Annotated in this window: 56 protein-coding genes and 1 tRNA gene (1 of these 57 only partly in view); 36 read left to right on the forward strand and 21 right to left on the reverse strand. The window is 64.8% G+C overall.

Features of this window, described 5'->3' with window-relative positions:
- Positions 1–87: 87 nt before the first annotated feature.
- The 11 genes from cas2e to K6T56_04325 all read right to left on the reverse strand — a co-directional run bounded on the left by cas2e (position 88) and on the right by K6T56_04325 (position 11,602).
- Positions 88–399 (reverse strand): type I-E CRISPR-associated endoribonuclease Cas2e, encoded by a 312-nt coding sequence (gene cas2e / locus K6T56_04275; GenBank protein ID MCL6555564.1) that lies wholly within the window; start codon positions 397–399, stop codon positions 88–90.
- Complete coding sequence (gene cas1e, locus K6T56_04280; protein MCL6555565.1) at positions 371–1,270, reverse strand: type I-E CRISPR-associated endonuclease Cas1e; 900 nt, start codon at positions 1,268–1,270, stop codon at positions 371–373. The genes cas2e and cas1e overlap by 29 nt, the downstream gene beginning before the upstream one ends.
- Entirely contained in the window at positions 1,267–1,965 is a 699-nt protein-coding gene (gene cas6e, locus K6T56_04285) for a type I-E CRISPR-associated protein Cas6/Cse3/CasE (protein MCL6555566.1), read from the reverse strand. The genes cas1e and cas6e overlap by 4 nt, the downstream gene beginning before the upstream one ends.
- Positions 1,962–2,672 (reverse strand): type I-E CRISPR-associated protein Cas5/CasD, encoded by a 711-nt coding sequence (gene cas5e, locus K6T56_04290; protein ID MCL6555567.1) that lies wholly within the window; start codon positions 2,670–2,672, stop codon positions 1,962–1,964. Before cas5e ends, cas6e begins: the two co-directional genes overlap by 4 nt.
- Positions 2,673–3,809 carry a type I-E CRISPR-associated protein Cas7/Cse4/CasC gene (gene cas7e, locus K6T56_04295; GenBank protein MCL6555568.1) on the reverse strand — a complete coding sequence of 379 codons (1,137 nt, stop codon included), beginning with the start codon at positions 3,807–3,809 and terminating at the stop codon, positions 2,673–2,675. It lies immediately after the preceding gene.
- 19 nt (positions 3,810–3,828) lie between these two features.
- On the reverse strand, positions 3,829–4,353 hold the full coding sequence (gene casB, locus K6T56_04300) for a type I-E CRISPR-associated protein Cse2/CasB (GenBank protein ID MCL6555569.1): 525 nt from the start codon (positions 4,351–4,353) through the stop codon (positions 3,829–3,831).
- A complete protein-coding gene (casA, locus tag K6T56_04305) occupies positions 4,353–5,948 on the reverse strand; it encodes a type I-E CRISPR-associated protein Cse1/CasA (protein ID MCL6555570.1) in 1,596 nt (531 codons plus the stop codon). Before casA ends, casB begins: the two co-directional genes overlap by 1 nt.
- A complete protein-coding gene (gene cas3, locus K6T56_04310; protein MCL6555571.1) occupies positions 5,941–8,484 on the reverse strand; it encodes a CRISPR-associated helicase Cas3' in 2,544 nt (847 codons plus the stop codon). The genes casA and cas3 overlap by 8 nt, the downstream gene beginning before the upstream one ends.
- 178 nt (positions 8,485–8,662) lie before the next feature.
- Positions 8,663–9,943 (reverse strand): NAD(P)/FAD-dependent oxidoreductase, encoded by a 1,281-nt coding sequence (locus tag K6T56_04315; GenBank protein MCL6555572.1) that lies wholly within the window; start codon positions 9,941–9,943, stop codon positions 8,663–8,665.
- A 19-nt stretch (positions 9,944–9,962) separates the two neighbouring features.
- Positions 9,963–10,271, reverse strand: coding sequence for a cytochrome C (locus K6T56_04320; GenBank protein MCL6555573.1), 309 nt, complete (start codon positions 10,269–10,271; stop codon positions 9,963–9,965).
- Between the two features lie 50 nt (positions 10,272–10,321).
- Positions 10,322–11,602, reverse strand: a complete 1,281-nt coding sequence (locus K6T56_04325; GenBank protein ID MCL6555574.1) for an NAD(P)/FAD-dependent oxidoreductase — start codon at positions 11,600–11,602, stop codon at positions 10,322–10,324.
- A 264-nt stretch (positions 11,603–11,866) separates the two neighbouring features.
- On the opposite strand from K6T56_04325, the gene K6T56_04330 reads away from it, so the two are divergent.
- The 16 genes from K6T56_04330 (at position 11,867) to K6T56_04405 (ending at position 28,265) form a co-directional block, all read left to right on the forward strand.
- The gene (locus K6T56_04330) at positions 11,867–13,183 is read left to right on the forward strand and encodes a sigma 54-interacting transcriptional regulator (protein MCL6555575.1); all 1,317 of its coding nucleotides are present in this window, start codon (positions 11,867–11,869) and stop codon (positions 13,181–13,183) included.
- An 8-nt stretch (positions 13,184–13,191) separates the two neighbouring features.
- A complete protein-coding gene (locus K6T56_04335; protein ID MCL6555576.1) occupies positions 13,192–13,590 on the forward strand; it encodes a group II truncated hemoglobin in 399 nt (132 codons plus the stop codon).
- Between the two features lie 131 nt (positions 13,591–13,721).
- Positions 13,722–14,057 (forward strand): hypothetical protein, encoded by a 336-nt coding sequence (locus tag K6T56_04340; protein ID MCL6555577.1) that lies wholly within the window; start codon positions 13,722–13,724, stop codon positions 14,055–14,057.
- A 150-nt stretch (positions 14,058–14,207) separates the two neighbouring features.
- Positions 14,208–15,644 carry a DNA recombination protein RmuC gene (locus K6T56_04345; GenBank protein ID MCL6555578.1) on the forward strand — a complete coding sequence of 479 codons (1,437 nt, stop codon included), beginning with the start codon at positions 14,208–14,210 and terminating at the stop codon, positions 15,642–15,644.
- A 7-nt stretch (positions 15,645–15,651) separates the two neighbouring features.
- Positions 15,652–16,125 (forward strand): hypothetical protein, encoded by a 474-nt coding sequence (locus tag K6T56_04350; GenBank protein MCL6555579.1) that lies wholly within the window; start codon positions 15,652–15,654, stop codon positions 16,123–16,125.
- A 136-nt stretch (positions 16,126–16,261) separates the two neighbouring features.
- On the forward strand, positions 16,262–17,953 hold the full coding sequence (locus K6T56_04355; GenBank protein MCL6555580.1) for an EAL domain-containing protein: 1,692 nt from the start codon (positions 16,262–16,264) through the stop codon (positions 17,951–17,953).
- 92 nt (positions 17,954–18,045) lie between these two features.
- Positions 18,046–19,209 carry a pyridoxal phosphate-dependent aminotransferase gene (locus K6T56_04360; protein ID MCL6555581.1) on the forward strand — a complete coding sequence of 388 codons (1,164 nt, stop codon included), beginning with the start codon at positions 18,046–18,048 and terminating at the stop codon, positions 19,207–19,209.
- A 3-nt stretch (positions 19,210–19,212) separates the two neighbouring features.
- Positions 19,213–20,610, forward strand: a complete 1,398-nt coding sequence (locus K6T56_04365; protein ID MCL6555582.1) for an MBL fold metallo-hydrolase — start codon at positions 19,213–19,215, stop codon at positions 20,608–20,610.
- On the forward strand, positions 20,610–21,272 hold the full coding sequence (locus K6T56_04370; GenBank protein ID MCL6555583.1) for an SOS response-associated peptidase: 663 nt from the start codon (positions 20,610–20,612) through the stop codon (positions 21,270–21,272). The genes K6T56_04365 and K6T56_04370 overlap by 1 nt, the downstream gene beginning before the upstream one ends.
- Before the next feature lie 27 nt (positions 21,273–21,299).
- Complete coding sequence (locus K6T56_04375) at positions 21,300–22,007, forward strand: hypothetical protein (protein ID MCL6555584.1); 708 nt, start codon at positions 21,300–21,302, stop codon at positions 22,005–22,007.
- A 4-nt stretch (positions 22,008–22,011) separates the two neighbouring features.
- Positions 22,012–22,854, forward strand: coding sequence for an SDR family oxidoreductase (locus K6T56_04380; GenBank protein MCL6555585.1), 843 nt, complete (start codon positions 22,012–22,014; stop codon positions 22,852–22,854).
- Complete coding sequence (gene mltB, locus K6T56_04385; GenBank protein MCL6555586.1) at positions 22,851–23,885, forward strand: lytic murein transglycosylase B; 1,035 nt, start codon at positions 22,851–22,853, stop codon at positions 23,883–23,885. The genes K6T56_04380 and mltB overlap by 4 nt, the downstream gene beginning before the upstream one ends.
- Positions 23,882–24,832 (forward strand): HPP family protein, encoded by a 951-nt coding sequence (locus K6T56_04390; protein MCL6555587.1) that lies wholly within the window; start codon positions 23,882–23,884, stop codon positions 24,830–24,832. Before mltB ends, K6T56_04390 begins: the two co-directional genes overlap by 4 nt.
- Positions 24,804–25,304, forward strand: coding sequence for a tRNA adenosine(34) deaminase TadA (gene tadA / locus K6T56_04395; GenBank protein MCL6555588.1), 501 nt, complete (start codon positions 24,804–24,806; stop codon positions 25,302–25,304). The genes K6T56_04390 and tadA overlap by 29 nt, the downstream gene beginning before the upstream one ends.
- Complete coding sequence (locus tag K6T56_04400; GenBank protein ID MCL6555589.1) at positions 25,294–25,773, forward strand: L,D-transpeptidase; 480 nt, start codon at positions 25,294–25,296, stop codon at positions 25,771–25,773. The genes tadA and K6T56_04400 overlap by 11 nt, the downstream gene beginning before the upstream one ends.
- 68 nt (positions 25,774–25,841) lie before the next feature.
- Entirely contained in the window at positions 25,842–28,265 is a 2,424-nt protein-coding gene (locus tag K6T56_04405; protein ID MCL6555590.1) for an HDOD domain-containing protein, read from the forward strand.
- Positions 28,266–28,430: 165 nt separating this feature from the next.
- On the opposite strand, the gene K6T56_04410 is transcribed toward K6T56_04405, so the two are convergent.
- Positions 28,431–28,505 (reverse strand) — tRNA-Asn (locus tag K6T56_04410).
- An 82-nt stretch (positions 28,506–28,587) separates the two neighbouring features.
- Between K6T56_04410 and K6T56_04415 the strand changes: the two genes are divergently transcribed.
- The gene (locus K6T56_04415; protein MCL6555591.1) at positions 28,588–29,895 is read left to right on the forward strand and encodes an AsmA-like C-terminal region-containing protein; all 1,308 of its coding nucleotides are present in this window, start codon (positions 28,588–28,590) and stop codon (positions 29,893–29,895) included.
- 30 nt (positions 29,896–29,925) lie between these two features.
- Here the strand turns inward: K6T56_04415 and K6T56_04420 are convergent, their stop codons facing one another.
- Positions 29,926–31,122, reverse strand: a complete 1,197-nt coding sequence (locus tag K6T56_04420) for a pyridoxal phosphate-dependent aminotransferase (protein ID MCL6555592.1) — start codon at positions 31,120–31,122, stop codon at positions 29,926–29,928.
- A 111-nt stretch (positions 31,123–31,233) separates the two neighbouring features.
- Between K6T56_04420 and uvrB the strand changes: the two genes are divergently transcribed.
- Positions 31,234–33,300: an excinuclease ABC subunit UvrB gene (gene uvrB / locus K6T56_04425; GenBank protein ID MCL6555593.1), complete on the forward strand. Its 2,067-nt coding sequence runs from the start codon at positions 31,234–31,236 to the stop codon at positions 33,298–33,300.
- Positions 33,301–33,304: 4 nt separating this feature from the next.
- Positions 33,305–33,820, forward strand: a complete 516-nt coding sequence (locus K6T56_04430; GenBank protein ID MCL6555594.1) for a low molecular weight phosphotyrosine protein phosphatase — start codon at positions 33,305–33,307, stop codon at positions 33,818–33,820.
- 42 nt (positions 33,821–33,862) lie between these two features.
- Here the strand turns inward: K6T56_04430 and K6T56_04435 are convergent, their stop codons facing one another.
- On the reverse strand, positions 33,863–36,379 hold the full coding sequence (locus K6T56_04435) for an Rne/Rng family ribonuclease (GenBank protein ID MCL6555595.1): 2,517 nt from the start codon (positions 36,377–36,379) through the stop codon (positions 33,863–33,865).
- 480 nt (positions 36,380–36,859) lie between these two features.
- On the opposite strand from K6T56_04435, the gene K6T56_04440 reads away from it, so the two are divergent.
- Genes K6T56_04440 through K6T56_04460 form a run of 5 tightly spaced genes read left to right on the forward strand, consistent with a single transcriptional unit; the run spans position 36,860 to position 39,991 of the window.
- Positions 36,860–37,807, forward strand: a complete 948-nt coding sequence (locus tag K6T56_04440) for an RluA family pseudouridine synthase (protein MCL6555596.1) — start codon at positions 36,860–36,862, stop codon at positions 37,805–37,807.
- Positions 37,808–37,823: 16 nt separating this feature from the next.
- Entirely contained in the window at positions 37,824–38,480 is a 657-nt protein-coding gene (locus K6T56_04445; protein ID MCL6555597.1) for an HAD-IA family hydrolase, read from the forward strand.
- Positions 38,459–38,809 (forward strand): Rieske 2Fe-2S domain-containing protein, encoded by a 351-nt coding sequence (locus K6T56_04450; protein MCL6555598.1) that lies wholly within the window; start codon positions 38,459–38,461, stop codon positions 38,807–38,809. Before K6T56_04445 ends, K6T56_04450 begins: the two co-directional genes overlap by 22 nt.
- 1 nt (position 38,810) lies before the next feature.
- Positions 38,811–39,755 carry a S49 family peptidase gene (locus K6T56_04455; protein MCL6555599.1) on the forward strand — a complete coding sequence of 315 codons (945 nt, stop codon included), beginning with the start codon at positions 38,811–38,813 and terminating at the stop codon, positions 39,753–39,755.
- On the forward strand, positions 39,752–39,991 hold the full coding sequence (locus tag K6T56_04460) for a hypothetical protein (GenBank protein ID MCL6555600.1): 240 nt from the start codon (positions 39,752–39,754) through the stop codon (positions 39,989–39,991). Before K6T56_04455 ends, K6T56_04460 begins: the two co-directional genes overlap by 4 nt.
- A gap of 45 nt (positions 39,992–40,036) precedes the next feature.
- On the opposite strand, the gene K6T56_04465 is transcribed toward K6T56_04460, so the two are convergent.
- From K6T56_04465 to K6T56_04475, 3 genes are read right to left on the reverse strand one after another with little or no spacing between them, the layout of a single operon-like run.
- On the reverse strand, positions 40,037–40,849 hold the full coding sequence (locus K6T56_04465) for an SAM-dependent methyltransferase (GenBank protein MCL6555601.1): 813 nt from the start codon (positions 40,847–40,849) through the stop codon (positions 40,037–40,039).
- Entirely contained in the window at positions 40,846–41,733 is an 888-nt protein-coding gene (locus tag K6T56_04470) for a DMT family transporter (protein ID MCL6555602.1), read from the reverse strand. Before K6T56_04470 ends, K6T56_04465 begins: the two co-directional genes overlap by 4 nt.
- Positions 41,730–42,095, reverse strand: a complete 366-nt coding sequence (locus K6T56_04475) for a DUF1992 domain-containing protein (GenBank protein ID MCL6555603.1) — start codon at positions 42,093–42,095, stop codon at positions 41,730–41,732. Before K6T56_04475 ends, K6T56_04470 begins: the two co-directional genes overlap by 4 nt.
- 62 nt (positions 42,096–42,157) lie before the next feature.
- Here K6T56_04475 and K6T56_04480 point away from each other — a divergent pair, with 62 nt between their 5' ends.
- Entirely contained in the window at positions 42,158–42,559 is a 402-nt protein-coding gene (locus tag K6T56_04480) for a hypothetical protein (protein ID MCL6555604.1), read from the forward strand.
- On the opposite strand, the gene K6T56_04485 is transcribed toward K6T56_04480, so the two are convergent.
- Genes K6T56_04485 through K6T56_04500 form a run of 4 tightly spaced genes read right to left on the reverse strand, consistent with a single transcriptional unit; the run spans position 42,545 to position 47,663 of the window.
- Positions 42,545–43,777, reverse strand: coding sequence for a hypothetical protein (locus tag K6T56_04485; protein MCL6555605.1), 1,233 nt, complete (start codon positions 43,775–43,777; stop codon positions 42,545–42,547). The genes K6T56_04480 and K6T56_04485 overlap by 15 nt on opposite strands.
- Positions 43,778–43,793: 16 nt before the next feature.
- A complete protein-coding gene (locus K6T56_04490) occupies positions 43,794–44,369 on the reverse strand; it encodes a Maf-like protein (protein MCL6555606.1) in 576 nt (191 codons plus the stop codon).
- A gap of 6 nt (positions 44,370–44,375) precedes the next feature.
- Entirely contained in the window at positions 44,376–46,223 is a 1,848-nt protein-coding gene (gene oadA / locus K6T56_04495) for a sodium-extruding oxaloacetate decarboxylase subunit alpha (protein MCL6555607.1), read from the reverse strand.
- A gap of 21 nt (positions 46,224–46,244) precedes the next feature.
- A complete protein-coding gene (locus tag K6T56_04500) occupies positions 46,245–47,663 on the reverse strand; it encodes an acetyl-CoA carboxylase biotin carboxylase subunit (protein MCL6555608.1) in 1,419 nt (472 codons plus the stop codon).
- 53 nt (positions 47,664–47,716) lie between these two features.
- Between K6T56_04500 and K6T56_04505 the strand changes: the two genes are divergently transcribed.
- The 11 genes from K6T56_04505 to mltG form a co-directional block, all read left to right on the forward strand.
- Positions 47,717–48,214: a YceD family protein gene (locus tag K6T56_04505; protein MCL6555609.1), complete on the forward strand. Its 498-nt coding sequence runs from the start codon at positions 47,717–47,719 to the stop codon at positions 48,212–48,214.
- Positions 48,215–48,245: 31 nt separating this feature from the next.
- Positions 48,246–48,422, forward strand: coding sequence for a 50S ribosomal protein L32 (gene rpmF, locus K6T56_04510; protein MCL6555610.1), 177 nt, complete (start codon positions 48,246–48,248; stop codon positions 48,420–48,422).
- Between the two features lie 38 nt (positions 48,423–48,460).
- Complete coding sequence (gene plsX, locus K6T56_04515) at positions 48,461–49,495, forward strand: phosphate acyltransferase PlsX (GenBank protein MCL6555611.1); 1,035 nt, start codon at positions 48,461–48,463, stop codon at positions 49,493–49,495.
- Complete coding sequence (locus K6T56_04520; protein MCL6555612.1) at positions 49,492–50,457, forward strand: ketoacyl-ACP synthase III; 966 nt, start codon at positions 49,492–49,494, stop codon at positions 50,455–50,457. Before plsX ends, K6T56_04520 begins: the two co-directional genes overlap by 4 nt.
- A 32-nt stretch (positions 50,458–50,489) precedes the next feature.
- Positions 50,490–51,428: an ACP S-malonyltransferase gene (gene fabD / locus K6T56_04525; protein MCL6555613.1), complete on the forward strand. Its 939-nt coding sequence runs from the start codon at positions 50,490–50,492 to the stop codon at positions 51,426–51,428.
- 45 nt (positions 51,429–51,473) lie between these two features.
- On the forward strand, positions 51,474–52,214 hold the full coding sequence (gene fabG / locus K6T56_04530; GenBank protein ID MCL6555614.1) for a 3-oxoacyl-ACP reductase FabG: 741 nt from the start codon (positions 51,474–51,476) through the stop codon (positions 52,212–52,214).
- Between the two features lie 103 nt (positions 52,215–52,317).
- Complete coding sequence (acpP, locus tag K6T56_04535; protein ID MCL6555615.1) at positions 52,318–52,557, forward strand: acyl carrier protein; 240 nt, start codon at positions 52,318–52,320, stop codon at positions 52,555–52,557.
- Positions 52,558–52,586: 29 nt separating this feature from the next.
- Positions 52,587–53,825, forward strand: a complete 1,239-nt coding sequence (gene fabF, locus K6T56_04540) for a beta-ketoacyl-ACP synthase II (GenBank protein ID MCL6555616.1) — start codon at positions 52,587–52,589, stop codon at positions 53,823–53,825.
- A gap of 24 nt (positions 53,826–53,849) precedes the next feature.
- Positions 53,850–55,166, forward strand: a complete 1,317-nt coding sequence (locus K6T56_04545) for an aminodeoxychorismate synthase component I (GenBank protein ID MCL6555617.1) — start codon at positions 53,850–53,852, stop codon at positions 55,164–55,166.
- Positions 55,159–55,992, forward strand: a complete 834-nt coding sequence (gene pabC, locus K6T56_04550) for an aminodeoxychorismate lyase (GenBank protein MCL6555618.1) — start codon at positions 55,159–55,161, stop codon at positions 55,990–55,992. Before K6T56_04545 ends, pabC begins: the two co-directional genes overlap by 8 nt.
- A protein-coding gene (gene mltG / locus K6T56_04555; protein MCL6555619.1) for an endolytic transglycosylase MltG crosses the window boundary here: on the forward strand, positions 55,985–56,100 show its start. The gene runs 868 nt beyond the window's last position; only the first 116 of its 984 coding nucleotides appear in the window; it begins with the start codon at positions 55,985–55,987; its stop codon lies off the right edge, out of view. The genes pabC and mltG overlap by 8 nt, the downstream gene beginning before the upstream one ends.

Consider the following 56,100-nt stretch of genomic DNA (forward strand, 5'->3'; position numbering starts at 1 on the left):
GCCTGAACTGGAAAACACCTCATCAGGTATTTATGCAATCATACAGCCGCGTTGCACTTCGAGATTGAATCCACCGATTTTTAAAGATCAGCTCGTCTCGCCCTGAACCGGCCGCCGGGCGAGGATGAGTCCATCCACTTCCGCGAATTCAATCGGTGGCGAACCCAGCGTGCGCACGGCCTGGCCGCCTGGCACGTCCCGCTCCTGCCAGATCAGGACGATACTGGCCTCCCGCTCATTGGGAAACCAGTCGGCCAGGACATTCCAGATGCGCTCCCGCACTGCCGGCGAGATGCGCGGCGCGCTATAGACGCCGGGTGCGACCTCCAGCATCGCAGAGGCCAAGAGCCCTCGCACGCGCGACGAGACGTTACGCGTCACCACCACGGTCATGGACATCGAAGAGCTCCTTGATGCGGTCGATCATCTTGGGGATGAGCTTTTCCTGCCGGAACAGCCGGGCGGCGCGCTTACGTACCTCGCGCTCTATCGAAACATCACCTTTGCCCTTTTGCATCGCCTGCACACTGGCAAAAGCAAGTGGCAGCGTCACCTCCACGCGCCACAGGTCGGCGATGTCGAGGGTGAAGGCGTTGCTGGAATCCTCATGGATGAAACCCAGGGGTGGTAACGCACCCACTGCTGCAACGGCGATGTCGGCTGCCGCCTCGACGAAAGTGGCGGCATGGTTGATGGCCTGGTTGGGCAGGTCGGCGGCCTCGGGGTTTTCGCGATCATAGCGCCTGCCCTGCCAGTCGATGCCGAAGCGTTGCGCAGTAAGCTTGTAGCTTTCCTTCATGCGCGCGCCTTCGATGCCACGCAGGGTTTCGAGGTCGCGATGGGGCAGCACGCGGCCGAAACGCCACGCGTAAAGACGGCGCGCGGTATCCAACCGAAGTTTTGGGTCGGCCCAGCGTTCGGCGTGCGCCCGAGCCACATCGGATCGGCCTTGGCCCATCGGCGGCGCGGTGTAACTTTTGACGCCGCCTTCCCCCACGGCAGCGATCAGTACCCCGTGGCGGGCGCACAGCCGCAGCACGTCCTGGGTGAGACTCGTTCCCGGACCGAGGAGGATCATGGACACGGCCTGATAGGGAATTGCATAGTCGCCGGCATCCAGCGTCTCGCTTTGCGCCGCCACGAACCGCAGCGTGCCATCTTCCACCGACAGTCGGCCGTATTCCAGATACAGCAACCCGTGCCGGTCTGCGTGCGGAATGCGCGAGGCGGCCAAACCGAGCCGCCCAGGGATGAGGCCAGGCGGATTCATCGCGGCGGCGCCAGCAAAACCATGCCAAAGCCAAAGGCGCGGTGCCGCCCGATCCCGCGCTTAAGGTAGTCGGCAAAGCGCGTAGGTTCCCGGATGACCGCCTCGGCGGCAAAGAGCGCCTGGGGTCGCTCGATGGAAAGCAACCGGTTGCCACCATCACGGGCGCGGCGCAAGAGGCGGGCTCGGGCGCTCATCCCCAAAAGCTCGACTTGCTCCAAGGCCACCGCCTCCTGCCACTGCCGGGCAAACCATTGGCGATAGACTTCGGCACGCGAGGGCGTCGCGTCATTCTGCCGATCTAGGGCGCGCAGATAGACGTCTTTTTCCTCCTCACCCTTTCGTGAAACGGGGCAGGCCAGCACTTCCAGATGCAGCCGCTGGCCTGCTCGCCACTGGGTTGGCATCGGTTTGCTCGCCGCATTTTCCGTATCGAGGGCGGCAAGGGCGGCCAGCGAGCCGCGCTCTTCGGCGATCATGAGCAGACTTTGCGCATCGACAGGCGCGTAGGCAAGCACTTCCTGCCTTCTCTCAAAATACCGGAAGGGTTTCGGCGCCGCTTCGCCAAAGAGGGCTGTGAGCCAAGCATGCAGCGTGTAACCCAGCGTCTCGTCCTCCTGACGGATGCCATGTTCGAAGGCAAAGCGGATGAGACGCGGAGGGTAAAGCGGCAAGCGAATCAAGTGGAGCGTGCTCATGAACTGACCTCCAGGAGCCCCACCGCATAGCGTTCGGAGCCTCGGTGGATGTTGTTGCGCCAGTCGCGCCGGTCGTAGCGCTCTTGCGTTCCTTGTCCCGACCCTTCATCGAGCGGCCAGAGGGCATCGATCACCCGAGGGCGCTGCCGCGGGCCAATCTCGGCGAGTGGCTCGGCCTCAAGCGCCGCTTTGAGGGTCTCTGCCTGCCGCCGCCCGATCAGGATAGGAACGGAAGGCAGGCAGGGTTTGCGGCCAAAAAAAAGCGGCCGGGCGGGATAGCGCAGCGCGGTTTCGATCTCATCGAGCGTGGGCGATTCCTCTCCGGTTAGGGTCAGGGCCACCGTCATCACGCCGTTGGCCCAGTAGTCGCGGTAGCGGATGTGGGTGCTGGTACCCGATGCACCGCGTCGACTTTCGTCTTTGCCACGCGTTGTCCAGCCGGTTCCGACCATGAACTCCTGCCCAAGGTCTACGGTCTGGAAGTCTTGCAGTGGCACTGGCTCGGCATCCCAGCGCGCGGCAAAACGTAGCCGGTCCTGAACCCCCTGAAGCCTGTCCGTGTCGCGGTGATCCCAGCCTAGGGCATTTCCAAGCAGACCGGTGAGCATCGACTTGCCGGGATAGCGCCAGATGGGGTGGTTTTGATCGACCACCACCGCGCCAAAACTCATGAGCGGCGCATCAAAACGCAGCATCAGGCAGTCCATTTACGCGCTCCAGACAGCGGCAAGGGCCGCCTCGATATTCTGTGCCACGGGCGTTCTCGGGGGTAATCCCTCGGGAACCGGCTCCAGCACGGTGGAAAGCCCACGGTAGCTCCCTGGCGGGCCATACATGGTATCCAGGTCAGTGAGGTATTTCGCCAGCCGCGCAAGAGCAATGCGCCGCACGTCTTCTCTGGTCCCCTTTGTGGGGACGGCTTCCAGAAAGGCATTGGCCAGCGTCCTCGGCTGTTCGCGCCCGGCTTCGAGCAAAAGGAAGTCAGCCCAGGCATAGGGGGCGGTGCTACCCTTCTTCGCTCCTGGGCTTTGCCGCAGGAGGGTGTCGATGAGTGTGGTCAATACGCGCTTGGCCAAGGCGGGGTCTTGCTCGCGCCACACTTTGGCCTCACAGCCGGCGAGGTTGGAGATGAGCAGCGGTACATCGACCGCGACATAGGCGTAGTAGAGCCCGGCGCCGAGTTCGGTCTGGTTGGCGTGGGCCGCACCGGTTTCGTCGTCGCGATTGAGATCATCGACGACGGTGAAGTAATCCATCTCGGTGTTGGCCGCGTGCACGGTAAACGCATGCGCCACGTGCACCGGAGCGTCCACCCGCGCAAGCAGGTCAGAGGTGACCATGCGGCCAAAAAGCGCGGCAGTCAGCCCGGCGGCGGACTTGCTCATCGCCTTGAGGTTCTCTTGTTCGTCCTTCGATTTGAGGCGTTCTTCGAGCGCCTTGGCGGGGTTTTCCTGCCGGGCGGCATCGACCAGCATCTGGGCGAAATAGTCGGCCTCCCGTGCCCCAAAGAGGATAGGCTGGTTGAGGTCGCCGCCCTCTTTGACGCCGCCGTCGATGACCGCTTTGGCCAATGGCTCGATGAGCGCTGCGGCAAGCGTCTCGTCCACCCCCTGGGCGACGACTTTAGGGAGCACCGTGCGGGTAAAAAACGAACGCGTGCGGTAGCCGTCGGGAATGTCGGGGAGGCGCGCCGTCAAGTCTTCGCGCCAGTGGCGTTTGAGGCACTGCGAGGAGACGCGCAGCCGGATCGCGTTGCCAAAGGGAATGCGTTTGGCGAGCCCTGCATCGTCGCGGTTGAGGAGGCTCGCGGGGTAGGCGGTGAGGGTGTGGATTTGCAGGAACATGGCTGGACTCCTTGGTCGATCAGTTTTGGGTCTGGTGACGGTAAAACGCGGCTGCGATGCGATGGTTCAGACGCTGACGCTGTTCGTTGTCTTGAGTGAGAAGAAACGCGGCGCCATCACGCCAGTCGAAGCGCTCGCCTTTGGCGGCCAGAAAACGCACCGCGCTCATGAAAAGATCAGGTCGTACATCTTCTGGCGCAGAAAGAAGCTGCTCGAGCCTTCCTTCGGAAAACTGGCTTTCGGCAAGGGCCTGGCCCAAGGGGCGGCGGGGATCGTGTCCCTCCTTGCCCAGTGTGGCCAAGCCCCAGGCGATCGTCATCCAGGCTGGGGTTTGAAACTCGGGCGGCAGGTCGTCTCCCAAATGGCGCAGCCAGAGGCGATAGAAAGCGAGCGGGATCGGTTGCTCCAGGCTCCAGCGGCGCAGGGCGGCACGCTCGCCGTTGGGGTAATGTTCGGCGCCGATGATGGCCGCCATTTGAGCGACACGTGCGCCGAGGGAAGATCCGGTCGCAGTATCGGTGACTTCAGAAAGCGCTTCGGTCATCAGGCAATCTCCTCAGCAGGTTGGGTGGAATTCCGGGTTGTCCGTGGCATGGGAAGGCGTTGTTTGTGAAGCAGCGCACGAAAGACGCTTTGCCCTTGCGTGATCGCGCGCCAGGTGCGGTTGGCGGGCAGCGGCATCTGTTCGTGGGCTTCGTCGAGCAGCGCCTGGGCGGCATCGACGAGGGCTTGCTGCCAGTCGGCGCGTACCGTTTCGTGCGCTTCTTCCGCACCGCGCCAAAGGGTAGGAAAGAAAAGCGCTTCCCAACGGCGGGCGAAATCGTTACCTGCTTGCTTGAGCCACTTATCGATGCGCTCGAAATCGGGTTTTCCCGGCCCGCCTTCGGTGAGCATAGTCAGGGCGGCGGTAAAGGCGCTTTTGACATTTCCCGCATCGGTCAGCAACGCTTCTGCTAGATGGCCGAGGGTGTCACGCTTGGGTTTGTGGGACAACGTCATCTGTACCTTGGGGGGAACAGGTATTTCGACGCGGTGGAAGCCTTCCGTCTTACCTTGGCTGCGGGCAAGGCAACTGGCGACAAACCACGCCACGCCCTCACCAAGTCTGGGCTCTTGCAGAGGCGTGAGCCGATAGCCCTTTTGAAAGAGCAGATTGGTGAGGAGTTGCGGTGTCCAGCCCTCTTTTGACAAGGTGAGAGCAGAAATACCTTTTTTCTTATTCTGGGTGTTGAGCGGCATCCAAGGATCGCCGACATCGCCGTTTTCTAGGCTTTTAGGGCCGATCTGCCGGGCTTTACTGGTCGCGCCCAAGGCAATGAGACCTCGCTCAAATGGCTGCAGGCGTAGCGCTCGCGCCGTCTCGATGAACCACGGCTCCAGGTCTTTAATCAGGTACTGATGGCCGTCACGGTCCCAATGGTTTAACCAGGTCAGGACGACAGCACGGTTCTTGAATCCATATATTTCCAATACCTGCTGACGCATCTTTGCCAGAATAGCAACCTCCTCGGTAAAGCGACGAGAGGGATTTAAACTGGATGCCCAAGCAACGATTGTTCGGCTACCCGCGCCGCTATTCATGCGGATGACCCCATAATTGTCACGCCCCAAAACTCCGCTAGTCGTTTGAAACACAACGATGGCATATAACCACGCCTCTAACCAATTCGGATGAATCCGGGCTATTTTCAGATCATGGTTCTTTGCGGTGATAAGCACATCCAGCTCGTCAGGGGCTGTGGCTTTGGGTTCGTAGGAGACTTTGCCACGCTTGACCTCCACGCCGTAATCCTTGGCCTCCTCCTCCCAGCTTTTCCACGGATGTTGCATGAAAGCTGGTTTTGTCACGTCTTCGACCAGGAGATGCCAGGCGCTCTCCTCTCCATCGGCAAGATCGAGGAGCCCATTGCGCCAATGGGTGGGGTCTGTGGGCAGCGTGTCCGTGGGAAAACGCGCCTGGATGCTGGCCGCGAGCTGCACCAGGAAAACATGCCAGGGGTCGGCCTGATGCGCCCGCAGTCCGGTGTAGCCCTCGACGTTTCCGGCGCTCAACAGGGCAAGGAGCTCCGGAAGCGCCACGCGCTCGGTACCGCTCACGGTGCGGATGCCGATCAACGGCTCCGAAAGAAGGTTATACATCGTCTTTCTCCAGTCCAAAGCGGGTGTAGCGGAACGATTGGTTGCCAATGGAAAAGCGAAATCCTCCATCTATGCCCACAGCATGAAGGGTATCGGGAATCGCGCCGTCTTCCAACCAGCGGGCGGGGATGGTCAAGCGGCGGATCGTCGCGCCAAAAGGCGAAACCAACGGCTCAGCCAAGGGAATCTCGTACGTCGGGTCGCCCAAGCGGGTGAGGACGTGTTCGCCATTGTCGGGATAGTGGAGCTCGCCAAAAGGCTGCGGCTCGAGCAGGGAACGCATCGCTTGCACGATGTCGGCGAGCTGTCTGCCATAGAGCCAATCGCGATGCTGCCTCCAGACCTCGGGCAGCGCCTCGAGTGCTTCCATGTGGGTGGTGCGCTCGATCAGTTCGCGCGCCTGCTGCGGGAGGCGGATTTCTGGATTGGCGGAAAGCAATTCCCAGGTGGCGGCCAGCACTCGTCCATCCGGATAGACCGTGCCCAGGCCAGCAGGACCGTGCAGTTCGCCGTCTTTGCCGAGATATTCCGCAAGCGCTTTCGCTGGCACACGCACAAGCGCACGCGGGCGTTCATGGCCACCGGGGCGGCTATCGCGACGATGCCGGTGCAGTCGTCCCAGCCTCTGGATCAGGACATCCATGGGCGCCAGATCGGTGATCAGCCAGTCGGCATCGATGTCGAGGCTCTGCTCCAGTGTCTGGGTGCCGATCAAAAGTTTCGCCCCTTCGGGAGAGGCTTTGCCCAGTTGCGCGGTGACCGCCGCATCCAGCAGTTCGCGATCCTCGCGGGCAAAGCGGCCATGATGGGGGCAGGTGACCCCATTGACATCAAAGAGGGCGGGCAGCAGCTGCGGGCGCTCCTTGGCAATCGCGGATTCGACCGTGCGGAACAGGCTATTTGCCAGGCGTACGGTGTTGCAGACGACGAGCGCCCTCGCACCCGCCTCGAGCGCGGCAATGAGCCGGGGGATCAGCGCCTCATCCTCGTCCATGATGGGGGCAAGCTCCACCGCAACGGTGCGCTCGCGCGCGGGCGGCATCGGCCAGGTTTTGTCGCGTGCCGAGATGAGCGGATAGGGTCTGGCCATGGCGGCAGCGAGCGGCACCGGTTCGCGCCCGAAAAAGGCGGCAGCAGCGGTCTCGCCGAGGGTGGCCGAGAGAAGTAACGCCCAGCCGCCACGAGCGAGGTGGCCGCGCAGCAACCCTTTGAGAAGCTCGCGCATGTATGGGTCAGAGGCGTGCACTTCATCGACCACCAAGAGGTGCCGATCGAGACACACCGAGCGCATTAGGCTGTGCTTGACCTGTAGCACGGAGAGCAGCGCCTGGTCGATCGTGCCCACGGCAACGGGCGCGGCCAGAAAGCGCTTGGGGCGCTCTGCCGACCAGAGGCGTTCGCGACGTTTCGCTTCAGTATCGTCATCCCAGAGGGCGCCGCTCGGGTCGGGCAGGACCGGTTCGCCGTCAACACGTACATACCCCGGTGCAGCAAGCAGCACCGGCCCAGGCCGTCGCTCTGTTTCGAATGCGCGCTCCACGGCCTGCAAGACGCGGGTATAGAGCTCGCGGGCTGCCACGCGGGTGGGCAGCGCAAAGTAGAGGCCATCGACCTTGCCTTCGGCATACAGGCGCATCCACCAGCCGAGCGCGGCCTCCGTCTTGCCGGAGCCGGTATCGGATTCGATAAGCAATAGACGGGTGGCCTCGCCCACTTCGAGTTGGTTGGCCAGCGCTTCCTGAAGCGGCGTGGGGGCAAAGGGGAAGACGTCGGAGAATGCTTTCGGTTGCCGCGGCTCGGGCACCGTTAAGCCAATGACAGCGAGCGCCCGTTGCGCGGCTTGTCGGGCCAACGTCAGGCGATCTTCCTCAGGGCTTTGCCGGAAGGGGAAGAACTGGGTGTCGGAGCCGATCCAGTCGGCGAGCATCACCAGCCCGGCAAAACGATGCTGGAGGGAAGCCGAGGCGTCGATGGGTGGAATACCATCCTCGAACGCTGCGGGGAAAGCGGCACGGGCCCCTTGCGCGAGGTGATCGAGCGCAGCCAAAGGATCGTACCCCGCGCTGGGCTGCCAGAGCTGAAGGTGGGAAGTGTAGGCCGAATCGGCCAGCCAACGCTCGATGTCGCCTTGCGAAATTGGGCGGCCATGGTGGGAGATGCTGGCAATCAGCATTTGCATGGCCTGTTCTGTATCAGTGAACCAATCCGCCACGTGTTCCATCAGATTCCACCACGCAGGTGGCCAGGCGTCAGGAACGCTGAGAAACCCCAGCGCTTCCATCACGTGGCCGGCCGTATCCCTCGGTTTGGCGCTGGGGTCGGCCTTAGCCTGAAAGCCGCGGTTGCACTTGCCGAAATCGTGCAGAAATGCAATAACGGCCAAGCGATCCTTGCATGCCGACGACAGCGAAGAGAGCGACCGCGCCAGGTTGGACATGTCAAGAAGCGCGCGACAGACCTGGGCAACATCCAGACAGTGGTCGGCGAGCGGATGGAATCCATTGCGGGGGTCAAATTTCCCCCACGGACGGTACATGCGTTGATCCCCCTCTGATGGCGAAGACCTGTACCACAGTATGAGTCAATCCAGGCTCAAAAGGTGAGCCTGCCTCAGGCGATACATGCGCTTTGCAGCCCCGCCTGCGACGTGCGGGGCGGCCGGACGAAAAAAAGGCCGCTTGCGCGGCCTGAAGGCTCTCGGCAGAGAAAAGGGATTATTTGAGGACGTCCGCCCAGATGTTCTGGGCCCAGTATTTGGCGTAGGTGCCCTCGGTCTCCGAGTGTTTGTCGGACACACCGCCACCGGGCGCGGCGACGAATTGTTTTTTCTCCTTGTCGTACTTGAAGACGTTGGCCACGTGCATGGCTTCCTTGTCGGAGACCATGCTGTAGCAGGTGTTGCCCAGCACCGGCTCCGGGTCGGGCTGATTGCCCGCCAGAAGTTCGATGATGGCGGCGGCGGCCACCTTGGCCTGGGTGTTGGCCATGTGGCCGGACTTGGGCAGGCCGGAAGAGACGGCATCGCCGATGATATGGATGCCGGGCTGTGCGGTGGATTCGAAGGACAGGAAGTCCACGCCGCACCAGCGGTTGTCCGCCGTAACTACACCCGCCAGATCGGCCACCTTGCCGGCGCGCATGGGCGGCACGATGTTGAGCACATCGCCCTTCACGGTATCGAATTCGGTGTGGACGACGCGGTTGGCTGCCTCCACGCGCACCGCGCGGGCATTGGGACGGTAGTCGATCATCCCCGGATAGAGCTCGTTCCAGGCCTTCATGAACAGGCCTTTTTTCGAGGTGATGTCCGGGTTGGCATCGAGCACGATGATCTTCGATTTGGGTTTGTGGTTCTTGAGGTAGAAGGCCACCTGACAGACACGCTCATAGGGTCCCGGCGGGCAGCGGTAGGGTGCCTTGGGGATGGCCAGCACATAGACGCCTCCATCGGGCATGGATTCCAGTTGTTTGCGCAGCAGGGCCGTCTGCGGGCCGGCCTTCCACGCATGGGGAATCGTCGTCTCGGCAAGCTCGTGGGAGGTGCCTTCGATTTCGTTGTAGAGGAAATCGATGCCGGGGGCGAGTACGAGGCGGTCGTAGGACAGCTCACCGCGGGCGGTGCGGATGGTCTTCTTCGCCGGGTCGATGGCGGTGACCTCAGCCTCGACGCGATTGACGCCCCACTTGTGCGACAGGGCATCGTAGCCGTGGGTGATGTCGGCCATGGTGCGGGAGCCGCCCAGCACGGTGTTGCTCATGGGGCAGGAGATGAACTGCTTCTGCCGCTCCACCATCACCACTTCCACTGCGTTGTTGCTCCACATGCGCAGGTATTTGGAGCAGGTGGCGCCGCCGTAGCCCCCGCCGATGACCACCACACGGGGTTTGTGCTTACCTTTGCCCAGCGCTTCGGCGGCATGCACGGCAGCGGGGGAGAGGGCGAACAGGCCGGTGCCTGCGGCAAGTTTCAGGAACGAACGACGATCGAGACTCATGTTGGCTTCCTCCTCTGTGTCATTGGCCGCGCTTCTGGGCCGCGAAAAAGTCGGCCATCAGTTCGATTTCCTCGTCGGTGTAGCCGCGGGCGTGCTGGTGCATGACCGTGGCCGGACGGGCGCCGGACTTGAATTCCTTCATCTGCAGGATGAAGTGGGCCCGGTCCGAGCCGGCGAGCACAGGGGTGCCGCCGACGCTGTTGCCGTTGGTGCCGTGGCAGGCCGCACAGGGCGCGGCCAAGATGCGGGCGTGTTTTTGCTTCTGCGGGTCCTGAGCGGCCTGCTGGGCATGGGCGGCCAGACTTGCGCAGGCCAACCCCAGGGCCATCCAGATGAGGGGATGCTTCATGGTCGTTACCTCCTTTCGGGTGGGAAAAATCATTGCACGGGCTCCTTGAGCTTTTTGATGCCGAGGGCGGACAACACGTATTTCTCGTAGAGGGGTTCCGTGGTGCCCTTCTTCATCTTGCGGATGAAATACTTTTCGAAGGCGACTTTGGCGAGATGCACCCAAGCGCCTTCCTTGAACCAGTTCACATTGCGCGGTGGAATCTGCGGCAGGGCAACGAAGGCGGCGCCGGTGTCGCCGAAATCGGCAAGACAGATGGCGTTCCACGTGGCCTTGGCGTCGGCCGGGCGTCCATCCAGTTCGGCGCGGATGTTATGCGCCGTGGCGCTCACCATGGTTTCGATCATGTAGCCGGTCTTGGGCGCGCCGGTGGGCACCGGTGTCTGCTCCACGGGCGGGATGGCCACGCAAACCCCCACTGCGAAGATGTTGCGGTACTTGGGATTGCGCTGGTGCTCATCGACGATGATGAAGCCGCGCGGATTGGTCAGCCCCTCGATGCCAAACACCGCATCGACGCCCTTGAAGGCGGGCAGCATCATGCCATATTTGAAGGGGATCTCGTGCTGCTTTTTCTCCCGACCATCATCATCGTACTCGGTGACGTAAATTTTGCCCGCCTCGATGCGGGTGGTCTTGGCATTGGTGATCCATTTGATGTGGCGGTCGCGCATCGCGGATTCGAGCAGACCCTTGGAATCCCCCACACCGCCCAGCCCGAGATGGCCGATGTAGGGCTCCGAGGTGATGAAGGTCATGGGCACCCTGTCGCGGATTTTGCGCCGGCGCAGGTCGGTATCCATGATCATGGCGAACTCATAGGCCGGCCCGAAGCAGGAGGCCATCTGTACCGCACCGACGACGATGGGCCCGGGGTCGCGCACGAACTGTTCCCAGGCGCGGCCGGCCATCACGGCGTGGTCCACGTGGCAGATGGAATGGGTGAACCCCTGCGGCCCCAGTCCCTCCACCTCCTCGAAGGCGAGCTTGGGGCCAGTGGCGATGATGAGGTAGTCGTAGGAGAGGGAGCGGCCATCGGTAAGCTCCAGCCGGTTTTCCTGCGGATGCACGCGCTTGACCCCGGTGGGGATGAAGTCGATGCCCTTTTTGTTGAGATAAGGCGCGATGGGAAACTCGATATCCTCCCGCGTCCGCCAGTTCACCGCCACCCACGGGTTGGAGGGCACGAAGTGAAAGTTGGGGGTGTTGGAAACGACGGTCACGCGGTCTTCCCGGCGGGCGTGTTCCGCCATTTCATAGGCCATGGGCATGCCGCCGATACCGGCACCCATGATGACGATGTGGGCCATGTGTCTGATCTCCTGGTTGCGCCGCCGCAAGGGGTGGCGCATAATGCCAAGCAAACGCGATGCCAGATCTCTAACCTGTTGTTTTTACGAGGCTGGCGTCATCCCGCGGTGGCCCGGACGGCAGAGATGTCATGTCAGCCTGTCAGGCTCTGGCAGCTCTGGCCCTGGTGGTCATTCAAGACTAGATGCAGCTGCCGCGCTTGTGAAGGGGCCAGGCCGCGATACCGCAGATCCAGCCCCGCGGAGGAGGGATTGCGAAGCAAAATGCATGTTCCGGATTTCGACTGGCACGATGTGATCGACCTGCAGGAAAGTCCCTTCGTCGTCATCGACGGGGACTACCGCATCGTCGCGGCCAACCAGGCTTATTGTGAGACCTATGGGGTGAGGCGGGAGGCGGTGGTGGGGCGATGCTGCCATGAGGTCTCCCATCATTCGCCGGTGCCCTGCCATGAGAACGGCGAAGACTGCCCCCACCGCCGGGTTTTCTCGGGGGAAGCGCGGGTGGAGCTCATCCACACCCATTTCGACGCCATGGGGCGTCCCGAACACGTGAAACTGGTGGGCCGCCGGATGGTGGCACGGGATGGCCAGCAGTTCCTCGCCGAATCCATTACCCGGCTGGGCGCGGCGGAGCTCGATTGTGACGAGCTGCGCATGATCGGACGCTCGCCCGCTTTCCTCAATTGCGTGGAACACCTCACCGCCGCGGCGCAATCGGAGGCGCCCGTTCTGCTCCTCGGCGAATCGGGCGTGGGCAAGGAGCTTGCCGCCCGCTTCGTGCATCGCAGCTCTTCCCGCGCGAGCAAACCCTTCGTCGCCCTGGACTGCACCGCCATCCCCGAATCGCTTTTCGAAGCGGAGCTCTTCGGCCATGAGCGGGGCGCCTTCACCGGTTGCGTGGGGCGGCGGGAGGGGCTTTTCGAACAGGCCGACGGCGGCACGCTCTTTCTCGACGAAATCGGTGAAATCCCCCTTGGCCTTCAGGCCAAGCTGCTGCGGGTGCTGGAAACGGGGGAGTTTCGCCGGGTCGGGGGACGCGACGTCCTGCGCGCCGACGTGCGCCTGGTCTCCGCGACCAACCGGGACCTGCTCGCCATGGTGGATGCCGGGCGCTTCCGGCAGGATCTCTATTACCGCATCGCCGGCATCGACGTGCGCCTGCCCCCCTTGCGCGAGCGGCGGGAGGACATTCCGGCACTGGCGGAAGTGCTGCTTGCGCGCATCAGTGAGCGGGCCGGCCGACGTTACCGGATCAGTGAGGCGGCGTTGTCCCTCCTCGTGCGTTACGACTATCCGGGCAACGTGCGGGAGTTGCGCAACGTGCTGCAAAAGGCGGCGGCCTTGAGCAGCAACGGTCTCATCGAGGCGGAACACATCCTTTTCCCGCGGGAGAGCAGCGCTCTGCCCGTGCCGCAACCCTGGCCCGAAGCAAACCCCGGGCGCGCGCCGGAACTGGAAGCGCGGCGCATCGCGGAACTCCTCACCCGCCATCAGGGCAACCGGCGGCGTGTGGCCCAGGCCCTGGGGGTGAGTGAACGGACCCTCTACCGGAAACTGGCCCGTTACCAGCTCCGTTGAACCTGACCATGGAACGGCGAGCAACCACCAAGACCCATTACGAACGCCTTGGCGGCGAGGAGAAGCTGCGTCAGCTGGTGGACCGCTTCTACGACCTCATGGACGAGGATCCGGATTTCCACGACATCCGCAAACTCCATCCGCGGGACCTCACTGCCTCGCGGGATAAGCTCTTTATGTTCCTTTCCGGCTGGATGGGCGGTCCGCCCCTCTATGTGGAGGCCTTCGGGCATCCCCGTTTGCGGGCGCGGCATCTGCCTTTTCCCATTGGCAGGCTGGAGCGGGACCAGTGGCTTGCCTGCATGCAGCGGGCCATGGAGGAGGTGGGGGTGGAGGCCGATTTGCGCCGGGAACTCACTCAAGCTTTCGCCCGCACTGCCGATCATATGCGCAACCGGCCGGAGTGAGTTTCTGACAGAAAATTCATTCCCCGCCGGCGCGGAAAATGTTATATCAAGCGCGATTGTCCCCTAGGGGATGGCGGGAGCTGCAATAAAGCCCATTTCCGCCACCTGTCGGGAGACCGTGTTTCCATGACATGAAAGGATGGACCATGAAACAGACTTTGCTGATCGCGTTGGCTTCCCTGGGGCTTGTTTCCACCGCCCATGCCCTCGATACCGATGCCGTGGTGGGCGGCGCCCTGGGAGGCGCTGCCGGTGCCGCGGTGGGCTCGGCGGTGGGCGGCCGTGAAGGGGCGGTGATCGGGGCGGGCCTCGGTGGCGCGGCGGGTGCCGCCATTGCCACCCAGGATCGGCCCAAGCGGGTGAAGAAGGAAGTCATCTACGTGGAGGAACACCACGATCACGGCCTGCACCTGGGGCACCACAAACACAAGCACAAGCACAAGCACCGCCATCCCTGGGACGATTGACCCCCGGGCGGGATGACCGCCCGGCAGCCCAGGGCATTTTGCCCCCCTTGTGGTTCCTGACTCATCACGGCGCGGCCTAGCCGCGCCCGTCGCCTTTTTGCGCGATCCGCGCGGTATACTGGTGCCCGTCATGTGGCGGGGAAACATTCCGTGCTGGAAATCCTGATCGGCGTTCTGCTTCTTTTCTTCGTCCTGGGTGCGTTCTGGATCGGCCTGCGGTTGTCGCATATGGCCCAGGTGGAGGAACAATTCCCGGACGAAGTCGCCCGCATGCTCGAGGAAAAGCACCGCCTGATGCTGGCGGACCTGCATGACGGGCTGAGCAAACAAGGGGATCGCCTCCACCAGGCGATTGCCGACCACTCGGAGCGGCAGCGGGGAGTGCTTGCCCAAGAGCTGAAACTCAGCCGGGAGGCCATGCATCAGCTGCAGCTTGCCCAGACGGAAAGCCTCGGCACATTGCGGGAAATGATGGCGCGACAGCTTGCCGAAATCGCCACCACCACCCAGGACCGCCTCAATGCCATGCGTGAAGAGGTGCTCGTCCGCCTCACACAGACCATGACCGAGCAGGGGCGGGCGGAGCAGGAGCTCATCGGCAAGACCATGGCTGCCGTGACCCAGCAGCTCATGAGCGCCATGGAGGTGCTCACCAAGACCACCGACACAAGGCTGGAGCAGATTTCCGGCAAGGTGAGCGAACGCCTGGAGGAAGGGTTCAAAAAGACCAACGACACCTTCGCCCAGGTCATGGCGCGGCTTGCCACCATCGACGAAGCCCAGAAGAAAATCGACGGGCTCACCACCAACGTGGTGAGCCTGCAGGAACTGTTGGGGGACAAACGGGCGCGCGGTGCCTTCGGCGAGGTGCAGCTGGAAACACTGGTGCGCAACATCCTCCCCAACAATCCGACGCAGCCCATCTATGCCATGCAATACAGGCTGTCCAACGGCAGCCGCGTCGATTGTGCCTTGTTCCTGCCGGAACCCACCGGCACCATCGCCGTCGATTCCAAGTTTCCTCTGGAAAATTATCACCGCATGTTCGACCGGGCGCTTCCCGAGGCCGAGCGGCAGGCGGCGGCGCGGCAGTTCAAGCTGGACGTGAAAAAACACATCGATGACATCGCCGCCAAATACATCATCCCCAACGAAACGGCGGATGGGGCCGTCATGTTCGTGCCGGCGGAAGCGGTGTTCGCCGAAATCCACGGCTATCACCCGGACGTGGTGGAATACGCCATGCAGAAGCGGGTGTGGATCGTCTCGCCGACGACCATGATGGCCATCCTCAACACTGCCCGTGCGGTGATCAAGGACGTGGAGACGCGCAAGCAGGTGCACATCATCAAGGATGCCCTGGCCAAGCTATCCAAGGATTTCCATACCTTCGACAGCCGCATGCAGAAGCTTGCCGATCACATCCGGCAGGCCCATGAGGATGCGGAGAAGGTCCAGATCACCAGCCGCAAAATCAGTCGCCGGTTCGCCCAGATCGAGGCGGTGGAACTTGCCCACGAAGAAGCCGCCCGCCTTGAGCTCCTCGACGTGGAGGAAGAGGGCGAGGCCGCGGAGTCGGCAAAATAGGGGGCTCATGCGCATCCTCCCTGGTTTGCTGCTTTTCTCCCTGACCCTCGCAGCCTGGGCCCAGGAGACCTCCTGGCCCCTCAAACAGGTGTTCGGCGCCAAAAACGTGGGCATGGTGCAGACCAGCCGCCAGGCGGTGGTGGAGCACTGCCCGAACGACACCTGCCTGCGTTTCATCCTCCAGGGCAGGGAGGCCCTGCCGGTATTGCACGACTTCGTCTTCCTCTACCTGGCCCTGGTGGAAAACTACGACGTGGAGAACATCAAAAGCCCAAGGGGGGAGCGCTTCTTCGCCACCATCCTGGCCCGGCGTCGGGGCAACTGCACCGGCGTGGACGAGGCGGCGGTGGCGCGCTGCACCCTGGCACAGCTTGCGGCGCGCTATCCCATCCAAGGCTATGTGAGTAGCCTGGAGGAGGGATGGCGGCGCAGCACCCCCTTCGACGTGAAGGAAGCCCTAGCCCGCGCCGGGATCCGCTGAAAAAACACTTGCAAGATGGGCTGCGGCCCGCGGCCTCAAGTTTTTCCTTGCCCTGCCGCTAAGTCTGGCCAACCCCGCCGCAGGCGCGGCGAGCAGAACCGCCCCGGCGTGGGAATAACTCCGGAGTCGACCCCAGATGGCCCAGGCCAGCCAGACCCTCACCCGCAATGCCAGCCTGCTCAAGGCCAAAGCCAGCCGCCACGCCATCTATGGCGTCCTCATCGCCGTTGTCGCCATCGTCATCGCCACCTTGGGGGTGGCCTTCACCCAGACGGGCAGGATCACCGTGGATGGCATCATCGAGGCGCAACGCAGCAATGTGACGCTCTGGATCCTGGATGTGATGCCTTTCGTGTTCGCCTTCTGGGAGCAATACGTGAGCAGCATGATCGCCTACGAGGCGGGTGCCATGCTGGTGGACCAGACCTCGGAGCTCAGGGCGCAGGCCATCGCCCTGGAGGCGCAGGCCACCCGCAATGCCACGCACGATCCCCTGACCGGGCTGCCGAACCGTTTTCTCTTCAAGGACCGGCTGGCTCAGGCCCTGCTGGCCGCAGCAAGGCAACAGAGGCGGGTGGCGGTGCTGGTCGTGGACATCGATCGCTTCAAGGAAATCAACGAGGCCATGGGCCCCTACAATGGCGATCGCCTGCTCAAACAGGTGGCTACCCGCCTGCAGGCGGCGCTGCAGGAGCCGGAGAGTGTGGCGCGGCTGGGCGGCGACGAATACGCCGTGCTGGCGCCCGATCTTGCCGAGCTCAAGGCAGTGGGGGCAGTGGTGAAGAAGGTCGAGAAGGCCATGGAAATGCCCTTCATGCTGGAACAACTCAAGCTGGACGTGCGGGGCAGCATCGGGATTGCCATCTATCCCGAACATGGCACCGATCCGGACACCCTGCTGCAGCGCGCCGACGTGGCCATGTATGCCGCCAAACGGAACCATGCCGGTTTCCTCGTCTATTCTCCGAAATACGACGAATACAGCCCGCAGCGGCTCACCCTCATGGGTGAGTTGCGCGCCGCGCTGGAAAACGAGGGTCTCGTGCTCCATTACCAGCCCAAGGTGGACCTGCGTAACGGCAAGGTGGAGGAGGTGGAGGTGCTGGTGCGCTGGAACCATCCCCGGCACGGCCTCATGTATCCCGACGAGTTCATTCCTCTGGCGGAACGCACCGGTCTCATCAAGGCGCTCACCCTTTGGGTGCTGCACAAGGCGCTGGACCAGTCCAGCGCCTGGAGAAAGCAGGGGCTCGATCTGGGGGTGGCGGTGAACCTCTCCGCCCAGGTCCTCTTCGATCTCGACCTGCCGGACATCATCGCCGGCGCCCTGGCGGCGCGCGACGTGCCCCCCCAGCGACTCATTCTGGAGATCACGGAAAGCGCCATCATGGTGGACAGGGATCGCGCCATGCTGATCGTCTCCCGCATTTCCGACATGGGGGTGCGCATCGCCATCGACGATTTCGGCACCGGCTATTCGTCGCTCTCCTATCTGTCGAAGATGCCCGTCAATGAAATCAAGATCGACAAATCCTTCGTCCTCGACATGGCGGAAAACAGCACCCATGCCGTGATCGTGCATGCCACCATCGAGCTGGGACACAACCTGGGGCTCGCCGTCATCGGCGAAGGTGTGGAAAATGCGGCCATGTTCCAGCGCCTGCGGGAACTGGGCTGCGACGCGGCCCAGGGCTACTACATGACGCGCCCCCTCGACGAATCCGAGTTTTCCGCGTGGCTGAGGGAGGGGCGGCAAAACGGCACCCTGGTGGTGGAAAACGGCCGTATCCGCCTGACGGCGGCCGGAAGCGGAGTCGCTTCCGTATAATCGTGGCGGAAGGCTTTCCCGCGCCGGGAATCGGCTTTCCGGCTTGAGGCCGTGACCGGCTTCCCCTTTTTTCTCTGCTGCGCCCTGTTTCCATGCCGCTGCCCTCTGCCAGCCGTCGCACCGAAGACATCGCGCCTTTCCATGTGATGGACATCCTGGCCCGCGCCCGGGCCCTGGAGGCGGCGGGGCGTTCCATTGTGCACATGGAAATCGGCGAGCCGGATTTCCCCACCGTATCCCCCATCATCGAGGCAGGCCGCGCCGCCCTTGCCGCGGGTCACACCCACTACACTCCGGCGCTGGGCCTGCCCGTGCTGCGGGCGGCGATTGCCGCCTTCTACCGCCAGCGCTACGGGGTGGAGGTGGCGCCCGACCGGGTGGTGGTCACCCCCGGTGCCTCGGGGGCCCTGCTGCTCGCCCTGGGGGCGCTGCTCGACCGGGACGACGAGCTTCTGCTCGCCGATCCCGGTTATCCCTGTAACCGGCATCTCGCCCGCTTCGCCGAGGCGCGGGCGGTGGCGGTGCCCGTGGGTCCGGAAAGCGGCTACCAACTGACTGCGGATGCGGTGCAACGCCATTGGTCGCCGCGCACGCGGGCGGTGCTGGTGGCTTCCCCCGCCAATCCCACCGGCACCCTGCTTGATCTCGACACGCTGCGTGCCATCCACGAAGTGGCTTCCGCCGCCGGTGGCGCCCTCATCGTGGACGAGATCTACCACGGCCTCACCTATGGCTGTGAGGCGCCCACGGCGCTCGCGGTGAGCGAGGAGGTGTTCGTGGTCAACAGTTTCTCCAAGTATTTCGGCATGACCGGCTGGCGTCTGGGTTGGCTGGTGGCGCCGCAGGTCTTCATTCCCGTTCTCGACCGCCTGGCGCAGAACCTCTTCCTTGCCGCCCCCACCGTTGCCCAGCATGCGGCGCTGGCGGCTTTCCAGCCGGAGACACTTGCCCTGCTGGAGGCGCGACGGGAGGAATTCCGCCGCCGCCGGGATTTTCTCGTGCCGGCGCTGCGCAGGCTCGGTTTCGAGATACCCGTGATGCCCCAGGGCGCCTTCTACGTCTATGCCGGCTGCCGGCGGTTCACCCACGACAGTCTCGCGTTTGCCCGGGAGCTTCTGGAGAAGGCGGGGGTGGCGGTGACCCCGGGCGTCGATTTCGGCAGCCATGAAGCCCACGTGCACCTGCGCTTTGCCTACACGACGGGGCTGGATCGTTTGGAGGAGGGCGTGGCGCGGCTCGCCCGATTTGTGGAGTAGAACATGCACATCGAATTCCACGGCGCAGCGCGGGAGGTGACAGGGTCCTGCTTCCTTTTCCAGGTGGGGCGGTACCGCTTCCTGGTGGACTGCGGTCTCATCCAGGGCTCCCCGGAACATGAACGGAAAAACCGCGAGCCGCTGCCTTTCTCCCCCCGCAGCATCGATGCGGTGGTGCTCACCCATGCCCATCTGGACCACGCGGGCCGGCTGCCCGTGCTCATCAAAGAAGGGTTCCGCGGCTTCATCTACACCCACCGCGCCACCGCCGCCCTTTGCCGGGTGATGCTGGAGGATGCGGCCTACCTCAACGAAAAGGAGGCGGAGCGCCACAACCGCTTTCTTGCCGGGCGTGGCAAGCCGCGTCTCGAACCCCTCTTCGACCGGGACGACGTCTATACCACCGAACGCCATTTCCACCCCCTCGAATATGGTCAACCCCTGGAAATCCTGCCCGGCGTCACCCTCGCCCTGCATGATGCGGGGCATATCCTCGGCTCCGCCATCGTGGAGCTTACGCTTCGGGAAAATGGGCTCACTCGTCGCGTGGTGGTGAGTGGGGATCTGGGACATCGCGGTGCGCCCATCCTGCCCGATCCCACCTTGCTGCCGGAGGCGGATTTCGTGGTGATGGAAACCACCTACGGGGACCGCTGCCACCGGCCGTGGGAAGCCACCTGGGCCGAAATGGGGGAGATCATCGGCAGCGCGCACGCGGACAAGGGCAACATCCTGGTGCCGGCCTTTGCCGTCGGCCGCACCCAGGAACTCCTCTATGTGTTGGCACGCCACTACGAGGCGTGGAACCTCCGCCACTGGCATGTGTTCCTGGACAGCCCCATGGCCATCGAAGCGACCGCCCTCTACCGCCAATACCGGGGGATGTACGACAAGGCCGCCCGCGAAGTGGCAAGCCGCGAAGGCGATCCCTTCAACCTGCCCAATCTGCGCCTGACACGCACTGCCGAGGAATCCATGCGCATCAACGACATCCGCGCCGGCGCCCTCATCATCGCCGGCAGCGGGATGTGCACCGGCGGCCGCATCGTCCACCATCTCAAGCGCAATCTGCCTTTTCCCCAGGCCCATGTGCTGATCGTGGGTTTCCAGGCGCAGGGCACACCGGGCCGGGCGTTGGTGGACGGGGCCAAACAGCTCCATCTTTTCGGCGAGGACGTGCCGGTGCGGGCGCGGGTGCACACCGTGGGCGGCTTGTCCGCCCACGCCGATCAGGCGGGACTGGCTGCCTGGTATGGCCATTTCCGCAGCCGCCCGCCGGTGGCCCTGGTGCACGGCGAGCCCACCGCCATGGACGCCTTCGCCCGGCATCTGGAAACGCAGTTCGGCGCACGTGTTCACCGACCCCTGCCAGGCCAGCGTCTTTCCCTGGATTCCCTCTGATGTGTGGCCGCTATACGCTCACCACGCCCGATCTTTCGCCCATCGGGGAAGTGCTGGGGGTGACCCTGCCGCCGGTTGGCGTTTCCTACAACATCGCACCGGGGAGGCTCGTGCCCATCATCCGCGCCGGTGGTCCCGCGGGTTATGAACTTACGCAGGTGAAATGGGGGCTCGTGCCCCACTGGGCGAAGGAACCCAGAAGCGACTACAGCACCATCAACGCCCGCGCGGAAACGGTGGCCGTCAAGCCTGCGTTTCGCGATGCCTTCCGCCACCGGCGCTGCCTCGTTCCGGCGGATGGCTTCTACGAGTGGCAGAAACGGGGCACAGCCAAACAACCCTGGTACATTCACCGGCGCGATGGGCGCCCCTTCGCCTTCGCCGGGCTATGGGAGTGCTGGGGGGAGGGTGAAAAACGGCTCCAGACCTGCACCATCATCGTCACCGAGGCCAACCCGTTGTTGCGGGAAATTCACGAGCGCATGCCGGTCATCCTCAACCCGGCGGACTACCGCCGCTGGCTCGATCCCGCGGCGCAGCCGAGCCAGCTTGGCGCGCTGCTCGTCCCCTATGCCGGTGGCGACCTGGTGGCGCAGCCGGTGAGCACCCGGGTGAACGATCCCCATCATGATGGTCCGGAACTGATCGAACCCCTCCGCTGACGGATTCGCGCTACACTGCGCATTGCCATGGGAGCCTTGTGTCGCGCCTGCTTCTGCGCTGCGTTTCTCCTGGCGGGCTGTGCCGCGCCGGTGCCCCCCACGCCTGGTGCCGCACCCGCCGGTTTCAGCGTCGGACAGCTTGCCAAGACCGACATCGACACCGTGGCCGAGCTGCACGTGGGGGAGGCACTCCACCACCTGCGGGTGCTGGCGGAGAAACTCTACCGCCGCAATCCGCGGGAATGGCGCAAGGGCAATCATGCCAGTGTGGAGGAGGCGGTGGCGCGCCTGTTCGAAGGGGACTTCCAGCGGCAGATGCCGGAGCTTGAGGGCAGACGGGGGACGGAGGCGGTGCATCTCGCCTTTCGTGACGACTTCGGCGGCGACCGGGTGGCCGCCTTCATCTGGGGGCTTGCCACCATGACCCTTGCCGCCTACAACGACCGCACCGAATTCTATGCCCTGGACGAGCTTGATCCGCAGAAGCTCTACAATGCCGCCCGCAATTACGAAATCGCCGCCTGGAAGCTCGCCCATGCCCGCAACAGCCGCGGCGAACCCTACCTGCTTTCCAATGAAATCACCGCCACCGAGCGCAATCTCTCCTTCGAGCGGGAGTTCGGCAAACTCATCGGCCAGACCGACATGATGGCGAAAATCGTTGCCGGCCGTACCCAGCGGACGATCGTGCGGGTGATCCAGAATCTGGCCACGGCGGTCTTCCTCCCCATCTGATGCCATGGACAGAAGCATCCTCATCACCGGCTGTTCCAGCGGGATCGGCCTGTGCCTGGCGCGGGGCCTTGCGCGCCGGGGCTGGCGGGTATTCGCCACCGCGCGCAAGTCAGAAGACGTGGCCCGGCTGGCGCAAGAGGGGCTGGAGGCGTTCCAGCTCGATTTGGCGGATTCCGCCTCCATCACAAAGGCGGTGGAGGCGGTGCTTGCGCGCACAAACGGCAGTCTCACCGCCCTGTGCAACAATGGCGCCTACGGGCAGCCGGGCGCGGTAGAGGATTTGCGCCGTGAGGTGCTGCGGGAGCAGTTCGAAACCAATTTCTTCGGTACCGTGGAACTCACCAACCGCATCATCCCCGTCATGCGCCGCCAGGGCCATGGCCGTATCCTCCAGGTGAGCTCCCTGCTGGGCTATGTGGCGCTACCTTACCGGGGCGCCTACACCGCCTCCAAATATGCTTTGGAAGGCATCAGCGACACCCTGCGCCTGGAGCTTGCCGGCAGCGGCATCGATGTCGTGCTCATCGAACCCGGTCCCATCGAAAGCCGTTTCCGCGCCAACGCCTTCGCCGCCTATCAGCGCCACATCGACAAGGCGAAAAGTGTCCACCGGGAACGCTACGAGGCCATGGAACGCCGGCTCACCCGACCGGGCCCCGCCGCCCCCTTCACGCTGCCGCCGGAGGCGGTGCTTGCCGCCGTGCTGCGGGCATTGCAGGCGCGGCGGCCGAAAACGCGCTACCGCGTCACCTTTCCCGCGGCTTTGTTCTGGTATGCGCGCCGCCTGCTGCCGGATCGCTGGCTGGACGCGTTGCTTGAGGGCGTGGGCAGACGGGAGAGCCAATGAGGCGGGTGCTCGGGCTGCTCCTCTTGTCCTTTAGCCTCGTGGCCGATGGGCGAGGCGGGGTGGAGGCGGGCGAGCCCTTCGCGGCACGTCCCCAGTACGCGCCCTTCATCCAGTCCCTGGCCGCGGAAACGTCCCTTGCCCCGGAAGACCTGGACCGCCTCTTCCGCCAGGTGATCCTCCGGCCCCAGATCGTGCGCGCCATTTCGCTGCCTGCCGAGGCCAAACCCTGGGACCAGTACCGTCCCCTTTTCGTCAACGAACGCCGCATCAGTGGCGGGCTGGCGTTCTGGGATGCCCATGCCGAAGCGCTCACGCGGGCCCGGCAGACCTATGGCGTGCCGGAAGCGGTGATCGTTGCCATCATCGGCGTCGAAACCCATTATGGCCGTCATACCGGCGGCTACCGGGTGTTGGATGCCCTCACCACCCTGGCGGTGGACTATCCCCCCCGCGCGGATTATTTCCGGCGCGAGCTGGTGGAGTTCCTGCTGCTTGCCCGGGAGCAGGGTCTCGACACCCTGGCGGTGAAGGGTTCCTATGCGGGGGCGATGGGCATCGGCCAGTTCATGCCCAGCAGTTGCCGCAAATACGGGGTGGATTTCGATGGTGACGGCCATGCCGATCTTTGGCGCAATCCCATCGATGCCATCGGCGCCGTCGCCCACTACCTGCACGCCTTCGGCTGGCAGCCGGGCGCACCCGTCGCCTACCCGGTGGAAGTGGCGGGGGAGGCGACCCGCGAGCTCGCCAACACGGGGTGGAGCGCGCGCCGCCCGTTAAGCGAATGGCGGGCGCGGGGCGTGAGCCTTAAGGAGAGCCTACCGGAGACGCTGGAAGCCATGCTCATCCGGCTGGATACGACGCAGGGGCCGGAATTCTGGCTTGCCTTCCAGAACTATTACGTCATCACCCGTTACAATCGCAGTTTCCAGTATGCGCTTGCCGTGCACCAACTGGCGCAGGCGCTCGCCACCGCCCGCGCCACCGCGTGCAGTGTCTGCCGCCTGGATGCCACCGTTTCACCGCAATGAATAATGACGATTCCCTGAAAGACCGCCTTGCCACCTGGCTCGGGATCAGTCCGGGGCAGGCGAGCCACCGGGAAAAACTCCTTTCCGGCCTGGGGGCCTTCCTCGGTATCGCCGGGACGTATTTGCTGACTCGTTTCTTTCTGGGGCAGGAGGCGGCGGTGATCCTCACCACTTCCATGGGCTCATCCGCCGTGCTCCTCTTCGCCGTGCCCCATGGTCCGCTGTCGCAACCCTGGGCCCTGGTGGCAAGCCATTTCATCGCCGCCGTCATCGGTGTCTTCTGCGCCCGCCACGTGGGCTCCGTGGTTCTGGCCGCCGGTCTTGCCGTGGGTCTGTCGGTGACGGCCATGTATTACCTGCGCTGCATCCATCCGCCCGGGGGCGCCACGGCCCTGGCCGCTGTCATTGGCGGGCCGCCCGTCAGTGCCCTGGGCTACCACTTCGTGCTCACGCCGGTCATGCTCAATGTGCTGTGGCTGTTTGCCATTGCCCTGCTGTTCAACTATCCCTTTGCCTGGCGCCGCTATCCTGCCGCCTTGGTCCCGCGGCCCGCTACGAAGGAAATGGAGGAGATGGCCTATCGTCCCATCGAACATGAGGATTTTGTCTATGCCCTGAGCCAGTTGGATACCGTGGTGGACGTGAGTGAAGAGGACCTGCTGCGCATCTATGCCCTGGCCACGGGGCGGGCGGCAGCGCGACACCTGGCGCCTGGCGACATCCGGGTCGGCCACGCCTACAGCAATGGCGCTGTGGGGGACGACTGGGAGGTACGCGAGGTGGTGGATGCCAGCCACACCGGTGATCCGGCGCGGGATCAGGTCATCTACAAGGTCGTCGCGGGAAGCCGGGCGCGCGACAGTGGCGTGATGCCCCGCAAGGAATTTGCGCAATGGGCGAAGTACGAGGTGGTGCCTCATGGAAAAGGCTGGCGGCGGGCCGATTGAGCCCCAGGACGAGATTTTCATGCGCGAGGCCATTGATGAGGCCCTGCGTGCCTACGAGGCGGGCGAGGTGCCGGTGGGGGCCATCGTCGTCTGCGAGGGAAGAATCGTGGGCAGAGGCTTCAATCGCCCCATCTCCACCCATGATCCCACCGCCCATGCCGAGATCGTCGCCCTGCGCGAGGCGGCAGCAAGGCTTAACAACTACCGGCTTATGGGCTGCGCCCTTTACGTGACCCTGGAGCCCTGTGCCATGTGCGCCGGGGCCATTCTGCATGCGCGTATTGCGCGCCTTGTCTACGGCGCGCGCGATCCCAAGACCGGTGCCCAGGGCAGCGTGATCGATCTCTTCGCCGAGCGTCGCCTCAATCACCACACCCGGGTGACCGAAGGCGTGCTCGCCGAGCGCTGTGGCGAGCTGCTGTCCCGTTTCTTCGCCGAGCGGCGCCGAAAGGCGGTGGCCGATGAGGATTAGGGTTCACCTGCCGACCCAGACCCTGGAACTCCTCGACGATGCCGGACGGGTGGTGGCCCATTATGAGGTCTCCACCGCGGCCAATGGCCCGGGGGAGGAGCGGGGTAGTTTCTGTACACCGCGGGGCCGGCACATCATCCGTGCCAAGATCGGCGCCGGGGCGCCGGAAAACACCGTCTTCGTCCGCCGCCGCCCCACCGGCGAAATCTACACGCCGGAACTTGCGGCGCGCCATCCCGGCCGCGATTGGATTTTGACCCGCATCCTCTGGCTGTCCGGTTGTGAACCCGGGTTCAACCGCTTGGGCGAGGTGGACACCATGCGCCGCTACATCTACATCCACGGTAGCCCGGACGAGGTGCCCATGGGGGTACCCGGCTCCCGTGGCTGCATCCGCATGCGGAACCGCGACATCATCGAGCTCTTCGATCGGGTGGCCGTGGGCACGCCGGTGGACATTCTCGCCTGAAAGGGCGCCCTCAAGCCGCGGGCGCCGCCGCCGATAAAGGGGGGAAAACGCGAGCGACCACCACTCCCATGGGCCTGTCATCCTCCGCTGTCTTCACCCCACCCCAAGCCATCGGGCGGTTCAAGCCCATCCGCCTTCTGGGGCGCGGCAGCCAAAGCGAGGTGTGGCTTGCCCACGATCCCCATCTCGACCGCCAGGTGGCCATCAAGACCGTCTCCTTTGCCGGGGCTGACCGCATCACTCGCACCGAAAGCCTGCTCAAGGAGGCGCGCCTCGCGAGTCGCTTAAGCCACCCCCACATCATCCCCCTCTATGATGCAGGAGAGCACGCCGGCCAGCCCTATCTCGTCTTCGAATACGTGGAGGGCCGCACCCTGGCGCAGGTGCTCCGTGAGGAGGGTCCGCTGCCCGCGGCACGCGCTGCGGAAATCACCCTTCAGGTGCTAGATGCCATCGCCTCCGCCCATGCCCAGGGAATCGTCCACCGGGACCTCAAACCCTCCAACATTCTGCTGGATGCCCAGGGCCTGGCGCGGGTGATGGATTTTGGCATCGCCAGCCCCATTGCCGGTGCGGGCGCGCCGGAGGGCGGCCTCCTGGGCACGCCCGCCTACATGGCGCCCGAATACTTGGCGGGCGGCGTATGGGATGTCCGTTCCGATCTCTATGCGGTGGGCCTGATCCTCTACGAAATGCTCACCGGAGAGCCGGCCATCCGGGGTGTTGACCTCAACGAAATTCTCAAGCAGGCCGCCGCCGGGATCAGCCGTGTGCCGTCGGCGGTGAAACCCGGCATCGATGAGCGCCTCGATGACATCGTGGGCAAGGCCCTTGCCCGGGAACCGGCGGCGCGTTTTGCCGATGCGCTGCAGATGCGCCAGGCGCTGGAAGCCTATCTGCAGCCGGCCCCGACAGCGGCACTGGCCGGCGGGGCGCGGCAAAGCACTCTGGAATTCCTCCTGCGCCGCATGCGCTTGAAGAGCGATTTCCCCGCGCTTTCGGAGGCGATCTCCACCATCAACCGCATCGCCGCCTCCGACACCGACAGCGTCTCCCAGCTTTCCAATGCCATCCTGAAAGACTTCGGCCTCACCAACAAACTGCTCAAGCTGGTCAACTCGGTGTCCTTCTACAACTACGGCGGCGGCAACATCAGCACCGTTTCCCGGGTCGTGGTCATTCTGGGTTTCAGCGCGGTGCGCAATCTCGCCATGAGTCTGGTGCTCTTCGAGAACCTGCAGAACAAGACCCAGGCGGCGCAGCTCAAGGAGGAATTCGTGCGCGTGCTGTTTTCCGGCATGGTGGCGCGGGAAATGGCGGGCAAGGCCGGGGTGCGCGATGGCGAGGAAGCCTTCATCTGTGCCATGTTCCATCATCTGGGACGCATGCTCTGCCTTTTTTATTTTCCGGAGGAGGCCGAGGCCATCCGCAGCCGCATGACGAGCCAGAAGCTCGACGAGGACAGCGCCGCCATTGAGGTGCTGGGTCTTTCCTTCGAAGAACTGGGCATGGGCATTGCCAGAACTTGGGGCCTGCCGGAAACCATCATCCGCGCCATGCACAAACTGCCGGCGGGCCGCGTACACAAGGCGGCCAACCCGACGGAGCGGCTGCGGGTGCTGGCGGCTTTCGCCAACGAGCTTGCGGCCGTCATCGCCGAGGGCAGGCCGGAGACGCGGGGGGCGGAGATCGAACGACTCTCCCAACGTTTCGGCGACAGCATCAGCCTCAATGCCCGCCACCTGGCGGAAGTGGTGACGCGTTCCCTCAAGGAGGTGACGCAGTTTTCCGGAGCCGTCAATGGCAACTTCGGCAACAGTGCCTTCGCCCGGGATGCCCGCCAATGGCTGGGGCAACCCAATCCGACGACGCCGCAGGAGGAGGCCACCGCTGAACTCGCCGACACCGTGCTCAATGTTCAGGCCGGCGATGTGGTGCATCCTGCGCATCCGGAGGGCAGGGGACCGACACCGGAAGAATCCCAGCGAGCATTGCTGGCGGGCCTGCAGGAGATCAGCAATTCCCTCGTCAATGAGGCGCTCAGCCTCAACGACATCCTGCGCATGATCCTGGAGACCATGTATAGCGGCATGGGCTTTCACCGCGTGCTGTTCTGTGTGCGGGAAGGGCGGGAGAACGTGATGCAGGGCAAGTTCGGTTTCGGTGAGGGCGTACAGGCGCTCGCCCGCAGCTTCCGCTTCCCCATCGCCTCAATGCCGGACGTCTTCCACGTCGCCCTGGAGAAAAACGTGGACATCCTGATCACCGACATCGACGATCCGAAAATTGCGGCGCGCATTCCCACCTGGTACCGGCAGGCGGTAAGCGCCAAGACCTTCGTCATCTTCCCGGTGGTGGTGAAGGGGAAACCGGTGGGCCTGATCTACGCTGACAAACCCCGCGCCGGCGACATCGTGATCCCCGAACAACTGCTGGGCACCCTCAAGGCGCTGCGCAACCAAGCCGTGCTGGCCATCCGGCAGACCCTGTGAAAGGCATATCATCCGAGACCTTGCCCGAGGTTTCCCAGGCGCCCCCTTTTTACGGATTTCCTGGGCATCGTGGGCGGGATTCTCTCCAAGGGCAACGGCACGGCGGAGGTGTGCAAAAACATGAAAGCCCCGCAACCAGGCGCGGTCTGGGCGAGGCTTCGAATCTGGCTCCGGCGGTTGGGATCGAACCAACGACCAACGGATTAACAGTCCGCTGCTCTACCGCTGAGCTACGCCGGAAGGGAAAAGGCCCGCGCAAGAAGCCGCGTATAATAGCCAGTTCACCCGTTGCGGTCAACACGCGAAGCGTTTCCCTGCCGCCATGAGAGCCATCAAAGTCCTTGCCGTCGTCCTCCTGGCATTGCTCCTGATTGCCTTCGCGTTGCCCCTTGTCCTTCCGCTGAAGAGCTATATCCCCACCCTGGAAAAACTCGCCGGCGAAGGACTGGGCGAGCCGGTGACGATCGGCGCGCTGAAGGTGCGGCTGCTGCCGGTGCCGGTGGCGGCGGTGGAGGATATCCGCATCGGCACTGCCCAGGAGGTTCATATTGGCAGCGTGCGCGTCTATCCCGATCCGTGGACGCTTACGGCACCGGTGAAGGTGTTGCGGCGGGTGGAAGTGGACGGGGTGGTGGTGGACCGCGCGCTCCTAAGCCGGTTAAGCCGCTTTGCCCGGCAAAAGGCAACGCCACCGCAGGTTGCCTTGCGCCGGCTGGAGATCAGCAATGCCAGACTCGTGATGGGTGACTGGCAATGGGGCCCTTTGCGCCTTGCTGCGGACTTCGATGCGAGAGGTCCCAACCGTGTGGAGGCGGGGCAGGCCGACCAAAGCCTGACCATCGTGCTCACCCCACAAGGGGAGCACTACGACCTGACGCTTGCCGGACACAACTGGACTCTGCCGGCAAAACCCGCCCTGCGTTTCGACGATCTGCGCGGCACAGGGCGACTTGAGGGTGACAGGCTCGAACTTGCGCTAGATGGCAGACTCTACGGCGGGGATCTCCGTTTGAACGGCAATGTGGCCTGGCAGGAGGGCGTGCGGATAAAGGGGGAGGCGAAGGTGGCGGAGGTGGAAATCGGCCCCCTTGTGCGCCTGGTGAGTCCCTCGACGGGGCTAAGCGGGCTAATCTATGGCAGCGGCCGCTTCGCGCTGGCTTCAGCCGATGCCGGGCACCTTGCCGACAGCCTGCGCGCCAGCTTCCGCTTCGAGGTGAAGCGCGGCGTGCTCTCCGGCTTCGATCTAGCCGGCGCCGTGCGCGCCCTCGCTGGCCAGGGTACCCGCGGCGGTCAGACGAGCTTCAACGAGTTCACGGGCCTTCTCAACATCACCGGTCGCCACATTGCCCTGCGCGAGCTGCGCATCGCCTCTGGCCTTCTGCAGGCGAACGGGGAACTCGACATCCTGCCCAGCCGCAAGCTTTCCGGTCGCGCCAAAGTGGAGATGAAGGGAACGGCCAGTCTGGTGAGCGTACCCCTGGAAGTGGGCGGGACCCTTGATGATCCCGTGCTCTTCCCCAACCGCGCGGCCCTGGCTGGTGCGGCCGTGGGCACCGGTTTGCTGGGCCCGGGTCTTGGCACGACGGTGGGCGCCAAGGCCGGCGAGGCACTGGACAAACTCCTGCGCTAGGGGCCTGCCCGCTGCCCCCCGCGCAGGCGCTCAGTGGGCGAGCGCCCTGCCGATGCGTGTCAACGCCTGCTCGAGGTTTTGTAGCGAGGTGGCGAAGGAAAGACGGAGGTAGCCCTCGAGACCGAAGGCCGAACCCGGCACCACCGCCACCCCGGCCTTTTCCAACAGATAGCTGCTGAGGGCGATGTCGGTGGGTTCGGCAATGACCCCCCTGTCGTGCAGGTTGCGGATCGCCTGGCGAAAATCGGGGAAGGCATAGAAGGCGCCGCCGGAAGGCAGGCATTTCACACCGGGCATCCGATTGAGGGCCTCCACCACGAAGCGGTGGCGCTCGCGGAAGGCCTCGACCATGGGTCGGATGCAGGCCTGGTCGCCATTTAGCGCCGCTTCCGCCGCCACCTGGGAGATGGAGGTGGGGTTGGAAGTGCTCTGGGACTGGACGTTGGTCATCGCGGTGATGACGGGTTCCGGTCCTGCCGCATAACCGATGCGCCAGCCGGTCATGGCATAGGCCTTGGACACGCCGTTGAGCACCAGGGTGCGGTCGTAAAGCTCGGGGCAGGCGTTGAGGATGTTGACGAAGGGCGCATCGGTGAGGCGGATGTGCTCGTACATGTCATCGGTGGCGATGATCACGCGCGGGTGCGCCTTCAGCACTTCCCCCAAAGCCTTCAGTTCATCGAGCCCGTACACAGCGCCGCTGGGGTTGCTGGGACTGTTGATCACCACGAGTCTCGTGCGGGGGGTGAGTGCCGCCTCCAGTTGGGCGGGGGTGATCTTGAACCCCTGTTCGATGCCCGCCTCGACGAACACGGGCTTGCCGTCGGCGAGGAGCACGATGTCCGGATAGGACACCCAATAGGGCGCAGGAATCACCACCTCGTCGCCCGGATTGATGAGCGCCTGCACCAGGTTGTAAAAGCTCTGCTTGCCACCACATGAAACGAGAATCTGCCGGGGGCCGTATTCCAGGCCGTTATCCCGGCGGAATTTATTGATGATGGCTTGTTTGAGCGAGGGCGTGCCGTCCACCGCGGTGTATTTGGTGAAACCCCTGTGGATGGCCTCGATGGCGGCGGCCTTGATGTGTTCCGGCGTGTCGAAGTCGGGTTCACCGGCACCCAGACCGATGATGTCGCGGCCGCTGGCTTTGAGGCTCGCCGCGAGCGCCGTCACGGCGAGGGTGGGGGAGGGCTTGATCGCCTGTACACGTCTTGCGAGTTCCACCTTCTGCTTTCCTGTGCTCTGCAGGGGCATCTACCGAACCCTTGCCCGCGGGGCGGAGGGGCGCCCGTGCTAGAATTCTCACGCGTTGCAAAATCAGCGATTCTACCCTTGATCGTCACTTTCCCCAATAGCCCGTTCAAGCTTAACCAGACATTCCCGCCGGCGGGGGATCAGCCCGCGGCCATCGAGCAACTGGTGGAGGGCGTGCGCGACGGTCTTGCCTTCCAGACCCTGCTCGGGGTGACGGGGTCAGGCAAGACCTACACCATGGCCAACGTGATCGCCCGTCTGGGGCGACCGGCCATCGTCATGGCGCCCAACAAAACCCTCGCCGCTCAGCTCTATTCCGAGTTTCGCGAGTTCTTCCCGGAAAACGCGGTGGAGTATTTCGTCTCCTACTACGACTACTACCAGCCCGAGGCCTACGTCCCGGCGCGGGATCTCTATATCGAGAAGGATTCCTCCATCAACGAGCACATCGAACAGATGCGCCTGTCGGCGACGAAGGCGCTGCTGGAGCGGCGGGACACGGTGATCGTGGCCACGGTATCGGCCATCTACGGGATCGGCGACCCGGTGGACTACCACGCCATGATCCTGCATCTGCGCCAGGGGGAGAAACTCTCCCAGCGGGATGCCATCCGCCGTCTCACCGAGATGCAGTATGAGCGCAACGAAACGGAATTCCGCCGCGGCGTCTATCGGGTGCGGGGTGATGTGCTGGACATCTTCCCCGCCGAGCATGCGGAACTGGCAGTGCGGCTGTCCCTGTTCGATGACGAGATCGAGAGCATTTCGCTGTTCGATCCCCTGACCGGCCACATCGTGCAGAAGGTGCCGCGCTTCACCGTCTATCCTTCCAGCCACTACGTGACGCCCCGCGCCACCACCCTACGCGCCATCGAAGCCATCAAGGCAGAGCTTGCCGAACGCATCGCCTGGTTTCAGAGCCAGGGCAAACTCGTGGAGGCCCAGCGCATCGCCGAACGGACCCGTTTCGATCTGGAAATGCTGAACGAGCTGGGTTTCTGCAAGGGCATCGAGAACTACTCGCGCCATCTCTCCGGCCGCCAGCCGGGTGAGCCGCCGCCCACGCTCATCGATTATCTGCCGCGGGATGCCATCATGTTCATCGACGAGTCCCACGTGACCATTCCCCAGCTCGGCGGCATGTACCGGGGTGACCGCGCGCGCAAGGAGAACCTGGTGGAGTACGGCTTCCGCCTGCCCTCCGCCCTCGACAACCGGCCCCTGCGCTTCGATGAGTTCGAAAAACTCATGCCGCAAACCATCTTCGTCTCCGCCACGCCGGCCGAATACGAGGCAAGGCATGCCGCGCAGGTGGTGGAGCAGGTGGTGCGCCCCACCGGACTGGTGGATCCGGAGGTGGAGGTGCGACCCGCCTCCACCCAGGTGGACGATCTGCTGTCGGAGGTGAAGGCCAGGGCCGCGGCCAACGAGCGCGTGTTGGTCACCACCCTCACCAAGCGCATGGCCGAGGACCTCACAGATTACCTCGCCGACCACGGCGTGCGCGTCCGTTATCTGCACTCGGACATCGACACCGTGGAAAGGGTGGAGATCATCCGCGACCTGCGACTGGGCGAGTTCGACGTGCTGGTGGGCATCAATCTGCTGCGCGAGGGGCTGGACATCCCGGAAGTCTCCCTGGTTGCCATTCTGGATGCGGACAAGGAAGGCTTTCTGCGCTCGGAGCGCTCCCTCATCCAGACCATTGGCCGCGCCGCGCGTCACATCCACGGCAAGGCCATCCTCTACGCCGACACCATCACCGACTCCATGCGTCGGGCGATCGATGAAACCGAACGGCGGCGGGCCAAACAGATCGCCTACAACAAGGCCCACGGCATTACCCCGCGCGGCGTGGTGAAGCGGATCAAGGACATCATCGAGGGGGTGTACGACTACGAGGAGGCGCAGGAAAGGCTCCTTGCCGCCGAAGCCGCCGCCGGCTACGCCCATCTCAGCGAGAAAGAGCTCACCCGCGAAATCAAACGCCTGGAAAAGGAAATGCTGGAGGCGGCGCGCAATCTGGAATTCGAGAAGGCGGCGGAGCTGCGGGACCGCCTCAAGCTGCTCAAGGAACATCTGTTCGGCGTGTTGGAGCACGACCCCATCGATGCGCCCCCCGCCCGCCGTGTTGCCGGGAAATCCTGAAACCATGAACGGGAAAAAGAAGGTCTCCGTGCTCTTCGTCTGCATGGGCAACATCTGTCGCTCCCCAACCGCGGAGGCGGTATTCCGTGCCCATCTCGAGGAAGCCGGTTTGCATCACCATGTGGAGGTGGATTCCGCCGGCACCCATGATTACCACATTGGCCAACCCCCGGATGCCCGGGCGCGCGCTGCCGGCCTGCGGCGCGGGTATCGCATGGACCATCTGCGCGGACGCCAGGTGAGCGAGCGGGATTTCGAGCGCTTCGACTATGTGCTGGCGATGGACATGGACAACCTCGAGCATCTTGTGCGCCTGTGTCCGCAGACGCATGCCCATAAGCTTTCGCTGTTCATGGAATACGCGCGCAATTTCCGCGAGCGCGAGGTGCCCGATCCCTACTACGGCGGTCCGGCCGGCTTCGAGCAGGTGCTGGACATGGTGGAGGACGCCAGCCGCGGACTCCTCGAACACATCCGCCGGCGCCATTTCGGCCCCGGCAGACGGGGCGAAGAACAGTAAAGAAAAACGCCGTGCCATAGAGGGCACGGCGTTTTTCGGCGCCTACGCGTCGCGCCGGGTTTCCACCTGGGTGAGGGGCTCATTGCTCACCGGCGCGGGCGGTTGCGCCCAGGCCGGTTTGGGACGGGGGCCGCGTGGTTTGGGGGGTTCCTCGACGAGTTGGGCCTTCACCGCGGCCACGGCCTCGGGACGGGTTTCGATCATCACCAGACCCGCCGCCTCGAGATCCACGGGCTCAAGGCGGGGCGCTGGCGGCGTTTCCGTCACCTTCACCGGTGCCGGCGCCGCCTCTGGGAGCGCGAAGGGCAGTTCGCTTTGCGCGCTCACCGGCACCGGCGCCGGGGCTTCCCCGGGGGTGGCGGCAGCGCCCTTCGCGGCGCGGCTTTCGGCGGCATCCTCGATGATGCACTCGATCACGGGCGCGCGCGGCGCCTCCCGTTGCCGTTCGCGGCCGCGCTCCCGCCGGCCATTGCCCCGCTCCCCTTCTGCAGGAGCAGGGGGGCTTCCCGTCGCGGTTTCAACGGCTGTCGCCTCTGGCGCTTTTGTCTCGGCAGGGGCCGCCGCGGCCCCTTCGCGGCGCTCACCGCGGCCCCGGCCCCGACGCCCACGCCGGCCGCCACGCTCCCCCACGCGTTCCGTCATGCGCTCCTGGGCTTCGGTCGGCGGGGAGGAGCGGGGGGGCGCCTGCTCCGGGCGTGCCTGGGGTGGCGCTTCGCTGCGGCCCTCGGCCGAAACCACCGCACGAGCCTCTCCCCGATCGCTGCGGTGACGGTCACGACCCCGACCCCGTCCCCGACGCTCGCCCCGTTCCCCACGGGCAGGGGTGCGGCGCGGTACCGCCGGGGCTTCCGCCTCTTTTTTCTCGCCACCGAAGAGGCCGGCAAACCAGCCCGCCACCTTGGACAGCCAGGCTTCCTTCTTCTCTTCCTTTTCCGGGGCCTTCTCCGCCACCACCGGCGCCGGCTGGGCCGGGGTGATGTCGCGCACTGCGGCCACCTGCCGCGGCTTGGGCGGCTCCGGCACTTCCGGCTCGGTGACTTCCGCCGGCGCCTCCACCAGCTCGTAACTGCGACGGTCGATGGCGGCCACCTCGTCGGCCTTCAGCCGCTGCACGGTGAAATGGGGCGTCTGCAGGTGCACGTTGGGGATGAGCACCACGCTCACCTTGAAGCGGGCCTCGATCTTCCAGATGTCGGCGCGCTTTTCGTTGAGGAGATAGGTGGCCACGTCCACCGGAATCTGGGCATGCACCGCTGCCGTGTGTTCCTTCATGGCCTCTTCCTGGATCAGGCGCAGGATGTGCAGGGCGGTGGATTCGGCGCCGCGGATATGCCCGGTGCCGTTGCAGCGGGGACAGACCACATGGCTGGTTTCACCGAGGGAGGGCTGCAGGCGCTGGCGCGACAGTTCCAGGAGGCCAAAGCGGGAAATCTTGCCCATCTGCACCCGCGCCCGGTCGAGATGGAGGGCATCGGCCAGGCGTTTTTCCACTTCCCGCTGGTTGCGCTGGCTCTCCATGTCGATGAAGTCGATGACGATGAGGCCCCCCAGGTCACGCAGCCGCAACTGACGGGCGATCTCGTCGGCGGCCTCCAGATTGGTGCGGAAGGCCGTCTCCTCGATGTCCGCGCCCTTGGTGGCGCGGGCGGAGTTCACATCGATGGCGGTGAGGGCCTCGGTGTGATCGATGACGATGGAACCGCCGGAGGGCAGGGTGACCGAACGCGCATAGGCGGATTCGATCTGGTGCTCGATCTGGAAGCGGGAGAAAAGGGGAACGTCATCCCGATAGAGCTTGATCTTGTTGACATTCTGCGGCATGACGTGACTCATGAACTGTCGCGCCTGCTCGTAGATGTCCTCGGTATCGATGAGGATTTCGCCGATGTCCGGTTGGAAAAGGTCGCGGATGGCGCGAATGACCAGGCTGCCTTCCTGGTAGATGAGGAAGGGGCCGGACTGGCTGGCCGCTGCCGCCTCGATGGCGCGCCAAAGTTGCAGGAGATAGTTGAGGTCCCACTGCAGTTCCTCGACCGTGCGGCCGATGCCCGCCGTGCGGGCGATGATGCTCATGCCCGGCGGCACGTCCAGCTTGGACATGGTCTCGCGCAGCTCGTCCCTTTCCTCCCCCTCGATGCGGCGGGAGACCCCGCCACCGCGCGGGTTGTTGGGCATGAGCACGAGATAGCGGCCGGCCAGACTGATGAAGGTGGTGAGGGCCGCCCCCTTGCTGCCGCGCTCGTCCTTTTCCACCTGGACGATGAGTTCCTGGCCTTCCTTGACCGCGTCCTGGATGCTGGCCCGGCCCACCGTTGCCCCTTCGCGGAAATAGCTGCGGGCGATTTCCTTGAAGGGCAGGAAGCCATGCCGCTCCGCCCCATAATCCACGAAGCAGGCTTCGAGACTGGGTTCGATGCGGGTGATGACCCCTTTGTAGATGTTGGACTTGCGCTGTTCCTTGGCTGAGGATTCGATGTCGAGATCAATGAGCTTCTGACCGTCGACGATGGCCACACGCAGTTCCTCGGCCTGCGTGGCGTTGAACAACATGCGTTTCATCTGTGTGGTCTCCCGCGCTCAGGACACGGGAAGGCCAGACCGCGCCCATCCCGGGGATGGGCGATGGCTGCTCAAACGGCGGAGGTGGGTGGAAATCCGGTCTCGTCGAGGGGCATCGAATGGGTCTGGTTGAAACTTTGGCGATGGGATGCATCTTCAACGCACCGGCAGCGGGTCAGCCGTGGACCCGGGCCGCTGACGTCATGCCTTTCATCACCGTAAATTGGGGCCGGCGCGCCATGCGCGTCGGCGGAATCCCATGTGCTCTGAGCGCGCAATTTCAAGTACTATCGCTGCTTTTGTCGCGGCGGTGAGCGAGTTAACCGCCTGCTGGGCGACGCCGGTCAGGGGTGCCGGGCGCTTTCACTCAAAGCACACCGCCATCGCCGCTTGTCGGGGACCGGATGACCCGTCCGGCCGCTCGCCCGGAGCCGCTCTGGCGGCGGAGGAGCCAAGGCCGGAAGCAACAGTATATTGAAAATGAAAGAGTTAAGCAAAGAATCCGTCATCTGGCTGGAAATCGGCGAGGAGGCCGCCGGCCAGCGCATCGACAATTTCCTGCTGCGGGAGCTCAAAGGTGTCCCCAAAAGCCACATCTACCGCATCCTGCGCACCGGCGAGGTGCGGGTGGACAGCCGACGGGTGACGGCCGCCCATCGCCTCACCCCTGGCGAGCGGCTGCGCCTTCCGCCCCTCACTCGCGCCGTCCGGGAGGCCGGCCGCGCCAGCCCCTTCAGAGGGCGGGTGCTCTACGAGGATGAGGCGCTCCTCGTGGTGGACAAACCGGCGGGATTCGCCGTCCATGGGGGCAGTGGGGTTTCCCATGGCCTCATCGAACAGTTGCGGCAGGCGCGCCCCGAGCTGCGCTTCCTGGAACTCGTCCACCGTCTGGACAAAGACACTTCGGGCGTCTTGCTGCTGGCGAAGAAACGCTCCGCCTTGGTGCGCCTGCACGCCCTGTTGCGGGAAGGAAAGGTGGAGAAACACTACCTGGCCCTGGTCAAGGGGCGTTTCCCCCATGCCCGCCAGCATGTGCGACTGCCCCTCGCCAAATACGTGACGGAAAGCGGGGAGCGGCGCGTCAGCGTGACCGAAACGGGCCAGGCTGCCCATACCGTGCTCACCCTGGTGGAACGCTTCGATGACTACAGCCTGCTGGAGGCGGAACTCAAGACCGGGCGCACCCATCAGATCCGGGTTCACCTCGCCCATCTCGGTCACCCCATCGTGGGCGACGAGAAATACGGGGACTTCCCCTTGAACAAGCGGCTCGCCAAAGAGGGGGTGAAGGGCATGTTCCTCCATGCCCGGCGGGTGGCCTTCGCCCATCCGGTGACGGGTGACAGGGTGAGCTGGGAAGCGCCCCTCCCCGCCGCCTGGGAGGCGTTTCTCGCCCGCCTGAAAAACGAGAGGGCGCGCACGCAATAGGTAGGTCTTATTACCCATGGCAAGACGATTCGACCTCATCGTGTTCGACTGGGACGGGACGCTCATGGATTCGGCGGGCGTCATCGTCTCCTGCATCAGGCAGGCGGCGGTGGATTGTGGGCTTGCGCCCCCGCCCGAAGCCGCCTGCCGGCAGATCATCGGCCTGGGGCTCACCGAGGCCTTAAGCCAGCTTTTTCCGACGCTGAATCCCGATGCGCATCCGCACCTCGTGGCCCGTTACCGTTACCACTACCTGGGACGGGATGGGGACATTCCCCTCTTCCCCGGCGCGGCGGCCCTGGTGCGCCGGCTGCACGCCAACGGCTATCTCCTCGGTGTGGCCACCGGCAAAAGCCGCCAGGGGCTGGAGCGGGTGCTGCGCCATACGGCGCTTTCCCCCTGCTTTCACGCCACCCGCTGCGCCGATGAGTGTTTTTCCAAGCCCCATCCCCAGATGCTGGAGGAATTGATGGACGAACTAGGCGTGACCCCTTCCCGCACCCTCATGGTCGGCGATACGAGCCACGACCTGCTGATGGCCCGCAATGCCGGTGTGGCGGCCCTGGCAGTGAGCTACGGCGCCCATAAAAAGGAAGACCTCGTGGCCCAGGCGCCGCTGGCCTGTGTGGACAGTGTGGAGGAATTGCAGGCATGGTTGGAACGTTACGCCTGATCTGTTCCAGTTGGGATCTGGAGGAGGGGGGCCGTGGGGTGCGTTTCCGCATCCGCCACCAGGGCGAGGAAAAGCCCGCCTTCGTGGTACGCTTCGAGGGCGTGTGCCGGGCCTATCTCAACCAATGCGCCCATGTGCCCGTGGAACTGGATTTCCGCGAGGGGGAGTTCTTCGATGAATCCGGTCTCTATTTCGTCTGTTCCACCCACGGCGCCCTCTATGCCCCGGAATCCGGCGCCTGCATGGGGGGACCCTGCAAGGGCCGGGGCCTCATTCCTCTGGAGGTGGTGGAAATCGACGGCGAGGTTTTCGTAAGGGAGGAAGCGTGACATGGCGGAAGGTGAAAGCTGGGAAAGACAGACACTGGAAAAAATCGCCCTGGCAGCGGTGACGGAACAGCGCCGCGCCCGGCGCTGGGGGATTTTTTTCAAAAGCCTGGGGTTTCTCTACCTGTTCCTCCTTCTGGCCGCCTACCTGGGTTGGCTCACGCCTTCGGAGCTGCCGGCGGCGGGTCGCAAACACACGGCCCTGGTGGACCTGCAGGGCATCATCGCCCCTGGCGCGCCCGCCAGTGCCGAGCGCATCATCGAGGGACTCAACAAAGCCTTCAAGGACAAGCACACCCAGGGGGTCATCCTGCGCATCAACAGTCCGGGCGGCAGCCCGGTGCAGGCGGGCCAGATCAATGACGAAATCCGCCGCCTGCGCGCCCAGTATCCCCACATCCCCCTCTACGCGGTGGTGGACGACCTGTGCGCCTCCGGCGGCTATTACGTGGCCGTGGCGGCCGACCGCATCTATGTGGACAAAGCTTCCCTGATCGGCTCCATCGGCGTGCTCATCAACGGCTTCGGCTTCACCGGCACCATGGACAAGCTGGGTGTGGAAAGACGGCTGCTCACGGCGGGGGAGAACAAGGCCTTCCTCGATCCCTTCTCCCCGGAAAACCCGCGGCACCGTGCCTACGCCCAGCGCATGATCGAGGAAATCCACCAGCAATTCATCGACGTCGTGCGCAAGGGCCGGGGCGCCCGCCTGAAGGAGACGCCGGAAATGTTCACGGGGCTTGTCTGGCACGGCGCCAAGGCCATCGAACTGGGGCTGGCCGATGCCTACGGCAGCGTCAACTCGGTGGCGCGGGAAGTCATCAAGGCGGAAAACATCGTCGATTTCACGCCGCAGCAGAGTCTCGCCGACCGGCTGGCCAAGCGTTTCGGCAGTGCCGCGGGGGAGGCCCTGCTCGGGCTTCTCAACGGGGAGCTGAGCCTGCGATGAACAAGGATTACCGTCCCATTTCCTGCGCTGAGCACGAGCGCCTGGAATTCGCCGTGCTGCGCCGCTTCCCCATCACCCTCTGGCTTACGGAGGGTGGCAGTCTCACCGGCCAGGCGGTGGACGTCTTCACCCGCGACGGCGCGGAGTGGCTGCGCCTGCGCGAGCCCACCGGCACGGAACACGTGCTGCGTCTGGACAAAATCCGCAAAGTGCAGATGCCAGAAGGCGAGACGTGAAGGCCATTACGCGGCCGATCAAGGCGTTTGCCCTGATCGCCTGCCTCACCCCCGCCTTTTCCCAGGGGGCAAAGGAAACCGGGAGCCGCTTTGTGTTGTTGGGGAGCCTTGGCGCTCGCCTTCCCGTCGGCGCCGCAGAGGGGAAGTGCCGGGGGCGGCGTAGAGGAGAAACACCGCCGGCCACTCAGGCAGCGGGTCTGCCGCCCGCCAGGCGGCGATCGGGCGGGTGAGGATGCGCTCGTTGGGGGTGGTGAGCGCCAGGGCCACACACAGTTCCGTCTCCGGCGCACAGCTTTCCACGATGGCCTGCAGCAGGGCCCGGTTGCGGTAGGGTGTTTCGATGAAGATCTGGGTCTCGTCGCGCCGGCGCGAGTCGGCCTCCAGCTCCCGCAGGCATTTCCGACGTGCATCCCGCGCCACCGGCAGATAACCGTGGAAGCGGAAGCGTTGGCCATTGAGTCCCGAGGCCATGAGGGCCAAAAGCAGCGCCGAAGGCCCCACCAGAGGCACGACGGGGATGCCTTCCCGATGGGCAAGACGCACCAGCTGCGCCCCGGGGTCCGCCACTGCCGGACAGCCCGCTTCCGACACGAGCCCCACATCGATGCCCGCGCGTAAAGGGGCAAGCAGGTCGGCGAGGGTGTCTTGCGGCGTGTGCTCGTCGAGGGTGAAGAGGCTTAAGGAGGCGAGCGGCTGCGGCATGCCCACGCGCTTGAGGAAGGCCCGGGCCGATTTCGGCGCTTCCACGACGAAGTGGGTGAGCCGCGCCACCGTGGCCTGCACCTCTCGCGGCAGCACCTCGTCGAGCTTCCCCTCCCCCAAGGGCGTGGGAATGAGATAGAGCCTGCCGGGATTCATGTCCCTTTCCCGCTCAAAGCAATGAGGGCGACCCCCGCCACCATGACGCTGCCGGCGAGGAGATGACGCAGAAGCCGCCGGTCGCCGAAGAGTAAGGCGCCGAAAAGAATGCCGAAGAGGATGCTCAAGCGCTTCACCGCGATCATGTATGCGGTCTGGATGCGTTCCAGCGCCAGGAAATGGGTGAGCACCATGACGGCCATGAGACCACCCACGATGAGCGCGCCGCGGTCGGGAAAGACGAACACCCGCAGCGTGGAGGGCTCGCGTAGGCCCATCACCAGCACCGTGAGCAGGCCCAGCAGCACGAAATAGAAAGCGCCGAAACTCGCGCCGCCCATGTACTGCATGGCGCCCTTGCCCAATACCGAAGTCACGCTGTAGATCATTGCCACGGCCAGCATGAGGCGCGAAGCACGCTGTCGCAGCATGGCGGCGAAGGGGGAGAGCCACGAACGGGGCGCGAAGATGCGGGCGTGCTCCAGATTGAGGACATAGGCGCCCAGGGTGACGAGAAGCACACCCGCCAATCCCTCGGGCGAAAGGGTCTCGCCCAACAACCACCAGCCCATGAGGCTCGCGAACACCGGCGTGAAGGCCATGTAGGGCAGGGTGAGGGCAAGGGGGCTGTCACGGATGGCCAGCACGTAGAGGACCATGGCCAACACCTCCAGGGGCAGGGCGGCGCCCACCCAGAGCCAGAAGGGGACGGCAGGCAGCGTCGGGGGATGGAGCAGAAGCCAGGGCACAAGCCACACCGCGGCCAGGCCGAAACGGATCATCACCAGTTCCGGCGCCGTCCGCCGCGCGAGCCATTTCTGCGTCAGGGCATCGGCGGCGGCCAACGTCACGGCGCAGGTGAGGGCCAGGAAAAACCAGCTCACCCCCTGCCTCCGAAGCGCACGGCGAGTTTTTCCCCATATTCCGGCAGAAGCCGCAGCTCAATCCCCTGACGGGCAAGCCGCGCCTGAAGCAGACTCAGGCGAAGGGCGAGGCGGCGTTTGTCCGCCTCTTCCTCTGCCTGTCCCAGGGCACGGGTGAGTTCTCTGAGATCCCGCAGGGCTTCCACCTCCGGCGGGACGAAACCGGCGTTTTTGAGGATGCGCCAGGCCATGCGCAGTTCGGCGGGAACCAAGGCATCGTCATCGAGCCGCAAAGGCTGCCCCGCACCCGGCAGGTCGTCGAATTCCCCCGCCGCGATGGCAGCGGTGATGCGTTCTTCGGCGAGACGATCGAAGAGGTCCATGAAACGGCGCAGCTTACGCAAAGCATGCCCCTGCCGCAAGCCGCCCACGGTATACTGGCGGCATGAACGAAGCCGCGCTGGAACCCGCCGATCGCCTGGTGGTCCTCACCCATGTGATGTACGCACTGCACGCCCTGAGTGCATTGGGTGGCCTGCTCACGCCCGCCCTGGTGGTGACAGCTTTTCTCACCGGTTGGCCCTCCCTCATCGCCATCATCATCAACTACGTGAAGCGCGACGAGGCACGCGGCACATGGATCATGGCCCATCTGCGCTGGCAGGCACGCACCTTCTGGTTTGCCCTGCTGTGGCTGATGGTGGCCTGGCTGCTTGCCCTCACCGTGATCCTGCTGCCCCTGGCCTGGATCTTCCTCGCCCTCACGGGCCTGTGGGTGGTCTATCGCATCGTGCGCGGCTGGCTGGCCCTGCTGGACCGCCGGCCGGTGGGTTCATATACCCAGTAGCGCGCGCACTTCGGATGAACGGGAAAGATTCATCGCCCTCTCCGTCAGGCGCCGGGCTTCGCCTGCGTCCGTTGCCGCGATCTCCTGCGCAAGCCAGGGAATGAGGGCCGCATCCACCGAGAAGCGGGTGAAGCCCAGGCCCAGCAGCAGGGTCATCGCGCCCGGCCATTGGCTGATGAGGCCATTGACCTGCAGCCGCTCGCTGCCGCCGGCACGGGCGATGACCTGGGCGAGGAAGCGGTAGAGGGCGGGAGCGTGGAAATCGAATTGCGCCGCCACCGCCGGCTCGCTGCGATTGGCGCCGAAAAGACACTGCATCAGGTCGTTGCAGCCCAGGGCGGCGAAATCCGCCACTTCCAGGAGCGCATCCACACTCAGTGCCGCCGCCGGTGTCTCCAGCATGGTCCCCACCGGAAGGGCAGCCCGCTGTCGCATCTGCCCGGCCCAGTCCTCCACTTCCTCCCGCCGCGTGACGTAGGGCAAAAGCACCTGCAGCGGATGATGGGCTGCCAGCTCGGCGATGGCGTCCAGCTCGTCCCGCACCACCCGCGCCACCGCCTCCCAGTCGTAGAGCCGCACGCCCTGCACACCCAGGGTGGCATGCACACCGGGCATGCGGCCAAGCCAAGGGGGCAGCTTGTCCGGCGCCACATCCAACAGTCTCACCGTGACCGGCCGCCCGGCCATCGCCTCGCAGATGGCTTCAAGCTCCCGGCGGAAAAACGCCCGCCCGGGTGGGCTGGCATCCTCCGGCAACAGGAACTCGGAACGGAAAAGGCCGATGGCCGCCGCACCATTGCGCGCGGCAAGACGGGCTGCCGCCAACGAGCCCACGCTGGCAGCCAACGTCACCGGCCTGCCATCCGCGGTGCACAGAGTGCGGGGCGCGGGCGGGGCCGGTGCAACCGGCGGCAGGGGCGTGGTGGAAAGCCGGCCGAAGACGCCATCGAGCCACACCGTCTCGCCCAAGGGCAGCGCCTGGCCGAAGGCCAGCACCATGGGCAGCCCCCAGCCACGCAGGCGCAATACCCGGTGGGAAAGGAAAGGCGCATCGACGATCACCAGCCCGCGCAGGGCGCCATCGGGTTCAGGGGGCAGGGCCGTGAGGGCTCCTGCATCGAGGACCGCAATATAGGGCTCGCGCCCGGGGGCCGTCCCCCACAGTAGGCGGCCGTGTGCCTGGCCGGGCACGAAGGGGATGAGAAGCGTCTGCTCCATCGCAGCGTCCCCGCCTTCAGGGCAGAGACACGCCTTCCTCGGCTAGCATATCGACCAGCGCGATCAGGGGAAGTCCCACCAGGGCATTCGGGTCCTCGCCCTCGAAACGTTCGATGAGGACGATCCCCAGCCCTTCGGATTTGGCGCTGCCCGCGCAATCGTAGGGCTGTTCCTTTGCCAGATAGCGCTCGATCTGGCTTTCGCTCAATGGCCTGAACTTGACGCCAAAGGGCACGACCCGCCGCTTAAGGTGCCCCGTCGCGGCATTGAGGAGAACGAGGGCGGTGTGGAAGACGACCCGCCGGTTGGCGGCCGCCATGAGCTGCTTCTTCGCGTTTTCGAAGTTGCCCGGTTTGCCCAGCACGTTGCCATCCAGCACCGCCACCTGATCGGAGCCGATGATGAGCGCGCCGGGATAGTGGCGGGCCACGGCTTCCGCCTTCTGCTGCGCCAGGCGCAGGGCGGTGTCCCATGGTGCTTCGCCCGCCAGTGGCGTCTCGTCCACCTGTGGGGCCATGACTTCGAAGGGAAGGCCAAGACGGGCAAGGAGCGCCCGGCGGTAGGGCGAGGAGGAGGCGAGGACGAGCTGCATCGCCGGTCACTCCGGCTGGATTTCGATCAGCGCCTCGTTGGGCCGCACCGCATCCCCCTTGGAAACGAAGATGTTGGTCACCGTTCCCGAAACGGGGGCCTGGATTTCGTTTTCCATCTTCATCGCCTCGATGACGAGGACGGGATCGCCCGCTTTCACTTTCTTTCCCGTATCCACCAGTACCTCGACGATGGTGCCAGGCATGGCGGTGGTGACATGCCCCTTGTGACTGGGCTGCGGCCGGGCGCTGGCGGGCGCCGCCTTCACTTTCGCCTTGGTTGTCTCCGTGGCGGGCACACCACCCGTCACCTCCACCTCGGCGAGGGTTTCGATCACCACCTCTTCGCTCACGCCATCCACGAGCACGTAGTAGGGGCGCGGCTCATCCCCGGGCGCACCGCTGCCGGTGATCCGGATATGGTAGGTCTCGCCGTGCAGGGTGATGTTGAATTCGTTGGGGGCGAAACGCCGGCCGGCAGCCAGGGCGGCTTCCCGCGGAAGCAAAGGTTCCGGTTTGAGGGTGCCCGCCGCCCGTTCCTGGAAGAAGGTGCGCGCAAGTTCCGGGAACATGGCATAGGTGAGAACGTCCTCCTCGGAACGGGCGAGTCCCTCGACTTCGCCCCGCAGTCTCTCGAGCTCGTCCTCCAGCAAGTCCGCCGGGCGGCAGGTGATGACCTCGGCGTTGCCGATGGCGAGGCTGCGCACCTGTTCGTTCACCGGCCCCGGTGCCTTGCCGTAGAGTCCCTGCAGATAATGCTTCACTTCCGTGGTGACGCTCTTGTAGCGTTCGCCGGTGAGGACGTTGAGCACCGCCTGGGTGCCCACGATCTGCGAGGTGGGGGTGACGAGGGGTGGGAAACCCAGGTCCTCCCGCACCCGGGGAATCTCCGCCAGGACTTCGTCCATGCGATTGAGGGCGCCCTGTTCCTTCAACTGGTTGGAGAGGTTGGAGATCATGCCACCGGGCACCTGATTGACCAGAACCCGGGTGTCCACGCCAGTGAACTCGCTCTCGAACTGCCAGTATTTCTTCCGCACCTCGCGGAAATAGGCGGCGATTTCCTGCAGGAGCGGCAGACTCAGGCCGGTGTCCCATTCGGTGCCCGCCAGGGCGGCGACGATGCTTTCCGTGGTGGGGTGGCTCGCCCCTTCGGAGAAGGCGGACAGGCAGGTGTCCACCAGCAGGGCGCCGTTTTCCACGGCTTTCAGGTGGCACATGCTGGCGAGCCCCGAGGTGGCATGACTGTGCAGATGGATGGGCACGCGCACCGCCCGCGCAAGCTCGCGGACGAGCTCCGCCGTCGTGTAGGGGGTCAGAAGACCCGCCATGTCCTTGATGGCGATGGTGTCGCAGCCCATCGCCTCCAGCTCCCGGCCGAGGGCGACGAAATGGGGAATGTCATGCACGGGACTGGTGGTGTAGCAGATGGTGCCTTCCGCGTGTTTGCCCGCTTTCTTCACCGCCTCGATGGACACGCGCAGGTTGCGCAGGTCATTCATGGCATCGAAGATGCGAAAGACGTCCACCCCATTGTCGGCCGCCTTCTGCACGAAGGCCCGCACCACGTCATCCGAGTAATGGCGGTAACCAAGCAGATTCTGGCCGCGCAGCAGCATCTGGATGCGGGTGTTGGGCAGCGCCCGGCGCAGGGCTTTCAGGCGTTCCCAGGGGTCTTCCTTGAGGAAACGCACGCAGGCATCGAAGGTGGCGCCGCCCCAGGCCTCCAGCGACCAGAAACCCACGCTGTCCAGCTTGGGGCAAATGGGCAGCATGTCCTCGGTGCGCATGCGGGTGGCGATCAGGGACTGGTGACCATCGCGCAGGACGAGTTCGGTGATCTGGACTTTCGCCATGCCACTACCTCTGCGAGTGCGTTACAGGCCTTCGTAGGCGGCGATCGCGGCGCCGATGGCGGCGGCGAGCAATTCCTTCGGCCGCGGGACCTGGTAATCCGAAAGCTCCGGATGCTTTTCCACGAAGCTCGTATCGAAACGGCCGCTACGAAAATCCGGGTGCTGGAGAATCTGCTGGTAATAGGGGATGGTGGTCTTCACCCCATAGACCACCATATCGCTCAACGCCCGCCGCCCGCGCTCGATGACCCCCGGCCAGGTGAGATTCCACACCGTAAGCTTGGCGCACATGGAGTCATAGTAGGGGGGAATCACATAGCCGGTGTAGATGGCGGCGTCGGTGCGCACACCCGGCCCGCCCGGCGCATAGTAGCGGGTGATGCGGCCGAAACTGGGCAGGAAATCGTTTTTTGGGTCTTCCGCATTGATACGGAATTCCATGGCATAGCCGCGGTAGTTCACGTCGGACTGTTTGTATTGCAGCGGCAGGCCAGAGGCGATGCGGATTTGCTCCTGGACGATGTCCACGCCGGTGATGCTCTCCGTCACCGTGTGTTCCACCTGCAGGCGGGTGTTCATCTCCATGAAATAAAACTGGTTGTCGGCATCGAGCAGGAACTCGATGGTGCCGGCATTGACGTAGCCCACGGCGCGCGCAGCCTGTACGGCGAGCTTGCCGATGTAATTGCGCTGCAGTTCGGTGAGCTGCGGCGAGGGCGCGATTTCGATCAGTTTCTGATTGCGCCGCTGGATGGAACAATCCCGTTCGAAAAGATGAATGACATTGCCGAACTCGTCGGCAAGAATCTGCACCTCGATGTGGCGCGGGTGAATGATGGCCTTTTCCAGGAAAACCTCCGGCTTGCCGAAGGCCTTCGCCGCTTCCGAGACCACGCGGTCATAGTTTTTGCGCAGCTCGTCCTCGTTGTTGCAGCGGCGGATGCCACGGCCGCCGCCACCGTTGGTGGCCTTGAGCATCACCGGATAGCCGATTTTGCGCGCCAGTGCCACCGCCTCGTCCACCGATTCCAGGTTGTGCTCGGAGCCGGGGATGACGGGAATGCCGGCCTTGATCATGGCCTGACGCGCGGCGATCTTGTCCCCCATTTGGCGAATGACCCGCGCCGGCGGGCCGATGAACTTGATGCCCCGCCGGGCACAGATTTCCGCAAGCTGAGGGTTTTCCGAGAGGAAACCGTAGCCGGGATGCAGCGCATCACAGCCGGAGGCCACCGCCAGGTTGACGATGTTGTGGGCATTGAGATAACCCAGCACCGGGTCGGCGCCGATGTTGTAGGCTTCGTCCGCCTTTTTGACGTGCAGCGCGTGACGGTCGGCATCGCTGTAGATGGCCACCGACTTGATACCCATTTCGGAGCAGGCGCGCACGATGCGCACCGCGATCTCGCCCCGGTTGGCAATGAGTATTTTCCTGATCACGCGCGTCAATCCGCTTTGACAGCCAAAGCCGGCGATTGTATCATGCGCCCCTTATGTCTGAACAGGTTACGGTGGACAACCTCGAGCTTGCGCGCAGCGGAAAATCGCTGGCCGGCAGTTTTCCGCTGGCCGCCCTTTCCCGTCTGCACGACCAGGTCGCCTCCCTCGATGCCACTCTGAGTTACGAGTTGAGCGGCCGGCTCGACAGCGAAGGCAAGCCCGGTCTCCACTGCCGGGTGCAGGGCACCCTGCAGCTTGTCTGCCAGCGCTGTCTGCAACCCCTGACCTGGGAACTCGACCTGGCTTCCGATCTGGTTCTGGTCGGCAGCGAGGCGGAGCTGGCCGAAGGCAAGGACGATCCGGAGGCACCCGACCGCCTGCTCATGGAGAAGGAAATGGATGTTAAGGCCCTGATCGAAGACGAGGTCCTCCTCGGCATGCCCCTCGTTCCGCGCCATCCGGAGGGGCAGTGTCAGGCAGCACAGAGCGGCGCCCGCCGTGAGGGGGAGCACCCCTTCGCCGTGCTCGCGCGGCTGCGACCGCAGACGTGAAGCAACACAGTACAGTAAAAGGAGTCAGTCCATGGCCGTTCAACAGAACAAAAAGTCACCCTCCAAGCGCGGCATGCACCGTGCGCACGATTTTCTGACCAATCCGCCGCTGGCAGTGGAACCCACCACCGGCGAAGTGCATCTGCGCCATCACATCAGCCCGAGCGGCTACTACCGCGGCAAGAAGGTCCTGCGTAAAGGCGATTGAAACAGCGGGCGCGGCTCGCCCGGTGTTCTCCCTGGCCGATGGACATCACGGTCGCAGTGGATGCCATGGGGGGCGATCACGGCCCCCATGTCACGGTTCCCGCAGCGCTCTCGGTGCTGGACCGTGATCCCCACGTCAACATCGTCCTCGTGGGTTTGAGCGACGTGCTGGAGGCGGAGCTGCGCCAGCGGCGCCGCCACACCGATGCCCGCCTGCGCATCCACCATGCGCCGGAAGTGGTGGCCATGGACGAGCCCCCGGCGCAGGCGCTGCGCAACAAGAAACATTCCTCCATGCGCCTGGCGGTGGAGCTGGTGAGGACGGGCGAGGCCCACGCTGCAGTCAGTGCCGGCAACACCGGCGCGCTGATGGCGATTTCCCGGTTCGTGCTCAAGATGCTGCCCGGCATCGAACGTCCGGCCATCTGCACCGTGCTTCCCTCTTTGCGCGGGCCCGTGTACATGCTGGACCTGGGCGCTAACGTGGACTGCACCGCCGAGCATCTGCGCCAGTTCGCCGTCATGGGCGCTATGCTGGCCTCAGCGGTGGAGGAGAAAGCCAACCCCAGCGTGGGGCTGCTCAACATCGGCGCCGAGGCGATCAAGGGCAATGACGTGGTCAAGGAAGCAGCGGAGCTTTTGCGCCACAGCCATCTCAATTTCTACGGCAACGTGGAGGGCGACGACATCTACAAGGGCACCACCGATGTCGTGGTCTGTGACGGCTTTGTTGGCAATGTGGCGCTCAAGACCACCGAGGGGCTCGCCCGCATGCTGGGCGCCTTCCTGCGCGAGGAATTCAAACGCAGCCTGCTCACCCGGCTCATGGCCCTGGCCGCCTGGCCGGTGATCCAACGCTTCAAGAAGCGCGTCGATCCGCGCCGCTACAATGGCGCCACCCTCGTCGGCCTGCGCGGCATCGTCATCAAAAGCCATGGCGGGGCCGACAGCTTTGCCTTCCGTTTCGCCATCGAACGGGCGGTCTCCGAAGCGCGGCACGGCGTACTGCGCCGCATCAGTGAACAGATGGCCCTCATCCACCCCCACGCCCCGGAAGAGGCGACGGTGCAATGATCTACGCCCGCATCGTCGGCACCGGCGGCTACCTGCCGGAAAAAATCCTCACCAACGCCGACCTGGAAAGGATGGTGGACACCTCCGACCAGTGGATCGTGGAGCGTACCGGCATCCGCGAGCGGCACATCGCCGCCGAAGGGGAATACACCAGCGACCTGGCGGTGGCTGCCGCCCGTCGTGCCCTGGAAATGGCGGAAGTCCATCCGGCAAGCGTCGACCTCCTCATCGTCGCCACCACCACGCCCGACCGTGTCTTTCCCAGCACTGCCTGCATCGTGCAGGCGAAACTGGGCATTGCCAACGCTTCCCCCGCCTTCGACGTGCAGGCCGTCTGCAGCGGTTTCGTCTATGCGCTGGCCACCGCCAACAATTTCATCCGCGCCGGCCAGGCCCGGACGGCACTGGTGATCGGCGCCGAGACCCTTTCCCGCATCACCGATTACACCGACCGCACCAACTGCATCCTCTGGGGGGATGGGGCGGGGGCGGTCGTGCTCGCCGCTGACGACGAGCCCGGCATCATCTCCACCCACCTGCATGCCGACGGCCGCCACCAAGAGCTGCTTTACGTGGATGGCGGCCCCTCCATGGGCAACTGCAGCGGCGCCGGACCCCACATGCGCATGCAGGGGAACGCGGTGTTCAAGATGGCGGTGAACACCCTGGATGCCATCGTCGATGAGACCCTGGCCGCCAATGGCCTCCTCAAGAGCGACATCCACTGGCTGGTGCCCCATCAGGCCAATATCCGCATCATCCAGGCCACGGCGAAGAAACTGGGCATGAGTATGGAAAACGTGGTGCTCACCGTGGACAAACACGGCAACACCTCCGCGGCATCCATTCCCCTGGCCCTCGATACCGCAGTGCGGGACGGCCGCATCCGCCGGGGCGAAACCCTCCTCATGGAGGCCTTTGGCGGTGGCTTCACCTGGGGTTCCGCGCTGGTGCGCTTTTGACTGATGGGTGGCTTACGCGCCCTTGACCAAGGATGACCATGAAATTCGCTTTTCTCTTTCCCGGACAGGGCTCCCAGTCGGTGGGCATGATGGCCGCTTTCGCCGCTGAAGCCCTTGTGCGCGACACCTTCGCCGAAGCCTCCGAAGTGCTCGGCCAGGACCTGTGGGCCCTGGTGAGCGAGGGCCCGGCGGAGGAACTCAACAAAACCGTCAACACCCAGCCGGTGATGCTTGCCGCCGGGATGGCGGTCTACCGGGCCTGGCAGGCCGCAGGCGGCCCGGAGCCCGCCGTGATGGCCGGCCACAGTCTGGGGGAATACACGGCGCTTGTCGCCGCCGGGGCCTTATCCTTCGCCGATGCCGTGCGGCTCACCCGGCTGCGCGCCCAGGCCATGCAGGAGGCGGTGGCCGAGGGTGTGGGGGCGATGGCCGCCATCCTGGGGCTTCCCGACGAAGCGGTGCGCGCCCTCTGCAGCGAGGCCGCCGAAGGGGAGGTGCTGGAGGCGGTCAACTTCAACAGCCCCGGCCAGGTGGTGATCGCCGGCCACAAAGCCGCCGTGGAGCGGGGTGTGGCGCTCGCCCGGAGCAAAGGCGCGAAACGGGCGGTGATGCTGCCCGTCTCGGTGCCCTCCCACTGCACCCTCATGCGGGGCGCCGCCGAGGTGCTGGCCCGCCATCTGGAGGAGGTGGCGTTCCAGCGTCCCCGCATCCCCGTTTTGCAGAATGCCGACGTGGCCGCCTTCGACAGCCCGGAGGCCATCCGGGCGGCGTTGGTGCGCCAGCTCTTCAGTCCGGTGCGGTGGGTGGAGACCATCCAGCGCATGGCGGCGGAAGGGGTGACCCTTGCGGCGGAGTGCGGGCCGGGCAAGGTCCTGGCGGGCCTCAACAAGCGCATCGCCCCCGAAATGGCGTGCCTGGCGCTCGTCGATCCGGCTTCGCTCGCTGACGCAATATCTAAAGTGAAACAGTAAGTTGCAAAGCATTTATCAACCAAACTCTCAAGAATAGGAGGCCTCATGCTGGACGGACAAATCGCCCTCGTCACCGGGGCCAGCCGGGGCATCGGCCGGGCCTGCGCCCTGGAACTGGGCCGCATGGGCGCCACGGTGATCGGCACCGCCACCAGCGAAGCCGGTGCCGAGGCCATCGGGCGGGCACTCGCCGAAGCGGGGGTGAAGGGCAGGGGATTCGTCCTCGACGTCACCGACGGACAAGCCATTGAGCAGGTCCTGGGAAAGATCCGGGGGGAATTCGGGGAGGTCAGCATCCTCGTCAACAATGCCGGCATCACCCGGGATAACCTCCTCATGCGCATGCGGGAGGAGGAGTGGGACCAGATCATGGACACCAACCTCAAATCCGTTTTCCGCCTCTCCCAGGCCGTGCTGCGTCCCATGACCAAGGCCCGCTACGGGCGCATCATCAGCATCGCCTCGGTGGTGGGCGCCATGGGCAATGCGGGGCAGACCAACTACGCCGCGGCCAAGGCCGGCATCATGGGCTTCACCAAGGCGCTTGCGAGGGAGGTCGGCTCCCGCAACATCACGGTCAACTGCGTCGCCCCAGGCTTCATCGACACCGACATGACCCGGGCGCTGCCGGAAGCCCAGCGCCAAGCGCTTTTGGCCCATATTCCCCTGGGCCGGCTGGGCACCCCCGAGGACGTGGCCGCCGCCGTGGGCTTTCTGGCCTCGCCGAAGGCGGCCTACATCACCGGCGTCACGCTCCACGTGAACGGCGGCATGTACATGATTTGAAATAGAAAAATGAAACGGCCGAGGCTTTTGGCCGGGGCCGGCGATTCTGCTACAATGCGCAGGTTTTTGCGATCCCATCCCAAGTCAAGGTAAGGAGCCCCAGATGGAAAACATCGAACAACGCGTCAAGAAGATCGTCGCCGAGCAGTTGGGTGTCAACGAGGCGGAAGTGAAGAACGAGTCTTCCTTCGTGGACGATCTGGGCGCGGATTCCCTGGACACCGTGGAGCTGGTGATGGCCCTGGAGGAGGAGTTCGATTGCGAGATTCCGGATGAAGAGGCGGAGAAGATCACCACCGTCCAGCAGGCCATCGACTATATCAACACCCACCTCAAGAAATAACCCCGCCCTTATCTTTCCGGAGTCATCGTTTGGTCAGACGCAGAGTCGCCGTTACCGGCCTGGGGATCGTCAGCCCGGTGGGCAACACCGTGGATGAAGCCTGGGCCAACATCCTCGCCGGCCGTTCCGGCATCACCCGCATCACGCGCTTCGACGCTTCCGCCTTCGCTTCCCAGATCGCCGGAGAGGTGAAGGGTTTCGACGTCGGCGCCTACCTGTCCGCCAAGGAAGCCCGGCGCATGGATACCTTCATCCATTACGGGATGGCGGCCAGCATCCAGGCGCTGCGCGATGCCGGCATCGACCCCAAACCGGAAGACCCCGAGCGGTATGGCGTCATCGTCGGCTCCGGCATCGGCGGCCTGCCCATGATCGAATCCACCCACAGCGAGTATCTCGCCAACGGTCCGCGCCGAATTTCCCCCTTTTTCATCCCCGCCACCATCATCAACATGATTTCGGGCAACCTCTCCATCATGTATGGTTTTGAGGGCCCGAATCTTGCCATCGTTACCGCCTGCACGACCGCCACCCATTGCATCGGTGAGGCGGCGCGCCTCATCCAGTATGGGGATGCCGACGTGATGGTGGCGGGCGGGGCGGAAGCCACCGTGACCCCCCTGGCCATCGGCGGTTTCGCCGCGGCGAAGGCGCTGTCCACCCGCAACGACGATCCCGCTGCCGCCAGCCGCCCCTGGGATAGCGGCCGCGACGGCTTCGTCCTGGGGGAGGGCGCCGGCGTGCTGGTGTTGGAAGAATACGAGCGGGCGGTGGCCCGGGGCGCCAAAATCTATTGCGAGCTCATCGGCTTCGGCATGGGGGCGGATGCCTACCACATGACCGCCCCCTGCGAGGACGGGGCGGGGGCGGCGCGCTGCATGCGCAACGCCCTGCGGGATGCGGGGGTGGCCCCGGAGGAAGTGGATTACATCAACGCCCACGGCACCTCCACCCCCTTGGGCGACAAGGCGGAAACCGTGGCCGTCAAGGCTGCCTTCGGCGACCATGCCCGCAAGCTGGTGATGAGTTCCACCAAGTCCATGACCGGCCACCTCCTGGGGGCGGCGGGCGGAGTGGAAGCGGTGTTCACCGCTCTGGCGATCCGCGACCAGGTGGCGCCGCCCACCATCAACCTGTTTTCCCCGGACCCGGAATGCGATCTCGACTACGCCGCCAATGCGGCGCGGAAAATGAGCATTCGCGTGGCCCTCTCCAACTCCTTCGGTTTTGGCGGCACCAACGGCACGTTGGTCTTCCGCAGGGTCTGACGCCTGCCGCGGCGCCGCCGCACCATGAGCGCGCCGATCGAAATCGAGCTGCCGGCCCTGCCCGATCTCCTCGCCCTCCATGCGACCTGGCCGGAGCGCTACCCCTACCTCCTGCAGACCCTGGCGGGGGCGGGCTGGGACATCCTCTTCGCCTGTCCCTCGCACACCCGACGCTTCCGCCTGGGGGAAACGGGCGTGCTTGCCGCCCTGGAGGCGGCCTGGCGGGAAGAGGCGCAGCCCCCATCCCCCAGCCGGCTTCCCTTCCGCGGCGGCTGGTTCGTTTACCTCGGCTATGAGGTGCTGCAGGAAATCGAGCCCCGGGTCCCGCCCCGACAGCCGCTGGCGGATTTTCCGCTGGCGGTGTTGAGCCGCATCCCCGCCGCCCTCCTCGTGGACCGGGAGCGGCAGCGGGCCTACGCCGTTGCCGAAGCCGGCCACCGGGATTGCCTCGACACCCTCCTTGCCGACGCGCAGGCCAAATCCGCCTGGCAGCCGGCCCCGGCGGTCGCCCAATGGGTCGAGGAAGCCCCCGCGGAAACCTTTCTGGAAGGGGTGGGCCGCGTTCTCGCCTACATTCGCGAAGGGGACGTGTTCCAGGTGAATCTCGCCCGCCGCTGGCAGGCGGCGCTTGCCGCCGGGGTGAGCGCCGCCGATCTTTATGCGGCCCTGTCCCGCCACAATCCGGCGCCTTTTGCCGGGCTTGCCCACTTTGGCCGGGAAGCGATCGTGAGCTCTTCCCCGGAACGCCTGGTGCGCATTGAAGGCACGGCCATCGAAACACGCCCCATCGCCGGCACCCGCCCGCGGGCGGCGGACCCGGCCGCCGATGCCGCCCTGCGCGCGGAACTCCTTGCCACCGCCAAGGAACGCGCCGAACACATCATGCTGGTGGATCTGGAACGCAATGACCTGGGCCGGGTCTGTGTGCCGGGGAGCGTCGAGGTTCCCCGCCTGCTGGAACTCACCTCCTACGCCCACGTGCATCACCTGGAATCCACCGTGCGCGGTCGGCTGCGACCCGGCGTCTCTCCGGCGCAAGTGGTGCGCGCCCTGTTTCCGGGGGGCACCATCACCGGCTGCCCCAAGGTCCGCTGCCTGGAAATCATCCGGGAACTGGAGGCGGTGCCCCGCCTCGCCTATACGGGCAGCATGGGCTATGTGAACCGGGACGGCAGCCTCGACCTCAACATCCTCATCCGTAGCTTCATGGTGGAGGAGGGGCGGCTCGAATTCTGGGCGGGGGCGGGCATCGTCGCCGACTCCCGGCCGGAGCGGGAATTGGCAGAAACGCGCGCCAAGGCCAGGGGCCTGTTGCGCGCCTTGGGGGTCTTCCATGACTGAAGCCAAGCCAGGCCTCGTCCGGACCCTCGTCAATGGGGTGGCGACCTCCCACGTGGGGGTCCTGGACCGCGGCCTCATGTACGGCGATGGCGTGTTCCGCACCCTGCGCGTGGCCGGCGGCCGGCCCCTGTGCTGGTCCCGCCACTACCGGCGCCTTTGCAGCGATTGCAGCCGGCTGGGCATCGCGCCCCCGGAGGCCTCCCGGCTAGAAGGGGAGATCGCGGCACTGGTGGAGGAGGCGGACTGTGTGCTGAAAATCGTCGTCACCCGGGGGGAAGGGGGCCGCGGCTACGGCGCCCGGGCCCTGACGCCCACCCGTATCCTGCTGCGCGCGCCGCTGCCGGATCATCCCCCAAGCTATCGCCGGGAAGGGGTGCGGCTTCACCTTTGCAAGCTGCGCCTCGCCCACCAGCCGCGGCTTGCTGGGGTGAAGCACTTAAACCGCCTGGAAAACGTCCTCGCGCGGGCGGAATGGAGCGATCCCGAGGTGCCGGAAGGCCTGCTCCTCGATGAGGAGGGCATGGTCATCGAGGGCACCATGAGCAATCTTTTCCTGCGGCGGGGCGACCGCCTCCTCACCCCGGACCTCAGCCTTTGCGGCGTGGCGGGTGTGCAAAGGGAACGCATCCTGGAAAAAGCCCCCCGTCTCGGACTGAAGCCCGAAGTGGCCCGCTTTGGTCTCCCGGAGCTGCTGGCCGCGGAAGAGGTCTTCGTCTGCAACAGTATCATCGGCCTGTGGCCGGTGCGGGCCCTGGGACAACATCCCTTCACGGTGGGCGGCCTTGCCGGGGCGCTGGATGCCCTCCTGGCCGAAGACGATGCTTAAACGCTTGATCCTTCTTTTGGTTTCCGGGGTGCTCTTGGTTACCGGCTGGCTGGCCTGGTTTGCGGTCTCCCGCCTGCCCCTGCCGCAGACGCCCTTCGCCTTCGAGCT

The organism is Burkholderiales bacterium, assembly GCA_023511995.1.
Lineage (GTDB): Bacteria > Pseudomonadota > Gammaproteobacteria > Burkholderiales > Thiobacteraceae > Thiobacter.

Bases quoted from the DNA above. Each gene is read 5' to 3' on its own strand.
- cas3 (MCL6555571.1), bottom strand. From the start codon at position 8,484: ATGTACCGTCCGTGGGGGAAATTTGACCCCCGCAATGGATTCCATCCG.
- K6T56_04485 (MCL6555605.1), bottom strand. From the start codon at position 43,777: ATGGAGCAGACGCTTCTCATCCCCTTCGTGCCCGGCCAGGCACACGGC.
- K6T56_04465 (MCL6555601.1), bottom strand. From the start codon at position 40,849: ATGAATCCCGGCAGGCTCTATCTCATTCCCACGCCCTTGGGGGAGGGG.
- K6T56_04430 (MCL6555594.1), top strand. From the start codon at position 33,305: ATGAACGGGAAAAAGAAGGTCTCCGTGCTCTTCGTCTGCATGGGCAAC.
- K6T56_04445 (MCL6555597.1), top strand. From the start codon at position 37,824: ATGGCAAGACGATTCGACCTCATCGTGTTCGACTGGGACGGGACGCTC.
- K6T56_04440 (MCL6555596.1), top strand. From the start codon at position 36,860: ATGAAAGAGTTAAGCAAAGAATCCGTCATCTGGCTGGAAATCGGCGAG.
- K6T56_04365 (MCL6555582.1), top strand. From the start codon at position 19,213: ATGCACATCGAATTCCACGGCGCAGCGCGGGAGGTGACAGGGTCCTGC.
- K6T56_04380 (MCL6555585.1), top strand. From the start codon at position 22,012: ATGGACAGAAGCATCCTCATCACCGGCTGTTCCAGCGGGATCGGCCTG.
- K6T56_04505 (MCL6555609.1), top strand. From the start codon at position 47,717: ATGTCTGAACAGGTTACGGTGGACAACCTCGAGCTTGCGCGCAGCGGA.
- cas1e (MCL6555565.1), bottom strand. From the start codon at position 1,270: ATGAATCCGCCTGGCCTCATCCCTGGGCGGCTCGGTTTGGCCGCCTCG.
- K6T56_04325 (MCL6555574.1), bottom strand. From the start codon at position 11,602: ATGGCCCACATCGTCATCATGGGTGCCGGTATCGGCGGCATGCCCATG.
- cas6e (MCL6555566.1), bottom strand. From the start codon at position 1,965: ATGAGCACGCTCCACTTGATTCGCTTGCCGCTTTACCCTCCGCGTCTC.
- K6T56_04480 (MCL6555604.1), top strand. From the start codon at position 42,158: ATGAACGAAGCCGCGCTGGAACCCGCCGATCGCCTGGTGGTCCTCACC.
- casA (MCL6555570.1), bottom strand. From the start codon at position 5,948: ATGTATAACCTTCTTTCGGAGCCGTTGATCGGCATCCGCACCGTGAGC.
- plsX (MCL6555611.1), top strand. From the start codon at position 48,461: ATGGACATCACGGTCGCAGTGGATGCCATGGGGGGCGATCACGGCCCC.
- K6T56_04320 (MCL6555573.1), bottom strand. From the start codon at position 10,271: ATGGCCCTGGGGTTGGCCTGCGCAAGTCTGGCCGCCCATGCCCAGCAG.
- K6T56_04450 (MCL6555598.1), top strand. From the start codon at position 38,459: ATGGTTGGAACGTTACGCCTGATCTGTTCCAGTTGGGATCTGGAGGAG.
- K6T56_04435 (MCL6555595.1), bottom strand. From the start codon at position 36,379: ATGAAACGCATGTTGTTCAACGCCACGCAGGCCGAGGAACTGCGTGTG.
- K6T56_04400 (MCL6555589.1), top strand. From the start codon at position 25,294: ATGAGGATTAGGGTTCACCTGCCGACCCAGACCCTGGAACTCCTCGAC.
- cas7e (MCL6555568.1), bottom strand. From the start codon at position 3,809: ATGTTCCTGCAAATCCACACCCTCACCGCCTACCCCGCGAGCCTCCTC.
- K6T56_04455 (MCL6555599.1), top strand. From the start codon at position 38,811: ATGGCGGAAGGTGAAAGCTGGGAAAGACAGACACTGGAAAAAATCGCC.
- K6T56_04340 (MCL6555577.1), top strand. From the start codon at position 13,722: ATGAAAGGATGGACCATGAAACAGACTTTGCTGATCGCGTTGGCTTCC.
- cas2e (MCL6555564.1), bottom strand. From the start codon at position 399: ATGTCCATGACCGTGGTGGTGACGCGTAACGTCTCGTCGCGCGTGCGA.
- fabG (MCL6555614.1), top strand. From the start codon at position 51,474: ATGCTGGACGGACAAATCGCCCTCGTCACCGGGGCCAGCCGGGGCATC.
- K6T56_04520 (MCL6555612.1), top strand. From the start codon at position 49,492: ATGATCTACGCCCGCATCGTCGGCACCGGCGGCTACCTGCCGGAAAAA.
- rpmF (MCL6555610.1), top strand. From the start codon at position 48,246: ATGGCCGTTCAACAGAACAAAAAGTCACCCTCCAAGCGCGGCATGCAC.
- acpP (MCL6555615.1), top strand. From the start codon at position 52,318: ATGGAAAACATCGAACAACGCGTCAAGAAGATCGTCGCCGAGCAGTTG.
- K6T56_04460 (MCL6555600.1), top strand. From the start codon at position 39,752: ATGAACAAGGATTACCGTCCCATTTCCTGCGCTGAGCACGAGCGCCTG.
- tadA (MCL6555588.1), top strand. From the start codon at position 24,804: ATGGAAAAGGCTGGCGGCGGGCCGATTGAGCCCCAGGACGAGATTTTC.
- K6T56_04475 (MCL6555603.1), bottom strand. From the start codon at position 42,095: ATGGACCTCTTCGATCGTCTCGCCGAAGAACGCATCACCGCTGCCATC.
- mltB (MCL6555586.1), top strand. From the start codon at position 22,851: ATGAGGCGGGTGCTCGGGCTGCTCCTCTTGTCCTTTAGCCTCGTGGCC.
- K6T56_04330 (MCL6555575.1), top strand. From the start codon at position 11,867: ATGCATGTTCCGGATTTCGACTGGCACGATGTGATCGACCTGCAGGAA.
- K6T56_04355 (MCL6555580.1), top strand. From the start codon at position 16,262: ATGGCCCAGGCCAGCCAGACCCTCACCCGCAATGCCAGCCTGCTCAAG.
- K6T56_04390 (MCL6555587.1), top strand. From the start codon at position 23,882: ATGAATAATGACGATTCCCTGAAAGACCGCCTTGCCACCTGGCTCGGG.
- K6T56_04350 (MCL6555579.1), top strand. From the start codon at position 15,652: ATGCGCATCCTCCCTGGTTTGCTGCTTTTCTCCCTGACCCTCGCAGCC.
- K6T56_04370 (MCL6555583.1), top strand. From the start codon at position 20,610: ATGTGTGGCCGCTATACGCTCACCACGCCCGATCTTTCGCCCATCGGG.
- K6T56_04375 (MCL6555584.1), top strand. From the start codon at position 21,300: ATGGGAGCCTTGTGTCGCGCCTGCTTCTGCGCTGCGTTTCTCCTGGCG.
- K6T56_04360 (MCL6555581.1), top strand. From the start codon at position 18,046: ATGCCGCTGCCCTCTGCCAGCCGTCGCACCGAAGACATCGCGCCTTTC.
- K6T56_04315 (MCL6555572.1), bottom strand. From the start codon at position 9,943: ATGAGTCTCGATCGTCGTTCGTTCCTGAAACTTGCCGCAGGCACCGGC.
- K6T56_04490 (MCL6555606.1), bottom strand. From the start codon at position 44,369: ATGCAGCTCGTCCTCGCCTCCTCCTCGCCCTACCGCCGGGCGCTCCTT.
- pabC (MCL6555618.1), top strand. From the start codon at position 55,159: ATGACTGAAGCCAAGCCAGGCCTCGTCCGGACCCTCGTCAATGGGGTG.
- fabD (MCL6555613.1), top strand. From the start codon at position 50,490: ATGACCATGAAATTCGCTTTTCTCTTTCCCGGACAGGGCTCCCAGTCG.
- casB (MCL6555569.1), bottom strand. From the start codon at position 4,353: ATGACCGAAGCGCTTTCTGAAGTCACCGATACTGCGACCGGATCTTCC.
- K6T56_04405 (MCL6555590.1), top strand. From the start codon at position 25,842: ATGGGCCTGTCATCCTCCGCTGTCTTCACCCCACCCCAAGCCATCGGG.
- cas5e (MCL6555567.1), bottom strand. From the start codon at position 2,672: ATGGACTGCCTGATGCTGCGTTTTGATGCGCCGCTCATGAGTTTTGGC.
- K6T56_04335 (MCL6555576.1), top strand. From the start codon at position 13,192: ATGGAACGGCGAGCAACCACCAAGACCCATTACGAACGCCTTGGCGGC.
- K6T56_04415 (MCL6555591.1), top strand. From the start codon at position 28,588: ATGAGAGCCATCAAAGTCCTTGCCGTCGTCCTCCTGGCATTGCTCCTG.
- oadA (MCL6555607.1), bottom strand. From the start codon at position 46,223: ATGGCGAAAGTCCAGATCACCGAACTCGTCCTGCGCGATGGTCACCAG.
- K6T56_04545 (MCL6555617.1), top strand. From the start codon at position 53,850: ATGAGCGCGCCGATCGAAATCGAGCTGCCGGCCCTGCCCGATCTCCTC.